Annotated in this window: 57 protein-coding genes (2 of these 57 running past the window's edge); 38 read left to right on the top strand and 19 right to left on the bottom strand. The window is 72.0% G+C overall.

Annotated features, from left to right (window positions below):
• Together ACZ4TR_RS10310 and ACZ4TR_RS10305 are read left to right on the top strand one after the other, a co-directional pair.
• Window positions 1-434 carry the final stretch of an MFS transporter gene (locus ACZ4TR_RS10310; RefSeq protein WP_465286747.1) on the top strand. The gene continues 796 nt to the left of window position 1, outside the view, so the window shows 434 of its 1,230 coding nt (coding positions 797-1,230); its start codon lies beyond the left edge, outside the window; it ends in the stop codon at window positions 432-434.
• 80 nt (window positions 435-514) lie between these two features.
• Window positions 515-1,348, top strand: a complete 834-nt coding sequence (locus ACZ4TR_RS10305; protein ID WP_465286746.1) for a metallophosphoesterase family protein — start codon at window positions 515-517, stop codon at window positions 1,346-1,348.
• Here ACZ4TR_RS10305 and ACZ4TR_RS10300 read toward each other — a convergent pair.
• On the bottom strand, window positions 1,343-1,888 hold the full coding sequence (locus ACZ4TR_RS10300) for a CGNR zinc finger domain-containing protein (protein ID WP_465286745.1): 546 nt from the start codon (window positions 1,886-1,888) through the stop codon (window positions 1,343-1,345). The genes ACZ4TR_RS10305 and ACZ4TR_RS10300 overlap by 6 nt on opposite strands.
• Window positions 1,889-1,926: 38 nt before the next feature.
• On the opposite strand from ACZ4TR_RS10300, the gene ACZ4TR_RS10295 reads away from it, so the two are divergent.
• Complete coding sequence (locus ACZ4TR_RS10295) at window positions 1,927-2,862, top strand: phosphotriesterase family protein (protein WP_465286744.1); 936 nt, start codon at window positions 1,927-1,929, stop codon at window positions 2,860-2,862.
• Window positions 2,863-2,865: 3 nt separating this feature from the next.
• Here ACZ4TR_RS10295 and ACZ4TR_RS10290 read toward each other — a convergent pair whose 3' ends face one another.
• Entirely contained in the window at window positions 2,866-3,771 is a 906-nt protein-coding gene (locus ACZ4TR_RS10290; protein WP_285478459.1) for a PAC2 family protein, read from the bottom strand.
• A 38-nt stretch (window positions 3,772-3,809) separates the two neighbouring features.
• On the opposite strand from ACZ4TR_RS10290, the gene metH reads away from it, so the two are divergent.
• The 6 genes from metH (at window position 3,810) to hisG (ending at window position 11,307) form a co-directional block, all read left to right on the top strand.
• Window positions 3,810-7,364: a methionine synthase gene (metH, locus tag ACZ4TR_RS10285; RefSeq protein WP_465286743.1), complete on the top strand. Its 3,555-nt coding sequence runs from the start codon at window positions 3,810-3,812 to the stop codon at window positions 7,362-7,364.
• A 42-nt stretch (window positions 7,365-7,406) separates the two neighbouring features.
• Window positions 7,407-8,039: an HAD family hydrolase gene (locus tag ACZ4TR_RS10280; protein WP_465287337.1), complete on the top strand. Its 633-nt coding sequence runs from the start codon at window positions 7,407-7,409 to the stop codon at window positions 8,037-8,039.
• Between the two features lie 58 nt (window positions 8,040-8,097).
• Window positions 8,098-9,555 carry an AlkA N-terminal domain-containing protein gene (locus tag ACZ4TR_RS10275; RefSeq protein WP_465286742.1) on the top strand — a complete coding sequence of 486 codons (1,458 nt, stop codon included), beginning with the start codon at window positions 8,098-8,100 and terminating at the stop codon, window positions 9,553-9,555.
• A gap of 14 nt (window positions 9,556-9,569) precedes the next feature.
• Entirely contained in the window at window positions 9,570-10,082 is a 513-nt protein-coding gene (locus ACZ4TR_RS10270) for a methylated-DNA--[protein]-cysteine S-methyltransferase (protein WP_465286741.1), read from the top strand.
• A 66-nt stretch (window positions 10,083-10,148) separates the two neighbouring features.
• On the top strand, window positions 10,149-10,412 hold the full coding sequence (locus ACZ4TR_RS10265; protein ID WP_155544123.1) for a phosphoribosyl-ATP diphosphatase: 264 nt from the start codon (window positions 10,149-10,151) through the stop codon (window positions 10,410-10,412).
• 49 nt (window positions 10,413-10,461) lie between these two features.
• Window positions 10,462-11,307 carry an ATP phosphoribosyltransferase gene (gene hisG / locus ACZ4TR_RS10260; protein WP_364520259.1) on the top strand — a complete coding sequence of 282 codons (846 nt, stop codon included), beginning with the start codon at window positions 10,462-10,464 and terminating at the stop codon, window positions 11,305-11,307.
• 62 nt (window positions 11,308-11,369) lie between these two features.
• Here the strand turns inward: hisG and ACZ4TR_RS10255 are convergent, their stop codons facing one another.
• The 3 genes from ACZ4TR_RS10255 to ACZ4TR_RS10245 form a co-directional block, all read right to left on the bottom strand.
• Window positions 11,370-12,305 carry a ParA family protein gene (locus ACZ4TR_RS10255; RefSeq protein WP_364520261.1) on the bottom strand — a complete coding sequence of 312 codons (936 nt, stop codon included), beginning with the start codon at window positions 12,303-12,305 and terminating at the stop codon, window positions 11,370-11,372.
• Between the two features lie 64 nt (window positions 12,306-12,369).
• A complete protein-coding gene (locus tag ACZ4TR_RS10250) occupies window positions 12,370-13,161 on the bottom strand; it encodes a thioesterase family protein (RefSeq protein ID WP_364520263.1) in 792 nt (263 codons plus the stop codon).
• Window positions 13,161-14,072: a RecB family exonuclease gene (locus tag ACZ4TR_RS10245; RefSeq protein WP_364520265.1), complete on the bottom strand. Its 912-nt coding sequence runs from the start codon at window positions 14,070-14,072 to the stop codon at window positions 13,161-13,163. Before ACZ4TR_RS10245 ends, ACZ4TR_RS10250 begins: the two co-directional genes overlap by 1 nt.
• 267 nt (window positions 14,073-14,339) lie before the next feature.
• Between ACZ4TR_RS10245 and ACZ4TR_RS10240 the strand changes: the two genes are divergently transcribed.
• Complete coding sequence (locus ACZ4TR_RS10240) at window positions 14,340-15,491, top strand: site-2 protease family protein (RefSeq protein WP_364520267.1); 1,152 nt, start codon at window positions 14,340-14,342, stop codon at window positions 15,489-15,491.
• Window positions 15,492-15,563: 72 nt separating this feature from the next.
• The gene (locus ACZ4TR_RS10235; RefSeq protein ID WP_364520269.1) at window positions 15,564-16,394 is read left to right on the top strand and encodes a tRNA (adenine-N1)-methyltransferase; all 831 of its coding nucleotides are present in this window, start codon (window positions 15,564-15,566) and stop codon (window positions 16,392-16,394) included.
• A 51-nt stretch (window positions 16,395-16,445) separates the two neighbouring features.
• Here ACZ4TR_RS10235 and ACZ4TR_RS10230 read toward each other — a convergent pair whose 3' ends face one another.
• Window positions 16,446-16,895: a hypothetical protein gene (locus ACZ4TR_RS10230; protein WP_465286740.1), complete on the bottom strand. Its 450-nt coding sequence runs from the start codon at window positions 16,893-16,895 to the stop codon at window positions 16,446-16,448.
• A gap of 13 nt (window positions 16,896-16,908) precedes the next feature.
• Window positions 16,909-17,760, bottom strand: coding sequence for a hypothetical protein (locus ACZ4TR_RS10225; RefSeq protein ID WP_465286739.1), 852 nt, complete (start codon window positions 17,758-17,760; stop codon window positions 16,909-16,911).
• Window positions 17,761-18,125: 365 nt separating this feature from the next.
• On the opposite strand from ACZ4TR_RS10225, the gene arc reads away from it, so the two are divergent.
• Both arc and ACZ4TR_RS10215 read left to right on the top strand, forming a co-directional pair.
• Window positions 18,126-19,928 carry a proteasome ATPase gene (arc, locus tag ACZ4TR_RS10220; protein ID WP_155544114.1) on the top strand — a complete coding sequence of 601 codons (1,803 nt, stop codon included), beginning with the start codon at window positions 18,126-18,128 and terminating at the stop codon, window positions 19,926-19,928.
• 141 nt (window positions 19,929-20,069) lie between these two features.
• Complete coding sequence (locus ACZ4TR_RS10215) at window positions 20,070-20,915, top strand: DUF3626 domain-containing protein (RefSeq protein ID WP_465286738.1); 846 nt, start codon at window positions 20,070-20,072, stop codon at window positions 20,913-20,915.
• Here the strand turns inward: ACZ4TR_RS10215 and ACZ4TR_RS10210 are convergent.
• Together ACZ4TR_RS10210 and ACZ4TR_RS10205 are read right to left on the bottom strand one after the other, a co-directional pair.
• Window positions 20,892-21,785 (bottom strand): TIGR03620 family F420-dependent LLM class oxidoreductase, encoded by an 894-nt coding sequence (locus tag ACZ4TR_RS10210; RefSeq protein WP_465286737.1) that lies wholly within the window; start codon window positions 21,783-21,785, stop codon window positions 20,892-20,894. The genes ACZ4TR_RS10215 and ACZ4TR_RS10210 overlap by 24 nt on opposite strands.
• Before the next feature lie 69 nt (window positions 21,786-21,854).
• Complete coding sequence (locus ACZ4TR_RS10205) at window positions 21,855-22,193, bottom strand: ArsR/SmtB family transcription factor (protein ID WP_364520279.1); 339 nt, start codon at window positions 22,191-22,193, stop codon at window positions 21,855-21,857.
• A gap of 47 nt (window positions 22,194-22,240) precedes the next feature.
• Between ACZ4TR_RS10205 and ACZ4TR_RS10200 the strand changes: the two genes are divergently transcribed.
• Genes ACZ4TR_RS10200 through ACZ4TR_RS10190 form a run of 3 tightly spaced genes read left to right on the top strand, consistent with a single transcriptional unit; the run spans window position 22,241 to window position 24,168 of the window.
• On the top strand, window positions 22,241-22,579 hold the full coding sequence (locus tag ACZ4TR_RS10200; RefSeq protein WP_465286736.1) for a hypothetical protein: 339 nt from the start codon (window positions 22,241-22,243) through the stop codon (window positions 22,577-22,579).
• Window positions 22,576-23,505 carry an aldo/keto reductase gene (locus ACZ4TR_RS10195; RefSeq protein ID WP_465286735.1) on the top strand — a complete coding sequence of 310 codons (930 nt, stop codon included), beginning with the start codon at window positions 22,576-22,578 and terminating at the stop codon, window positions 23,503-23,505. The genes ACZ4TR_RS10200 and ACZ4TR_RS10195 overlap by 4 nt, the downstream gene beginning before the upstream one ends.
• A 48-nt stretch (window positions 23,506-23,553) precedes the next feature.
• Window positions 23,554-24,168, top strand: a complete 615-nt coding sequence (locus tag ACZ4TR_RS10190) for a hypothetical protein (protein WP_465286734.1) — start codon at window positions 23,554-23,556, stop codon at window positions 24,166-24,168.
• Here ACZ4TR_RS10190 and ACZ4TR_RS10185 read toward each other — a convergent pair.
• Window positions 24,159-24,677 carry an NUDIX domain-containing protein gene (locus ACZ4TR_RS10185; RefSeq protein ID WP_364520287.1) on the bottom strand — a complete coding sequence of 173 codons (519 nt, stop codon included), beginning with the start codon at window positions 24,675-24,677 and terminating at the stop codon, window positions 24,159-24,161. The two genes, ACZ4TR_RS10190 and ACZ4TR_RS10185, sit on opposite strands and share 10 nt — an antisense overlap.
• Before the next feature lie 42 nt (window positions 24,678-24,719).
• On the opposite strand from ACZ4TR_RS10185, the gene dop reads away from it, so the two are divergent.
• The 4 genes from dop (at window position 24,720) to prcA (ending at window position 28,357) form a co-directional block, all read left to right on the top strand.
• A complete protein-coding gene (dop, locus tag ACZ4TR_RS10180) occupies window positions 24,720-26,222 on the top strand; it encodes a depupylase/deamidase Dop (protein WP_364520289.1) in 1,503 nt (500 codons plus the stop codon).
• Window positions 26,223-26,308: 86 nt separating this feature from the next.
• Window positions 26,309-26,503, top strand: coding sequence for a ubiquitin-like protein Pup (locus ACZ4TR_RS10175; protein ID WP_013226725.1), 195 nt, complete (start codon window positions 26,309-26,311; stop codon window positions 26,501-26,503).
• A 135-nt stretch (window positions 26,504-26,638) separates the two neighbouring features.
• A complete protein-coding gene (prcB, locus tag ACZ4TR_RS10170; RefSeq protein WP_364520291.1) occupies window positions 26,639-27,493 on the top strand; it encodes a proteasome subunit beta in 855 nt (284 codons plus the stop codon).
• 54 nt (window positions 27,494-27,547) lie between these two features.
• The gene (gene prcA, locus ACZ4TR_RS10165) at window positions 27,548-28,357 is read left to right on the top strand and encodes a proteasome subunit alpha (RefSeq protein WP_465286733.1); all 810 of its coding nucleotides are present in this window, start codon (window positions 27,548-27,550) and stop codon (window positions 28,355-28,357) included.
• Between the two features lie 48 nt (window positions 28,358-28,405).
• Here prcA and ACZ4TR_RS10160 read toward each other — a convergent pair whose 3' ends face one another.
• The 3 genes from ACZ4TR_RS10160 to ACZ4TR_RS10150 all read right to left on the bottom strand — a co-directional run bounded on the left by ACZ4TR_RS10160 (window position 28,406) and on the right by ACZ4TR_RS10150 (window position 31,932).
• Window positions 28,406-29,182, bottom strand: a complete 777-nt coding sequence (locus ACZ4TR_RS10160; RefSeq protein WP_465286732.1) for a class I SAM-dependent methyltransferase — start codon at window positions 29,180-29,182, stop codon at window positions 28,406-28,408.
• Window positions 29,183-29,213: 31 nt separating this feature from the next.
• Complete coding sequence (locus ACZ4TR_RS10155; RefSeq protein ID WP_465286731.1) at window positions 29,214-30,401, bottom strand: alpha/beta hydrolase; 1,188 nt, start codon at window positions 30,399-30,401, stop codon at window positions 29,214-29,216.
• Between the two features lie 103 nt (window positions 30,402-30,504).
• Entirely contained in the window at window positions 30,505-31,932 is a 1,428-nt protein-coding gene (locus ACZ4TR_RS10150) for a phosphatase PAP2 family protein (RefSeq protein ID WP_465287336.1), read from the bottom strand.
• A gap of 199 nt (window positions 31,933-32,131) precedes the next feature.
• Between ACZ4TR_RS10150 and pafA the strand changes: the two genes are divergently transcribed.
• Entirely contained in the window at window positions 32,132-33,490 is a 1,359-nt protein-coding gene (gene pafA, locus ACZ4TR_RS10145) for a Pup--protein ligase (protein ID WP_285478434.1), read from the top strand.
• Between the two features lie 130 nt (window positions 33,491-33,620).
• Window positions 33,621-34,646 carry a WD40/YVTN/BNR-like repeat-containing protein gene (locus tag ACZ4TR_RS10140; protein WP_465287335.1) on the top strand — a complete coding sequence of 342 codons (1,026 nt, stop codon included), beginning with the start codon at window positions 33,621-33,623 and terminating at the stop codon, window positions 34,644-34,646.
• Here ACZ4TR_RS10140 and ACZ4TR_RS10135 read toward each other — a convergent pair.
• Entirely contained in the window at window positions 34,643-35,341 is a 699-nt protein-coding gene (locus ACZ4TR_RS10135; RefSeq protein ID WP_465286730.1) for an SDR family oxidoreductase, read from the bottom strand. The genes ACZ4TR_RS10140 and ACZ4TR_RS10135 overlap by 4 nt on opposite strands.
• 122 nt (window positions 35,342-35,463) lie before the next feature.
• Here ACZ4TR_RS10135 and ACZ4TR_RS10130 point away from each other — a divergent pair, with 122 nt between their 5' ends.
• The 7 genes from ACZ4TR_RS10130 to ACZ4TR_RS10100 all read left to right on the top strand — a co-directional run bounded on the left by ACZ4TR_RS10130 (window position 35,464) and on the right by ACZ4TR_RS10100 (window position 40,385).
• Window positions 35,464-35,895, top strand: a complete 432-nt coding sequence (locus tag ACZ4TR_RS10130; protein ID WP_364521559.1) for a winged helix-turn-helix transcriptional regulator — start codon at window positions 35,464-35,466, stop codon at window positions 35,893-35,895.
• 10 nt (window positions 35,896-35,905) lie between these two features.
• Window positions 35,906-36,892: a helix-turn-helix transcriptional regulator gene (locus ACZ4TR_RS10125; RefSeq protein WP_465286729.1), complete on the top strand. Its 987-nt coding sequence runs from the start codon at window positions 35,906-35,908 to the stop codon at window positions 36,890-36,892.
• Window positions 36,889-37,869: a helix-turn-helix transcriptional regulator gene (locus tag ACZ4TR_RS10120; RefSeq protein ID WP_465286728.1), complete on the top strand. Its 981-nt coding sequence runs from the start codon at window positions 36,889-36,891 to the stop codon at window positions 37,867-37,869. The genes ACZ4TR_RS10125 and ACZ4TR_RS10120 overlap by 4 nt, the downstream gene beginning before the upstream one ends.
• Window positions 37,870-37,879: 10 nt before the next feature.
• Window positions 37,880-38,092 (top strand): bacteriophage holin, encoded by a 213-nt coding sequence (locus tag ACZ4TR_RS10115; protein WP_465286726.1) that lies wholly within the window; start codon window positions 37,880-37,882, stop codon window positions 38,090-38,092.
• A 61-nt stretch (window positions 38,093-38,153) separates the two neighbouring features.
• Window positions 38,154-38,447 carry a Sec-independent protein translocase subunit TatA gene (gene tatA / locus ACZ4TR_RS10110; protein WP_465286725.1) on the top strand — a complete coding sequence of 98 codons (294 nt, stop codon included), beginning with the start codon at window positions 38,154-38,156 and terminating at the stop codon, window positions 38,445-38,447.
• An 85-nt stretch (window positions 38,448-38,532) separates the two neighbouring features.
• Complete coding sequence (gene tatC / locus ACZ4TR_RS10105; protein WP_465286724.1) at window positions 38,533-39,504, top strand: twin-arginine translocase subunit TatC; 972 nt, start codon at window positions 38,533-38,535, stop codon at window positions 39,502-39,504.
• Window positions 39,504-40,385 carry a diacylglycerol/lipid kinase family protein gene (locus tag ACZ4TR_RS10100; RefSeq protein ID WP_465286723.1) on the top strand — a complete coding sequence of 294 codons (882 nt, stop codon included), beginning with the start codon at window positions 39,504-39,506 and terminating at the stop codon, window positions 40,383-40,385. The genes tatC and ACZ4TR_RS10100 overlap by 1 nt, the downstream gene beginning before the upstream one ends.
• Here the strand turns inward: ACZ4TR_RS10100 and ACZ4TR_RS10095 are convergent.
• Window positions 40,382-40,957 (bottom strand): hypothetical protein, encoded by a 576-nt coding sequence (locus tag ACZ4TR_RS10095; RefSeq protein ID WP_465286722.1) that lies wholly within the window; start codon window positions 40,955-40,957, stop codon window positions 40,382-40,384. The genes ACZ4TR_RS10100 and ACZ4TR_RS10095 overlap by 4 nt on opposite strands.
• 179 nt (window positions 40,958-41,136) lie before the next feature.
• On the opposite strand from ACZ4TR_RS10095, the gene ACZ4TR_RS10090 reads away from it, so the two are divergent.
• The 4 genes from ACZ4TR_RS10090 to ACZ4TR_RS10075 all read left to right on the top strand — a co-directional run bounded on the left by ACZ4TR_RS10090 (window position 41,137) and on the right by ACZ4TR_RS10075 (window position 47,395).
• Complete coding sequence (locus ACZ4TR_RS10090) at window positions 41,137-43,917, top strand: DEAD/DEAH box helicase (RefSeq protein WP_465286721.1); 2,781 nt, start codon at window positions 41,137-41,139, stop codon at window positions 43,915-43,917.
• A 159-nt stretch (window positions 43,918-44,076) separates the two neighbouring features.
• Window positions 44,077-44,847, top strand: coding sequence for a DUF4333 domain-containing protein (locus tag ACZ4TR_RS10085; protein ID WP_364521568.1), 771 nt, complete (start codon window positions 44,077-44,079; stop codon window positions 44,845-44,847).
• Window positions 44,848-44,919: 72 nt separating this feature from the next.
• Window positions 44,920-46,122: a GNAT family N-acetyltransferase gene (locus tag ACZ4TR_RS10080; protein ID WP_465286720.1), complete on the top strand. Its 1,203-nt coding sequence runs from the start codon at window positions 44,920-44,922 to the stop codon at window positions 46,120-46,122.
• 55 nt (window positions 46,123-46,177) lie between these two features.
• A complete protein-coding gene (locus ACZ4TR_RS10075; protein ID WP_465286719.1) occupies window positions 46,178-47,395 on the top strand; it encodes a GNAT family N-acetyltransferase in 1,218 nt (405 codons plus the stop codon).
• Window positions 47,396-47,425: 30 nt separating this feature from the next.
• Here ACZ4TR_RS10075 and ACZ4TR_RS10070 read toward each other — a convergent pair whose 3' ends face one another.
• Window positions 47,426-48,370, bottom strand: a complete 945-nt coding sequence (locus tag ACZ4TR_RS10070; RefSeq protein ID WP_465286718.1) for a 5'-3' exonuclease — start codon at window positions 48,368-48,370, stop codon at window positions 47,426-47,428.
• 608 nt (window positions 48,371-48,978) lie between these two features.
• On the opposite strand from ACZ4TR_RS10070, the gene ACZ4TR_RS10065 reads away from it, so the two are divergent.
• Genes ACZ4TR_RS10065 through ACZ4TR_RS10050 form a run of 4 tightly spaced genes read left to right on the top strand, consistent with a single transcriptional unit; the run spans window position 48,979 to window position 51,134 of the window.
• Window positions 48,979-50,121, top strand: coding sequence for a M24 family metallopeptidase (locus tag ACZ4TR_RS10065; protein WP_465286717.1), 1,143 nt, complete (start codon window positions 48,979-48,981; stop codon window positions 50,119-50,121).
• Complete coding sequence (locus ACZ4TR_RS10060; protein ID WP_285992032.1) at window positions 50,118-50,573, top strand: Lrp/AsnC family transcriptional regulator; 456 nt, start codon at window positions 50,118-50,120, stop codon at window positions 50,571-50,573. Before ACZ4TR_RS10065 ends, ACZ4TR_RS10060 begins: the two co-directional genes overlap by 4 nt.
• Before the next feature lie 50 nt (window positions 50,574-50,623).
• Window positions 50,624-50,848 carry a hypothetical protein gene (locus ACZ4TR_RS10055; RefSeq protein WP_364521573.1) on the top strand — a complete coding sequence of 75 codons (225 nt, stop codon included), beginning with the start codon at window positions 50,624-50,626 and terminating at the stop codon, window positions 50,846-50,848.
• Window positions 50,835-51,134 (top strand): hypothetical protein, encoded by a 300-nt coding sequence (locus ACZ4TR_RS10050; protein WP_364521574.1) that lies wholly within the window; start codon window positions 50,835-50,837, stop codon window positions 51,132-51,134. The genes ACZ4TR_RS10055 and ACZ4TR_RS10050 overlap by 14 nt, the downstream gene beginning before the upstream one ends.
• Window positions 51,135-51,227: 93 nt before the next feature.
• On the opposite strand, the gene ACZ4TR_RS10045 is transcribed toward ACZ4TR_RS10050, so the two are convergent.
• The 3 genes from ACZ4TR_RS10045 to ACZ4TR_RS10035 form a co-directional block, all read right to left on the bottom strand.
• Complete coding sequence (locus ACZ4TR_RS10045; RefSeq protein WP_465286716.1) at window positions 51,228-52,307, bottom strand: GDSL-type esterase/lipase family protein; 1,080 nt, start codon at window positions 52,305-52,307, stop codon at window positions 51,228-51,230.
• A gap of 47 nt (window positions 52,308-52,354) precedes the next feature.
• A complete protein-coding gene (locus ACZ4TR_RS10040) occupies window positions 52,355-53,539 on the bottom strand; it encodes a cytochrome P450 (RefSeq protein WP_465286715.1) in 1,185 nt (394 codons plus the stop codon).
• A gap of 194 nt (window positions 53,540-53,733) precedes the next feature.
• On the bottom strand, window positions 53,734-54,636 hold the full coding sequence (locus ACZ4TR_RS10035) for a LysR family transcriptional regulator (protein ID WP_465286714.1): 903 nt from the start codon (window positions 54,634-54,636) through the stop codon (window positions 53,734-53,736).
• Between the two features lie 98 nt (window positions 54,637-54,734).
• On the opposite strand from ACZ4TR_RS10035, the gene ACZ4TR_RS10030 reads away from it, so the two are divergent.
• A protein-coding gene (locus ACZ4TR_RS10030; protein ID WP_465286713.1) for an oxidoreductase crosses the window boundary here: on the top strand, window positions 54,735-55,115 show its 5' portion. Its footprint extends 459 nt past the window's final position; 381 of the gene's 840 nt are visible here — the first part of the coding sequence; its start codon is at window positions 54,735-54,737; its stop codon lies beyond the right edge, outside the window.

Here is a 55,115-nt window from a genome sequence, read left to right as displayed (position 1 = left end):
GCTTCGCGCTGGCCACGGTGGCGCGGCGGGTGGCGCCGGCGGTGCTGCTCGGCTGGGGTTCGGTCGCGCTGGGCCTGGTGTCGGCGGTGATCTGGAACCTGTGGCTGGTGACGACGGCGCTCGGGCTGTACGTGGGGCTGTTCGTCCTGGTCGGCGCGCCGGGCGTGGCCGCCGGCGCGGGGGTGCTGTCGGAGATCCAGAGCGCGGTGGCGCCGGAGCGGGCGGGCCGGGTGCTGAGCACGGCGTTCGCCGCGATCGCGACGTTCACGACGGTGGGGGCGCTGCTCGCGGGCACGCTGGTCGCGACGACGGGACCGGCGGTGCTGCTGAACATCCAGGCCGGGGTGTACGTGCTGGCGGGAGTGCTGATGCTCCTCCGGCGTGGCCGGCCGGCCGTCGAAGTACCCGCGGCGACGGCGGCCCGGGCGGCCTGAGGTGCCCGGGTTCGTGCGGAAATCACCGGGATCCGCAGGTTTCGCGGAGATCCCGCGATCCCGGTGGTTACGGTGGAGGGGTGCCGCACCTCTTCGCCACCAGCGACCTCCACGTGACCCACGAGGGCAACGGCCCGATCCTCGACGACGTCGTCCCGGAGGGCCCCGGTGACTGGCTGCTCGTCGCCGGGGACGTCGCCGAGCGGGCCGAGGCCACCATCGGGACCCTGAAGACCCTGCGCGAGCGGTTCGCGAAAGTCATCTGGGTGCCGGGCAACCACGAGCTGTGGACCACGAAGAACGACGAGTGCCAGCTCCGCGGTCAGGCGCGCTACGAGTACCTCGTCGAGCAGTGCCGCGCGATCGACGTGCTCACGCCCGAAGACGAGTTTCCGGTGTGGCATCAGGGCGGGCGGCCGCTCACCATCGCGCCGCTCTTCCTGCTCTACGACTACAGCTGGCGGACCCCGGAGGCGGAGGGCAAGCCGCTGGAGGAGGCCCTGAGCCAGGCGCGGGCGGCCGGGGTGGTCTGCACGGACGAGTACTTCCTGCACCCGGACCCGTACCCGAGCCGGCAGGCCTGGTGCGCGGACCGGCTCAAGATCAGCACCGAGCGCCTCGACGCGATCCCCGAAGACCACAGCACCATCCTGATGTCGCACTGGCCGCTGCACCGCCACCCGACGGCACCGCTGTACTGGCCGGAGTTCGCGTTGTGGTGCGGCACCACGAAGACCGAGGACTGGCACCTCCGCTACCGCGCGGAGATCGCGGTCTACGGCCACCTGCACATCCCGCGCACGACCGAGGCCGACGGCGTGCGGTTCGAAGAGGTGTCGCTGGGCTACCCGCGCGAGTGGCGGAAGCGGGCCCGGGGCGCGGTGCCGATGCGCCGCATCCTGTGGCCGTCATGACTCGGCGCGCCGCCGCTCCCTGAGCGCGCGTACGCGGCCCCGGCTGGCGCAGGCGGGGGAGGGACACCAGCGGCGTCGCCCGCCCGGGTCGGTGAACACACCCCGACAGTCCTGCTCCGGGCACGCGCGCAGGTCGGCGCGCAGCGGGCCGGTGAGCCAGTCGGCCGCCTGGTGCGCGAGCCGGGCGAACGCGGCGTCCGCGGTCGGCGGGGCGCTGCGGTGCAGCCGGTCCAGGGCGGCGAGGTGCACCGGTTCGGTTTCGAGGAATCCCGTCAGCGCGCTCACCTGGCCGGCCGTCGGCGGGATCCCGTCGACCGCGCCCAGCGCCAGCTCGCGCAGCACCTCCCGGAGCCGGTGGGCCGTGCGCAGGTCGGCGGGCGTGACCAGCGCGAGCGGCGTCAGCTCGACGCGGGCCAGCCAGTCGTGCAGCCGCGCAGGCGTCGGGATCCGCTCGACCGGCCGCGGCCCGAAGTGGCGGCCGCGGGTGGCGAGCAGGTTCAGCCAGGGTGCCCCCAGGTCGAGGCGGAAGTCTTCGGACACCTCGCCATCGTAACGGTTGAGGCGTTACACTCGCGCTCGTGACCGGTGAACCCGAGGTCCGCACGGTGCTGGGGGACATCGACCCGGCCGAACTCGGCGTGACCGACTCGCAGGACCACCTCTTCTTCGCTTCGAAACTGCTGCCCGGCCAGGAGCTGGACGACTCGACGGCGGCGACGGAACTGCTCCTCGCCTTCAAGCTGGCGGGCGGCGCGGCGCTCGTCCAGTGGACGCCGTACGGTCTCGGCCGCCGGACCCGGGAGCTGGCCTGGATGTCCGAAGAGCTCGGCGTCCACGTCGTCGCGGCCACCGGGCTGCACCGCGCCGAGCACTACGCGCCGCCCGTGCTCGGCCGGGTCGTCGACGACCTGGTCCGCGTCTTCGTCGCCGACCTGACCGAAGGCACCCAGCCCGCCGACCTGCCCGACGAGCCGCGGACCGGCCCGCGTGCCGGGCTGGTCAAGGTGGCCGGCGCGTTCCACACGATCGACGCGCACGCCCGGCTCACGCTGACCGCCGCCGCGGTCGCGCACCAGGAGACCGGCGCGCCGATCGCCGTGCACCTGGAGCTCGGCACCGCGGCCCTCGAAGTGGCCGAGCTGCTCTGCGAGAAGCTCGAGGTGCCGCCCGACCGGGTGATTCTCGGGCATCTCAACCGCAACCCGGACTTGCGTTCGCTGCGGGAGATCGCCGACGTGGGGACATTCCTCGGCTTCGACGGCCCGTCCCGGGCCAACCACGCCACCGACTGGCGGCTCTTCGACGGGCTCGAAGCACTCGTCGACGCGGGCCACGGCGGGCGGATCCTGCTGGGCGGCGACACCACGACCGCCGCCGCCCGCCACCAGCCGGGCGCCCCGTACCTGCTCACGACGCTGGCACCGCGGCTGACGAAGCTGCTCGGCGGCGACGTCGTCACCGCCATGCTGGTGGCGAACCCCGCGCGGGCGTTCGCCACCAGCTGGCTCGAGTAACCGTCAGCGCAGGCCGAAGCCTTCCTGTCCGCCGCCTCGGCCGCGGCGGCGCAGGTAGCGCTCGAACTCGGCGGCGATCTTGTCGCCGCTGACGTCCTGCTCCGCGACCTCGGTCTGCGCGTCACCGCGCTCCTCGAGGCTGCGGACGTACTCGCTGATCTCCTCGTCCTCGTCGGCCATCTCGCTGACCGTGCGCTGCCACTCCTCGGACTGCTCGGGCAGCGCGCCCAGCGGGATCTCGACGTCGAGGATGTCCTCCAGCTTGTGCAGCAGCGCCAGCGTCGCCTTCGGGGACGGCGGGTGCGACACGTAGTGCGGCACCGCGGCCCAGATCGACACGGCCGGGATGCCCGCCTGCACGCAGTAGTCCTGCAGGATCCCGACGATGCCGGTCGGGCCCTGGTAGTTGTTCATCTCGAGCCCGTAGAGCGACGCGGTGTCCTTGTCGTACGCCGTCCCGGTGACCGGGACCGGCCGGGTGTGCGCGGTGTCGGCGAGCAGCGCGCCGAGCGTCACGACGGTCGCGATGTCCAGCTGCTTGATGTGCTCCAGCAGCTCGGCGCAGAAGGCGCGCCAGCGCATGTTCGGCTCGGGGCCCTGCACGAGCACCACGTCGCGGTCGAACCCGTCCGGGCGGCACACCGACAGCGTTGTCGTCGGCCAGTCCACCCGTCGAGTGACGCCGTCCACCATCCGGACGGTCGGGCGGCTGACCTGGAAGTCGTAGTAGTCGTCGGGCTCCAGTTCGGCCAGGGGCGTGGCGTCCCAGTTCAGCTGCAGGTGCTCGACCGCCCGGCTGGCCGCGTCACCTGCGTCGTTCCAGCCTTCGAAGGCGACCACCATCAGCGGCCGGGAGGGTTCGGTGCGGTCGCCGGGCGGCCGCGGGGTCTCGTCGACGGGCTCACTCACCAACCCAGCCTACGACCACCGGCCTTACCCTGTTCAGCATGTCCGACCGGGTGTCGTCGCCGTTCCTCGAAGCGCTTCGCTCGCGCGTGCTGGTGGCCGACGGGGCGATGGGCACCGCGCTGCAGGCCCACGACCTGAGCCTGGCCGACTTCGCCGGTCTCGAAGGTTGCAACGAGATCCTCAACGTCACCCGGCCGGACGTGGTCCGTTCGGTCCACCGGGGCTACCTCGAGGCGGGCGCGGACGCCGTCGAGACCAACACTTTCGGGGCCAATTTCGCCAACTTCGCCGAGTACGACATCACCGGCCGGATCTTCGAGCTGGCCGAAGCCGGTGCGCGGCTGGCCCGGGAGACCGCCGACGAGTTCGCGACGCCGGAGCGCCCGCGGTTCGTGCTCGGCTCGGCCGGCCCCGGCACGAAGCTGCCGACGCTCGGCCACGCGCCGTTCACCACGCTGCGGGACGCCTACCAGGAAGAAGTCCGCGGTCTGCTGGCCGGCGGCGTCGACGCCGTGATCGTCGAGACCACCCAGGACATCCTCCAGACCAAGGCGTCGATCATCGGCGCGAAACGGGCGATGGCCGCCGAGGGCCGGCCCGTGCCGATCCTCGCTTCGATCACCGTCGAAACGACCGGGACGATGCTGCTCGGCACCGAGGTCGGGGCCGCACTGGCCGCCCTGGAGCCGCTCGGCATCGACGACATCGGGCTGAACTGCGCGACCGGGCCGGCCGAGATGAGCGAGCACCTGCGGCAGCTGGCCAAGCACGCCCGGATACCGCTGTCGGTCATGCCGAACGCGGGGCTGCCGGAGCTGGGCCCGGCCGGCGCCGTGTACCCGCTCGGGCCGGAGGCGCTGGTCGAAGCGCTCACCGGGTTCGTGCGCGAGTTCGGCGTCGGCCTGGTCGGCGGCTGCTGCGGCACCACCGACGAGCACATCCGGCAGCTCGCGGCCGCCGTGGCGGAGACGGCTCCGGTGCCGCGGCGGCCGCGCCCCGAGCCCGGCGTGTCGTCGCTGTACCAGGCGGTGCCGTTCAAACAGGACGCCAGCGTGCTGATGATCGGCGAGCGGACCAACGCCAACGGCTCCAAGGCGTTCCGCACCGCGATGCTCGAGGGCCGCTGGGACGACTGCGTGGAGATCGCCCGCGAACAGACCCGCGACGGCGCCCACCTCCTGGATCTGTGTGTCGACTACGTCGGCCGCGATGGCACCGCGGACATGGCCGAGCTGGCCGGGCGCCTGGCCACCGCCTCCACCCTGCCGATCATGCTCGACTCCACCGAGGTCCCGGTGCTGCGGGCCGGCCTGCAACGCCTCGGCGGCCGCTGCGCGGTCAACTCCGTCAACTACGAAGACGGCGACGGCCCCGAGTCCCGCTTCACCCAGGTCATGGAACTGGTGAGCGAGTACGGCGCCGCCGTCGTCGCCCTGACCATCGACGAAGAGGGCCAGGCGCGCACGGCGCGGAAGAAGGCCGACATCGCGTCCCGGCTGATCGCGGACATCACCGGGAAGTGGGGGCTGCGGACGTCGGACATCATCATCGACGCGCTCACCTTCACCATCGCCACCGGCCAGGAGGAGTCTCGCCGCGACGGCATCGAGACGATCGAGGCGATCCGCGACATCAAGCGGCGCCACCCCGAGGTCCAGACCACGCTCGGCCTGTCGAACATCTCCTTCGGCCTCAACCCGGCCGCGCGGCAGGTCCTGAACTCCGTGTTCCTGCACGAGTGCGTGCAGGCCGGGCTCGACACCGCCATCGTGCACGCGTCGAAGATCCTGCCGATGGCGCGCATCCCGGACGACCAGCGCGCGGTCGCCCTCGACCTCGTGTACGACCGCCGCCGCGAAGGCTACGACCCGCTGCAGGAGCTGATGGTCCTGTTCGAGGGGGTGAGCGCGGCCTCGTCGAAGGCCTCGCGGGCCGAAGAGCTGGCCGCGCTGCCGCTGTTCGAACGCCTCGAACGCCGGATCGTCGACGGCGAGCGCACCGGCCTCACCGACGACCTCGACGCGGCCCTCGAGCAGCGGCCCGCCCTGCAGATCATCAACGACACGCTGCTCTCGGGCATGAAGACCGTCGGCGAGCTGTTCGGGTCCGGGCAGATGCAGCTGCCGTTCGTGCTGCAGTCCGCCGAAGTGATGAAGGCCGCCGTCGCCCACCTCGAGCCGCACATGGAGAAGGAGGACGACGCCGGCAAGGGCCGGATCGTGCTGGCCACCGTCCGCGGCGACGTGCACGACATCGGCAAGAACCTCGTCGACATCATCCTGTCCAACAACGGCTACGAGGTGGTCAACCTCGGCATCAAGCAGCCGATCACGGCCATCTTGGAGGCCGCCGGCGAGCACGGCGCCGACGCGATCGGGATGTCCGGGCTGCTGGTGAAGTCCACGGTGATCATGAAGGAGAACCTCCAGGAGATGAACTCCCGGGGCGTCTCCGCGCGCTGGCCGGTGCTGCTCGGCGGTGCGGCACTCACCCGCTCTTACGTCGAGAGCGACCTGAGCGAGCTCTACTCCGGCGACGTCCGCTACGCGCGGGACGCGTTCGAGGGCCTGCGGCTGATGGACGCGATCATGGCGGCCAAGCGCGGGGAATCGCCGCTGGTGGACGCCGACGCGGAGAAGAAGCGCCGGGAACGCAAGGAACGCCGTGAACGCTCGCTGCGGATCGCCGAGGCACGCAAAGCCCGCAAGGCGGAAGAAGAAGCACTCGACGGGCCGCCGCCCGCGCGCTCGGACGTCGCCACCGACGTCCCGCTCCCGGCGCCGCCGTTCTGGGGCTCGCGCGTGGTCAAGGGGGTCCCGCTCGGCGACTACGCCGCGATGCTCGACGAGCGCGCGACCTTCATGGGGCAGTGGGGCCTCAAGGGCGCCCGCGGCGGCAGCGGGCCGACGTACGACGAACTCCTCGAGTCCGAGGGCCGGCCGCGGCTGCGGTACTGGCTCGACCGGCTGACCGCGGACGGCGTCCTGGCCCACGCGGCCGTCGTCCACGGCTACTTCCCGTGCGTCGCCGAGGGCGACGACCTGGTCGTGCTCACGGAACCCGAACCGGACGCGCCCGAGCGGCTGCGCTTCACCTTCCCGCGCCAGCGCCGCGACCGGCGGCTCTGCCTGGCCGACTTCTACCGCCCCCGGGAGTCGGGTGAGGTGGACGTCGTTCCCTTCACCGTCGTCACCATGGGCGAGCCCATCGCCGACTACGCGAACGAGCTGTTCGCCGCCGACGCCTACCGCGACTACCTCGAGGTGCACGGCCTCGGCGTCCAGCTCACCGAGGCGCTGGCCGAGTACTGGCACTTCCGCATCCGCCAGGAGCTGACCCTGCCGGGCGGTGTGGCGGTCGCCTCAGAGGACCCGGACGACGTCGAGGACTTCTTCAAGCTCGGCTACCGTGGAGCGAGGTTCTCCCTGGGCTACGGCGCCTGTCCCGATCTCGAGGACCGGGCGAAGATCGTCGCGCTCCTCGAGCCGGGCCGCATCGGCGTGAAGCTGTCCGAGGAGTACCAGCTGCACCCCGAGCAGTCGACCGACGCGATCGTCTGCCACCACCCGGAAGCGAAGTACTTCAACACCTGAGGAGACTCCACTGTGGACGGATTGACCGCCGTGCTGTGGGACATGGACGGCACGCTCGTCGATTCCGAGAAGCTGTGGGACATCGCGCTGTACGAGACGGCGGAATGGCTGGGCGGCAAGCTTTCCGAGGAGCAGCGGATGACGCTCGTCGGGTCCAACATGGACGACACCTCGGCGTACCTGCTCGAGGTCGTCGGCCTTCCGGTCAACCCCGAGGCGATCGCTTCGACCGGCGCGGAGATCCGCCGTCGCACGGCCGGGCTGTTCGACGACGAGCTGCCGTGGCGCCCGGGTGCCCGCGAAGCGCTGACGGCGGTGCGCGAGGCGGGGCTGCGTTCGGCACTGGTCACCTCGACCGAGCGGGACCTGACCGAACTCGCGCTGAACACGATCGGGCGGGACTTCTTCGACGTCACGGTCTGCGGCGACGAGGTCGAGGGCCTCAACAAGCCGCACCCGCGCCCGTATCTGAAGGCCGCGGAACTGCTGGGCGTTTCGCCTGAGAGGTGCGTGGCGGTCGAGGACTCCCCGCCGGGCACGGCGTCGGCGGTCGCGGCGGGCTGCACGGTCCTGGTGATCCCCAACGACGTCCCGGTCAAACCGGGGGAGCGGCGCGTGTTCCGCGACTCGCTGGTCGGCATCGACGTGCCGGCGCTGGCGGCCCTGCTCGGCTGAGCACGTCCGTGCCGCATTCCCGCTAGCCCCGGCGCCGGGGGTCCGCGATGCTGGTGGCGTGTACGAGGACTTCGAACGGTGCGTGCGGGCCGTGCAGGCGAAGGACGCCCGGTTCGACGGGTGGTTCTACGGCGCGGTGCTGACGACCGGGATCTACTGCCGGCCCAGCTGCCCGGTGGTGCCGCCCAAGCCGCGGAACATGCGCTTCTACCCGAGCGCCGCGGCCGCGCAGCAGGCCGGGTTCCGCGCCTGCAAGCGCTGCCGCCCCGACGCCAGCCCGGGATCGCCGCTGTGGAACGAACGCGCCGACCTGGTCGCGCGGGCGATGCGGCTGATCGCCGACGGCGTCGTCGACACCGAAGGCGTGCGCGGCCTCGCGGCCCGGCTCGGCTACAGCGTCCGGCAGGTCGAGCGCCAGGTGTTCGCCGAGCTGGGCGCCGGCCCGCTGGCGCTCGCACGCGCCCAGCGCGCGCAGACCGCGCGGACCCTCATCGAGACGACCACCCTGCCCATGACCGAGCTGGCCCTCGCGGCCGGGTTCGGCAGCATCCGGTCCTTCAACGACACCGTCCGCGAGGTCTTCGCGCTCACCCCGACGGAGCTGCGCGGCCGGGCGAAGGGCCGGCCGTCGGCCGGGGCGATCCTGCTGCGGCTGCCCTACCGGAAGCCGTTGTGCCCGGACAACCTGTTCGGCCACCTCGTCGCGACCGGGGTGCCGGGCGTCGAGGAGTGGCGCGACGGCGCCTACCGCCGGACGCTGCGGCTGCCGCACGGCCACGGTGTCGCCGCGCTGCGGCCGGAGAACGGCCACATCGCCTGCCGGCTCGGCCTGACCGACCTGCGGGACCTGCCCGCCGCCACCAGCCGCTGCCGCCGGCTGCTCGACCTCGACGCCGACCCGGTCGCCGTCGACGACCAGCTCGCCACCGACCCGCTGCTCGCGCCGCTGGTCGCAGCCGCGCCGGGCCGCCGGGTCCCGCGCACGGTCGACGGCGCCGAGTTCGCCGTGCGGGCCGTGCTGGGGCAGCAGGTCTCGACGGCGGCGGCGCGCACCCACGCGGCCCGGCTCGTCGTCGCGCACGGCGAGCCGATCGAGGACCCCGAAGGCGGGCTGACCCACCTGTTCCCTGCGCCGGAGGCGTTGGCTTCGCTGGACCCCGAGACGCTCGCCATGCCGCGCAGCCGCCGTCGGACGCTGCTCGCGCTGGTCGCGGCGCTGACCGACGGGCTCGACCTCGGCGCGGGCAGCGACTGGACGGCAACGAGGGCGGCGCTGACCGCGTTGCCCGGGTTCGGGCCGTGGACGGTCGAGAGCATCGCCATGCGTGCCCTCGGCGACCCGGACGCCTTCCTCCCCACCGACCTCGGCATCAAGTACGCCGCCGAACTGCTCGGCCTCGGCGGTCACGCGGGCGTCGTCGCCCGGTCCGAGGCGTGGCGGCCCTGGCGCGCCTACGCCACCCAGCACCTGTGGGCCACCGGGGACCACGCGATCAACCGGATGCCCGCCGCCTGACCGACTGGAGAGCCATGCCTACCCACCTCGTGGTGGACAGCCCCTGCGGCCCGCTGACCCTCGTCGCCGAGGGGGCCGCCCTGCGCGGCCTGTACATGCACCGGCAGCGCCACCGGCCCGCCGACCTGACGTTCGGCGAACGCAGCGCCGGTGCGGAGATCTTCGACCGCACCCGGGCTCAGCTGGAGGAGTACTTCGCCGGCACGCGCCGGGAGTTCGACCTGCCGCTGGCCTTCCACGGCACGCCGTTCCAGCGGGCGGTGTGGACCGCCCTGCTCGACATCCCCTACGGCGAAACCGCCTCCTACGGCGAGCTGGCGCAGCTGCTCGGCAAGCCGTCGGCCGCGCGGGCGGTCGGCCTGGCCAACGGCAAGAACCCGATCTCGATCGTCGTGCCGTGCCACCGGGTCATCGGCTCGACCGGCTCGCTGACCGGGTACGGCGGCGGCCTGGAACGCAAGGAGTACCTCCTCGGCTTCGAGCGCCGGCGTCCCACATCGCGGGAGGCCGCGTCCACGGTCGTGTGAGATCGGCGGCATCCCGACCGGCCCGGGGCAGCGGGGACGGGGCCGGGATGGAAGGATCTGCAGACCGTGAAGACCTTCGATGAGCTGTTCGCGGAGCTTGCCGAGCGCGCGCGTACCCGTCCCGACGGGTCCGGCACCGTCGTCGCCCTCGACGCCGGAGTGCACGCCCAGGGCAAGAAGGTGCTCGAGGAAGCCGGCGAGGTGTGGATCGCCGCCGAGCACGAGTCCGACGAGCGCCTCGCCGAGGAGATCTCCCAGCTGCTGTACCGGCTGCAGGTGCTGATGCTCGGCCGCGGACTGTCGACCGAGGACGTCTACCGCTACCTGTGACGGGGTTCGCGCGGTGCCGGATCGCGCGAAGAACGAGGAGAGAAGCGAAATGCTGCGTGTTGCCGTGCCGAACAAGGGAGCCCTCGCCGCCGCGGCGACGGAGATGCTCGGCGAGGCGGGCTACCGGAAGCGGCATGAGCAGCGCGACCTGACGGTGCTCGACACCGTCAACGAGGTCGAGTTCTTCTTCCTGCGGCCCAAGGACATCGCGATCTACGTCGGCTCCGGTGACCTCGACCTCGGCATCACCGGCCGCGACCTCGCGCTCGACTCCGGTGCCCCGGTCGAAGAGGTCCAGGCACTCGGCTTCGGCGGCTCGACGTTCCGCTACGCCGCCCCCGCGGGCCAGGACTGGAAGCCGGCCGACCTGCAGGGCAAGCGGCTCGCCACGTCGTACCCGCGGCTGGTGCGCGACGACCTCGCGCGCCACGGCGTCGAAGCCGAGGTGATCCGCCTCGACGGCGCGGTCGAAATCTCGATCCAGCTCGGCGTGGCGGACGCGATCGCGGACGTCGTCGAGTCCGGCCGGTCGCTGCGGCAGAACAACCTCGTCGCGTTCGGCGACCCGATCTGCGTGTCGGAAGCGGTGCTGCTGCAGCGCAAGGGCACCGAGCAGAGCAAGCCGAAGAACCAGCTCGCCGCGCGGCTGCGCGGCGTGGTGTTCGCGCAGCAGTACCTGATGCTGGACTACGACTGCCCGCGCACGCTCGTCGACCGCGCCATCGCCATCACGCCGGGCCTGGAGTCGCCGACGGTGGCCCCGCTGGCCGACGACGACTGGGTGGCCGTGCGCGCGATGGTGTCGCGCAAGGACGTCAACCGGGTCATGGACGAACTCGCCGAGGTGGGCGCGAAGGCGATCCTGGCGTCGGACATCCGTTCCTGCCGGCTCTGACCCATACCCGTCGTGAGTGGGAAACAGGGTTCCAACCTGTTTCCCCCTCACGACCGGGCGGGTCAGCGGGGGCGGTGGGGCTTCTTCGGCAGCAGGTCGTAGAGGCCCTTGCGGACGCCGTTGTCGTTCGTGTTGCGGGCCACCGACACCTCGGAGATGAAGTCCTCGAAGACGAACTCTTCGTCGGCCGGGATCACCGCGGGCGCCGAGTTCTGCTCCAGGTAGGTGTCGAGCGTGCCCGCGATCTCGCGGAAGGACAGCGCCTGGAGGGTTTCCGGGGCGTAGGTCGTCACCGGGACGCCGTGCGCGGCCGCCTCGTTCATCACCACGCCCAGCGGCAGGTGCGACAGCATCGGGATGCCGAACTCGTACATCTCCTGCAACGCCGCGGCGGCGTAGTGCGAGATCGGCCGCCGGTAGAGGCTCGGCACCAGGCCGAACCACGACAGCGGCTGGCGTCCGACTGTCTGCTCGACGTACCGCACCTGGTCGGCCAGCAGCCGGAGCGCGCGGATGCTCGTCTTGTCCGGCTGCACCGGGACCAGGATCCCGTGCGAGGCCGCCAGCGCGTTGTTGGTCAGCACGTCCAGCGCCGGCGGGCAGTCGATGACGCAGTGGTCGTAGTTGGCGAACTGGATGACCCGGGCGAGCTGCCAGCCGGGCACGCGGAACGAATCGAGCCGCCGGATCAGGTCGAACATCCCCGGTGACGTCGGGATGACGTCGAGCGCGCCGCCCTTGCCGAGATTGCTGCGCGGGTGCGGGACGACGAGCTGCTCGATCGGCCCCTTCCACGTCTTGGCCAGGGCCTTCGCCAGGGTCGGCGCGTCTCCGCGGACCTCTTCCAGACCGAGCATCTCGGTCGTCGCGTGGCCCTGCGGGTCGAGGTCGACCAGCAGCACCCGCCGGCCCCGCTCGGCCAGCGCGGCCGCGGTGCCGACGCTCAGTGAGGTCTTGCCGACCCCGCCTTTCTGGTTGACCACCGAGGTGATCTGCATGCCGGAGCGCTCCTCATGTCGGTCGTTCCGCGAAGGCTATTGGATGCGGGGCCGTTGTGGGTGGCTATCCGCCCCCGGCCTGTCGCGGTCGCACCATCAGCGCCTGCGCGCCGGTGGCCACCGGGCCGTCGGCATCGTGCAGGATGCTCGTCGCCGTGCCGACGCCGTGCTTGCCGACCAGCGTGACCGCGTCCAGGCCGATCCATTCGCCCGACGGCGGCCGCCGCAGGTGCACCGTCAGCTCCGAGTTGATGAACCACCACTTGCGCGGGTCGAGGTAGTTCGACACGCCGTTGCCGGAGTCGGCGACCGCGAACAGGCGCTGCAGCCCGCTCGGCTCCTCGCCGTCGACCAGCGGGACGCGCTGACGGGCCCAGACGGCCGCCGGGCCGGGCACGTCCATGCCACCGCGGACCGCGCGCCACTCGACCGCGTCGAGGTAGCCGGCCTGCCAGCCTTCGGGCCACGGCGACTCCGTGACGCTGTCCGCCGCGGGCATCAGCGGGCCGCCGTCGGTGGCGACCTCGGCCGTGTCGGACGTCGCGATGCGCCACGCCGAAGCTCGCGCCACTACGCGATCGGCGCTGGCCAGCTCGGCCTGCAGCAGCTCGACCGACCGGCCGGGCCGCTCGATCCGGGCCCGCACGGCGAGCTCGGCGACCGGCGCCGGGCCGAGGATCTCCACGGTCACCCGGGCGAGCTCCGCCGGGTGCGCGGGTTCGACGTTTTCGAGGGCCCGGACCAGCAACGCCGACGGCGGGCCGAAGTGCTGCGAGTCGGACGACCAGGGCCCGGCCGTGTGGGCGGTCGCGGAGAACCGGCCGTCGGCGAGCGGGACGTAGAAGGCGTCGGCCATCAGTCGGCCCGGTCCAGCGGCGTCTCGTCGCCCGCGTCGGGCTCCGGCCAGCCGGGGTAGGCCGGTGGCGTGCCGCCGTACTCGGGGCAGTGCGCCTGGTGGTCGCACCAGTTGCACAGCTTGCTCTTGTTCGCGCGGAAGTCGCCGGTCTTGCCCGCCTTGAGGATGGCCTGCCAGATGGCTTCCAGCGTGCGCTCGAAACGGAGCAGCTCGGCTTCGTCCGGGGTGTAGGCCAGCGACTGGCCGTCGGTGAGGTACATGAGTTTGAGCTGGCGGGGCACGATCCCACGCAGCCGCCACAGCACCACGGCGTAGAACTTCATCTGGAACATCGCCTTGGCTTCGCCGATTTCGCGCGGCGCGGCGCCGGTCTTGTAGTCGACGACCCGGATCTCGCCGGTCGGCGCGACGTCCACCCGGTCGATGTAGCCGCGCAGCAGGACGCCGGAGCCGAGCTCGATCTCGACGTGCAGCTCGCACGCCTCCGGCTCGAGCCGCCGCGGATCCTCCAGCTCGAAGTAGGAGTCCAGCAGCTTTTCCGCCGAGCGCAACCAGTCCGCGTGGTCGTCGGGCTTTTCGCCGTCGAACAGCTCGGTCCACTCCGGACGGTCTTCGGACAGCTCCGCCCACGCCGGGCCGAGCAGCTCCCGTGCCTGGGCGGGCACGCGCTCGGCGGCGGGCAGCGCGAACAGCCGCTCCAGTACCGAGTGGACGAGCGTGCCGCGCAGCTGGGCCTTGGTCGGGACCTCCGGCAGCCGGTCGACCGCGCGGAACCGGTAGAGCAGCGGGCACTGCTTGAAGTCGCTGGCCCTCGACGGCGACAACGCGGGCCGCCGGCGCACCTGCGTGGCGACGGCGGAGGCCGGGGGTTCCGTGCTGGCTGAGACGGTGACGGTGTCGGCGTCGGGCATGGGCAGAGCGTAACGCCGGGGTACGACAGTTCCGGCGACCGCAACGCCCGCCACCCCGGACAGGTCCGGACAACCCCGGTACTCCGACAGCCGAATCGCGTACCCGGCCAGCCCACTCGCGTACCCCAGGAGCCGACCCTCCGGGTACGTGTGTCGGCTGGCTGGCTGGGTGCGGGTGCCGGCCTTCCGGTGCTTGTGGCGGCCGTGGGCGACACCACCGGGACCGGATCACCCGGTACCCACACCCGGGGCTCTAGGCTCTCCGGCATGGCCGCGACCAGTGAGCAGGGCACCGGGGGCACCCGGCAGGCCGTCCGCTCGGACGGCGGTCTCCTGCTGTTCCGGGTCGCCGGCGTGCCCGTGCTGCTGGCGCCGTCCTGGTGGATCGGCTCGCTGGTCGTCGTCGTGCTCTACGCGCCGCTGGTCGGGCGGCTGCTCCCGGACGCCTCGACGCTGACGTCGTGGCTGCTGGCCGGCGCGTTCGCGCTGCTGCTGGGCCTGTCGGTGCTCGCCCACGAGCTCGGCCACTGCCTGGCCGCGCTGCGGCTGGGGATCCCGGTGCGGCGGCTGCGCCTGTTCCTGCTCGGCGGGCTGTCCGAAGTGGCCCGCACCCCGAAGCGGCCCGTCCACGAGGGCCTGGTCGCCGCGGCCGGCCCGGCGGTGTCGTTGCTGCTGGGCGGGTTCTGCGGCCTGCTGATGTTCGCCGTCCCGCCCGACGGCGCGGTCTGGATGCTGGTGGCCGAGTGCGCGGTGGCGAACCTCGCCGTCGGCGTGTTCAACCTGCTGCCCGGCCTGCCCCTGGACGGCGGGCGGCTGGTCCGCGCGGGCGTCTGGGCGGCGACGGGGATCCGCGCGAAGGGCACGCGTGCCGCGGTCGCCGGCGGCGCGGTCGTGGCCGCCGGGCTGCTCGTGTGGGCGCTGTGGGGCCTCGCGACCGGGAGCCCGGACCGCTGGCTGCGCTTGGGCGTCTGCGTCGTCACGGCGTGGTTCGTGATCCTCGGCGCGCGTTCGGAGCTGGCCGCGGAAGCGCGCCGCACCTGGCCGGAAGGGCTGGAGCTGGGCGAGCTGGTGCGGCCGGTGCTGCAGCTGCCCGCCGAGAGTCCGGTGTCGGACGCGCTGGCCGCGTCGGCGGGCCGGGGCGTGGTGCTGGTCCGAGCCGACGGCGTCGCCGCCGGGCTGCTCGACACGGGCGCGGCGGAGCGGCTCGCGGGCACGTCGCCGCACGCGCCGGCGGAGCTCGCGGCCGAGCCGATCCGGGCCGAGACGGTCCTGCTGGCTTCGGAGCCGGGGGAGGACGTCGTCGAGCGCGTCCGCGAAACCGCGGCGTGGCAGTTCCTGGTGGTCGACGACGAAGGCCGCCCGGCGGGCGTGCTGCGCCGGGACGACCTGCGCGCCGCGCTGAACCGCCGCTCTCGCTGAGACCCGCTGCGGCCACGGCCCGGGCGGCCTGCGAAGATCTGTCGTCGGCCATTCGGGGTACTGGAGGAAGTGTTGTCGGTCAGCGGACCGTTTCGCGCGGGTGATCGGGTGCAGTTGACCGACTCGAAGGGGCGCCACTACACCTTGACGCTGGCCGACGGCGGGGAGTACCACACCCACCGCGGCGGACTGGCCCACGACGACCTCATCGGCCGTCCCGAAGGCTCGGTGGTGACCTCGGCCGGCGGCTCGACGTACCTGGCGCTGCGCCCGCTGCTGCCGGACTACGTGCTCTCGATGCCGCGCGGCGCGCAGGTGATCTACCCGAAGGACGCCGCGCAGATCGTGATGTGGGGCGACATCTTCCCGGGCGCCCGCGTGCTCGAGGCCGGCGCCGGCTCCGGCGCGTTGACGTGCTCGCTGCTGCGCGCGGTCGGCTCGACCGGGCAGGTGAGCTCGTACGAGATCCGCGAGGACCACGCGGTGCACGCCGAGCACAACGTCGTGAAGTTCTTCGGCGAGAAGCCGGCGAACTGGTCGCTGACGGTCGCGGACCTGGCGACGCACGAGGGCGAGGTCGACCGGGTCGTGCTCGACATGCTGGCCCCGTGGGACCAGCTGCCGAACGTCGCCGCTCACCTCGTGCCGGGCGGGGTGCTGACGGTCTACGTCGCGACCGTGACGCAGCTTTCGCGCGTCACCGAGTCCCTGCGCGAGCAGCAGTGCTGGACCGAGCCCGAATCGTGGGAAACGCTGATGCGGCCGTGGCACGTGGTGGGCCTGGCGGTGCGCCCGGACCACCGGATGGTCGCGCACACGGCGTTCCTGCTCACCGCCCGGCGGCTCGCGGACGGCACCGTGTCCCCGCGCGTGTCGCGCCGGCCCAGCAAGGGCAAGGGCTGACCGGACACCCGGGGGCTTGACGGAGTCGTTCGGGACGGTCCGGGTGCCGGGCTAGCCCGGCACGCACCAGTGGCCGTTCTCCTTGTGCAGCGGGAAGGGCGTGTCCTTCGTCCCGCCCGCCGCTTCGACGTGCACCTTCGCCGTCGCCGACTCGCCGCGGACTTCCGGCGGCTCCTTGAGCGTCGCCGTCACCGGGCCGGCCGCGTCCCACGTCCGCTGCAGCCCCGCCAGGGCCTCCGCGCTCTGCGGGCGGCACGTCAGCTTGCCGAACGCCGCCGAGTCGTGCGCCCTGATCGCGTCGACGATCGCGCGGGCCAGCACGTTCACCGCCGCCGTGTCGACCGCGCTCGGCGCGGCGGAGACCGAGGTCCGGGTCGCCGGCGGAGGTGAATCCGACGGTGCGGGCGCGGAGCCGGACGGCGCGATCAGCAGCAGTCCCAGCACCACGCCCGCACCGGCCACGCCGAGCAGCACGAGCCCGGCGGCGAGCGTGCGGTTCACCGCCGGCGGGAGCTCACGAGCCGTCCGCCTTCACGTTGGACAGGCACCACAGGCCGGATTCCTTCTTGGCCGACATCGTGCCGACCTTGGTCTTGCTGCCGTCCGTGGCCGAGTAGCGCACGGTGGACCTGTCCCCGGTGTCCTGCGGCGCGCCGGACAGCTTGACCGTGACCTTCGGGATCTCGCCCGTGGTGCCCTCGAAGACGCTGCGGCAGATGGTGTCGGCCAGCGCCTTCTCGTCGCCGGCGTTGTAGGCGGCGATCGTCGTGTCGAAGAGCTCCTGCGAGCTGCCCTTGCCCGAGGGGGCGGGCCCACTGGCGGGCTTGCTGCCGGTGGTCGACGGCCGGGTGGGCGACGTGGTCTTGGGCTTCGAAGCGGACGTCTTCGGCGCGGACGTCGGCGCCGCCGAGCTGCTGCTGACGGGCGGGGCCGCGGTGTTGCCGTCGTCCCCGTTGGCCAGGACCAGCCACGTCACGCCGCCGCCGACGAGGACCACCGCGGCGGCCGCGATGCCGACGATGAGCCCGGTTTTCTTCTTCTTGGGCGGCGGAGCGTCACCGAAGCCGCCGCCGCCGTACGGGTCGTAGCCGCCGTAGTTCTGCGGCTGCTGCTGCCCCCACTGGTCCTGCTGCCCGTACTGGGGGTGGCCCTGCTGGGGCTGAGGGCCCGTCTGGGGCGGGTAACCGCCCTGCTGCGGCTGTCCGTACGGGTCGGGCCGGCCGAACTGCTGAGTGCCGTAGCCCGGCTGGGGCTGCGGTCCGCTCGGGGGGTAGCCGCCGGGCTGCTGGCCGTACGGCGGGGGCTGCTGCCCGTAGCCGCCGGGCTGCTGCCCGTAGCCGCCCGGTTGCTGCGGCGGGTAGGTCATGGGTGGTTCCCCCTAGCGTTCCTTCGACGGTGACCCCGGCCTTCGAGGCGGCCGACGTCGGCCCGATGCTAACCATCGCCCGGGGCCACCGCGCGGTTAGGGCGGAACTGGCCGGAATTGCCCGGCTCGGCCGAGGTTGGCGCCCTTCGGGACCGGGTACTCCCGACGTGCTTGGTTCGTCTTCGCCCGGTCAGGCCCGCGACGCGCCGGTGCCACGGCACCGAAATGGCCGCTTGCGCTGCGGGAATGTCCGTGCTGGACCAGGCGAGGAAACCGCGACGCGCCGATCTTGTGATCCGGAAAGGCCTTTTCTTGTCGGTGATCGCCGGTACCGTGGAATGAAAAGCACTCCGAGGAGGTGCCCGATGCATCATGACCTTCCCGGAGGTCGGCGCGAGGAGGCCGACCCTTCAGCAACATCCGGAGCTGGGACGACGGCGGACGAGCAGGCTCGGCAGATCCGTTTTCTCGAGGAGGAAGTGGCGCTGCTGCGCCGCAAACTGACCGACTCACCACGGCAGAACCGAGTTCTCGAACAGCGGCTCGCCGAGGCGTCGGAAAGGGTGAGCCAGCTCACCGAACGCAACACCAAACTGGTCGAAACCCTGCGTGAGGCCCGAGGACAGCTCCTCGCGCTGCGTGAGGAAGTCGACCGGCTGGCCCAGCCACCGTCCGGGTACGGCGTCTTCGTCGAGGCGTACGAGGACAACACGGTGGACGTCTTCACGGCCGGCCGGAAGATGCGGGTGTCGGTATCGCCCGCGGTCGAGCTCTCGTCGTTGCGCCGCGGCCAGGCGCTGCGGCTCAACGAGGCGCTCACCGTCGTCGAGGCCGGCGGCTTCGAACGCACCGGCGAGGTGTGTGCCCTGCGTGAGGTGCTCGCCGCCGACGTCGAGGGCGGCAGCCTTCGCGCGCTGGTGGTCGGGCACGCGGACGAGGAGCGGGTGGTCCTGCTCTCCGATCTGCTGGCCGAGCAGCCGCTCAAACCGGGCGACTCGCTCCTGGTCGACTCCAAGGCCGGCTACGCGTACGAGCGCGTGCCGAAGGCGGAGGTCGAGGATCTGGTGCTGGAGGAGGTGCCCGACGTCCGCTACGAGGACATCGGTGGCCTCACCCGGCAGATCGAGCAGATCCGCGACGCGGTGGAACTGCCGTTCCTGCACGCCGACCTGTACCAGGAGTACCAGCTGCGGCCGCCGAAGGGCGTCCTGCTGTACGGCCCGCCGGGCTGCGGCAAGACGCTCATCGCCAAGGCGGTCGCGAACTCGCTGGCCAAGAAGGTGGCCGCGGCCCGGGGCGACAACGAGGACGGGAAGTCCTACTTCCTGAACATCAAGGGTCCCGAGCTGCTCAACAAGTTCGTCGGGGAGACCGAGCGGCACATCCGCCTGATCTTCCAGCGAGCGCGGGAGAAGGCCTCCGAGGGCACCCCGGTGATCGTGTTCTTCGACGAGATGGACTCGATCTTCCGGACCCGTGGGTCGGGCGTTTCGTCCGACGTGGAAACCACGATCGTGCCCCAGCTGCTGTCGGAGATCGACGGTGTCGAAGGCCTGGAGAACGTCATCGTCATCGGCGCCTCCAACCGCGAGGACATGATCGACCCGGCGATCCTGCGGCCGGGCCGGCTCGACGTCAAGATCAAGATCGAGCGTCCGGACGCCGAAGGCGCGAAGGACATCTTCTCCAAGTACCTGGCCGAAGGCCTGCCGATCCACGCCGACGACCTCGCCGAGTTCGGCGGCGACGCCAAGGCGACGTTCGACGCGATGATCCAGCACACCGTCGAGCGGATGTACGAGGAGAGCGACGAGAACCGGTTCCTCGAGGTGACCTACGCCAACGGGGACAAGGAGGTCCTGTACTTCCGTGACTTCAACTCGGGCGCGATGATCCAGAACATCGTGGACCGGGCGAAGAAGTCGGCGATCAAGTCGGTGCTGGAGACCCAGCAGCCGGGTCTGCGCGTGCAGCACCTGCTCGACGCGATCGTCGACGAGTTCGCGGAGAACGAGGACCTGCCCAACACCACCAACCCGGACGACTGGGCCCGGATCTCCGGCAAGAAGGGCGAGCGGATCGTCTACATCCGCACGCTCGTCACCGGCAAGAACCAGGACTCGGGGCGGGCGATCGACACCGCCACGAACACCGGTCAGTACCTGTAGCAGTTCGAACGCCCGATGGGGCGGCCGCTTCGGCGACCGCCCCATCGGCGTGTCCGGCCATCGATGTGAGGTACATCACCGCCGAGCCAGTCTCGGTAATTGTGTATAACGACCTATACCGCTCGGGTTACGATGCCACCCATGGCTTGGGGGAAAGAACCGTGGCGCCGAGCGGTCGCGTACGTCGCGAGCCGCGTGGACGGACCGCCGCTGCCCGACGACCTCGACGTCACCGTGCACTTCCACCCGGACCGCCTGGTGGGAGCCGTGCCCTTGCTGCGCCATCTCGTCACGGACGGCGTCTACCGCTCGCAGTTCGAGACGGGCACGAGCAACGGCGGCCTGACCGCGCACGCCGGCGGCGACCGGTGGCGCTGGGAGCACCGCATCTTCGGCGGCGCCTACGACGACCTGCCGTCGTCGGCCCGGCCCAAGTACGGCTCGCTGAACTACCGCCGCCGGCCCGCGGGCGGGTCCGTCCGGTTCGGCTCGTCCCACCTGCGGCTGAAACGGGAAGTGCTGGCCCGCACGACGTTCTGCTACCCGGACAGCTTCGCCGAGCCGGACGACTTCGGCACCGCCGAGCACTTTCCGTTACTGCCGCTCGCCGAGGCGGACGTGCAGGACGAGCTCGACGACCACATCGAAGCGCACGTCCACGGCCCGCTCCGGCTCGCCACGGACGTCGAGGCACTAGTGCTGGACCCGGCGTTCCGCGGTACCGACGTCGAGGCGGCGGCCGCCGGCCTGCCGTTCCCGGCGTACTGGCACCACGGGTTCCGGCTGCCGGTCGAGGTGCTGGCCGAGCACGCGGACTTCCGGGGCGAGGACGTCGTGCGGGCCGGCAAGGAGATCGCCCAGGGCGGCCTGCTCGACGCGCGCGTCATCGGTGACGCCGTCCGCGCCGGCCGGCACGACCCCCAGGTGCTCAAGCGCGTCTGGCACTGCACCGCGCGGTTCGGGCTACGCGGTGACGCCGGCGGGTAGCAGCGCTTCGGTCAGCCGGCGCCAGTGCGGCATGGCCGAAGTGCCCGGCTCGATCCCGATGACCTGGACGCCCACGTGGTCGGCGCCCGCGTCGAGGTGGGCGCGCAGCTTGCCGGTGATCGTGTCGAGGTCGCCCCAGAACACCAGGTCGTCGACGAGCCGGTCGCTGCCGCGGCCGCCGTCGACGTCCGCTTCGGTGTAGCCGAGCCGCCGGAACTTCGCGACGTTGTACGGCGAGGTGAGGTACCTGTGCAGGTGCTCACGGGCGATCTCCCGCGCTTTGGCCGCGTCGGTTTCGAACAGCACGGCGTGCTCGACGCCGAGGAACGGGCCGGCGCCCAGGATTTCCCGCGCTCCGGCGGTGTGCTCCGGCGTCACGTGGTAGGTGTGCGCACCCGCCGACCGGTCCCGGGCCAGCTCCAGCATCTTCGGGCCGTACGCGGCGAGCAGGCGCCGGACCGGCGTTCGCGGCTCGGGGTTGACGCTCGTGATGGTGTCCAGTGCGTCGAGGTAGTCGTTCATCGCCCGCAGCGGCTTCGCGCCGGGCTTCCCGGCGCCGAAGCCGAGGCCGAGCAGGTGGCGGTCCGGGTAGGCGTCGGCCAGCAGCAGGGCCGCGCCGCGGGTCCAGCGCGGCTCGCGGGACCAGATCTGCGCGATGCCGTTGACGACGGTGAGACGTTCGGTGGCCGACAGCAGGAACCCGGCGTGCGTGAGGGCTTCCCGGCCGTTGCTTTCCGGGATCCAGATCGCCGGCCAGCCGAGTTCTTCCAGCTCCTGGACGGAATCGCGGATCAGGCCGGCCGGCTGGTCCTCGAAGTCGAACGTCCAGATCCCGTAGCGGCTCAGCCGCATGTTCTCGATCATACCCATAAATCGAAGTATCGCAGATTTGCGATATGAGTCAACCGCGTGTCCGCCGGAGACGGGGGAGGGGAGTGGTCAGAGGGTGTGGCCGAGGACCGCGACGAACTCGGCGATCCGGGCTTCGTCGCGCTTGTAGTGCGTCCACTTGCCGACGCGGGTCGCGCGCACCAGGCCGGCGCGCTGCAGCTCGGCCATGTAGGCCGACACGGTCGACTGCGCGAGCCCCGTCTTCTCCTGGATGTGGCTCACGCACACCCCGACCTCGACCGGGTCCGCGATGGCCCGCTCCACCGGGAAGTGCCGCGCGGGCTCCCGCAGCCACCGCAGCACCTGCAGCCGCACCGGGTTCGCGAGTGCCTTGAACACGTCGAGCAACTGCTCGACCTCCGGCTGGGATTCGGCGCGTGTCGTCATGGCTGGTACCGAGTATATCGACGTATAACGACCTATACTCACTGGCCGTGAGCGAAGAAACCCGCCGCCCTCGCGCGCCCATCACCGAATCCGACGTCCTGGCCTGGCTGGAGACGACGGCCGCCGCCGTCCAGGCGGGGGAGGTGAGCGCCCAGGAGCTCATCGACATCCTCGGGGAGCTGCGCCGCGCTTCGGCCGCTTGCGCCGACGCGTCCGACTGGGCCCTGCTGGCCGCCCGTGAAGGCGGCGCGAGCCTCCGTCAGATCGCGCCGGTCTTCGGCAAGGGGTACGTCCGGGCCCCGGCCGCGCGCCTGGAGAAGCTTCACCGCCAGGCCCAGAACGCCGACCAGTGGCTGGCCATCCTCCGGCACAAGCAGAGCGCGTGAACCGCATCGCGCTCGGCCTGGCCGCGCTGGGCCGGCCCGCCTACATCAACCTCGGCCGCGAGGGCGCGCTGCCGCCGGAACGGGACGTCGAATCCATGCGCTCCGCGACCTTCGCGGTGCTCGACGACGCCTACGCCGCGGGGATCCGGCACGTCGACGTCGCCCGCTCGTACGGGCGCTCGGAGGAGTTCCTGGCCGGCTGGCTCGCCGAACGCGGGCACCTCGACGTCGAGGTCTCCGGCAAGTGGGGCTACGCGTACGTGGGGGACTGGCGGCTCGACGCCGACGTGCACGAGGTGAAGGAGCACTCGGCGGCGCGGTTCGCGGCGCAGTGGGCGGAAACCCTGGCGTTGCTGGGGGATCGGGTCGGCCTGTACCAGGTGCATTCGCTCACTGTGGACAGTCCACTGTTCACCGACGAACCGCTGATCGAGGCACTGGCGGAGCTTTCCGCGAACGGCGTCGCGGTCGGGTTCTCGACGTCCGGGCCGGCGCAGGCGGCCGCGATCGAGCGGGCGTTCGCGCTGGAAGTGGCCGGACGGCCGGTGTTCTCGGCGGTGCAGTCGACGTGGAACCTCCTGGAGCCCTCCGCTGGACGTGCCCTCGAAGCGGCGCACGCGGCCGGAAACCGGGTCCTGGTCAAGGAAACCCTGGCCAACGGCCGGCTTGCGGTCGAGGCGCCGGCGGTGGTGCGGGAGATCGCCGCGGCGCACGGCACGGGGCCGGACGCGGTCGCCGTGGCCGCGGTGCTGGGACAGGACTGGGCGGACCGCGCGGTCATCGGCCCGGCGAGCCCGGCCCAGCTGGCGGCGAACCTCAGGGCCACCACGCTTGCCCTGAGCGCCGAGGAGCGAGGCGCGCTCGCGGACCTCGCCGAGAATCCGCAGGAGTACTGGCGACACCGGTCCTCGTTGCAGTGGGACTGAGCGGCTGCACTACCCTTCGCAGGCACGAAACCGACGACAGGAGGCCGGGTGCGTCATCGTCAGGTGGTCGCGTTGGCCGCCGTCGCGCTGGTGGGCCTGACGGCCTGCGAAGGGCCCGATCCGAACAACCTCGAGACGTACTACGACGATCCGGCGCCGACGTCCGCGCCGGTCACGACCGTCGAAACGCCGGTGAGCCCCGCGGAAGCCGTCCCGGTCACGCCGCCGGAACCCGATCCCGGTCTGCTCGCGGAGCCCGCGCTGCTGTCCGACGCGGACGTCGCGGAGGAAGGTGTGCAACCGGCCTCGAACGAGGTGGCGGGATGTCTGGCGGACGGGCCGTCGGCGGGGAGCCGGACGGCGACCTGGCGCTACCCCAGCGGGTCGGTGCTGAGCCACCGCGTCGTGGTGTTCCCGGACTCCTCGGCCGCCCAGGCTGTCGCGGATAACGAGTGCCCCCCTGGCAAGCTGGTGGGCGTTCCCGTCCAGCCCGGGGTCGAGCGGCAGCAGACCTGGAGCGACGGCAAGACCTGCACGGTGTTGCTGGCCAAGGGAGCGCTCGTGTCCGAGCTGACGGTCTCGGCGAGCACCGGGGCCCGCGCGGTGGACGCGGCGAAGCGGCTGCTGCCCGCGATGACGGCGAAGCTCGCGGCTCAGCCGTAGCGGCGGAACCACTCCTGGACGCCTTCGCGGCCGTCGGGGATGAAGGGGAGCTCGGGCGCCGGGTCGTCGATCCAGGCGCGGAGGTCCTCCAGGGGGATCCAGCGGCCTTCGACGATCTCTTCCGCCTGGTGGTGGATCGGACCGTCCCAGCGCACCTCGAAGGCGAAGTTGTGGCAACGGTTGTGGCCGTCGTCGTAGACCTTCGTGAACAGCGGGACGGGTTCCACCCCTTGGACACCCAGCTCTTCGGCCAGTTCGCGGCGGGCACAGTCGGCCGGTGACTCGCCGGCGGCGACCACGCCGCCGGCCCAGCAGTCCCAGGTCGAGGGGAAGACGTCCTTCGTGGCGGTGCGGAGGTGCACGTAGACGGCTTTCCCGTCACCCGAACGGACCAGCACGACACCCGCGGCGTGCCACAGTCCTTCGGCGCGGAGGCGGCTCCGGCGGGTCGCGCCGACGACCGAGCCCGCCTGGTCATAGAGCGCAACGAGTTCGTCACTGCCTGGCATGGGTGCATCGTTCCACTAGGACGACCCCGTAGGGTGGTGGACATGCGGCGGATCATGGGAACCGAAGTCGAGTACGGCATCTCCGTGCCGGGCGACGCGACGGCGAACCCGGTACTCACCTCGACCCAGGTCGTGCTGGCCTACGCGGCCGCGGCCGACATCCCGCGGGCCCGGCGGGCGCGGTGGGACTACGAGGTGGAGTCCCCGCTGCGGGACGCGCGCGGGTTCGACCTGACCGGCCCCGGCGGGCCGGGGCACGACCCGGACGTCGAGGACCTCGGGGCGGCGAACGTCATCCTGACCAACGGGGCGCGGTTGTACGTCGACCACGCGCACCCGGAGTACTCCGCGCCCGAGGTGACGAACGCGCGCGACGCGGTCATCTGGGACAAGGCGGGCGAGCGGGTGATGGAGGAGGCCGCGCTGAAGGCGGCGTCCGTACCCGGGCAGCCCCAGCTGCAGCTGTACAAGAACAACGTCGACGGCAAGGGCGCGAGCTACGGCACGCACGAGAACTACCTGTGCGCGCGCTCGACGCCGTTCACCGCGATCATCGCGGGGCTGACGCCGTTCTTCGTTTCGCGGCAGGTCGTCACCGGGTCCGGCCGGGTCGGGATCGGCCAGCAGAGCGAGGAAGCCGGGTTCCAGCTCTCCCAGCGTGCGGACTACATCGAGGTCGAGGTCGGCCTCGAGACGACGCTCAAGCGCGGGATCATCAACACCCGCGACGAGCCGCACGCGGACGCGGACAAGTACCGGCGGCTGCACGTCATCATCGGTGACGCGAACATGTCGGAGTACTCGACGTACCTGAAGGTCGGGACGACGGCGCTGATCCTCGACCTGATCGAGTCCGGCATCCGGTTCGACGACCTGAAGCTGGACGAGCCGGTCAAGGCCGTCCACCAGATCAGCCACGACCCGACGCTGAAGGCGCAGGTGGCGCTGGCGAACGGGAAGAAGTACTCCGGGCTGGACCTGCAGTTCGCCTACCACGAGATCGCGTCGCAGAACCTGGAGCGCACCGGCGCGGACCAGGCCTCGAAGGAGGTCCTGCGGGTCTGGGGCGAGGTCCTGGACGCGCTGGCGCGCGACCCGCAGGAGTGCGCGGACCGGCTGGACTGGCCGGCGAAGCTGCGCCTGCTGGAGGGCTACCGGCAGCGGGACCAGCTGGCCTGGGGCGCGCCGCGGCTGCGGCTGGTCGACCTGCAGTACTCCGACGTGCGGCTGGCGAAGGGCCTGTACAACCGGCTCGTCACGCGCGGGTCGATGAAGCGGCTGGTGACCGAGGAAGAGGTGCTGGCCGCGGTGACGACGCCGCCGTCGGACACGCGGGCCTACTTCCGGGGCCGGGCGCTGGAGAAGTACGCGACCTCGATCGCGGCGGCCTCGTGGGATTCGGTCATCTTCGACGTCGGCAAGGAGTCGCTGGTGCGGATCCCGACGCTGGAGCCGCTGCGGGGGACGAAGGCGCACGTCGGCAAGCTGCTGGACGAGTCGGCGACAGCTGAAGACCTGGTGGAGGCGCTCACCGGTTCGGACTAGGCGGGACGCACCAGCGATCGCGGCGTGACCCCGAATGTCGGGGCCGCTGGGTAGGCTAGGAAACATCAGCCACACCGGGAGGCGAGATGGCCCAGGAAAAGATCGAAAAGCACGGCGGCGGCGACTCCGACGAGGAGTTCGACGACACCGGCGCGGCGGGTCAGGAGCGGCGCGAGAAGCTCGGCGAGGACGTCGACACGATCCTCGACGAGATCGACGACGTGCTCGAGGAAAACGCCGAGGACTTCGTCCGGGCCTATGTGCAGAAGGGCGGCGAGTAGCCGCTCGGGGCGCTGCGCCCCAGCCGACCGTTCAGCCGGCGGCCGGGGTTCCGCGTGGAGGCGACCGTGGTCCGGTGGGCCGGGGTCGCCCGGCGCGGGGCCTGCGGCCCGCACAGATGGGATTTTTGAGCACGTATGGACAACACCAGGGGCATCTCGGGTCCCGCGCTGCCGGCCGCGTACTTCTCGTCGGCGACGTCGTCGTTTTCGGACTTCTTGCGGGTACAGGCGCCGGAACTGCTTCCGGAGCGACGGGTGGGCAACGGCGTCGCGGACCTGGGCGTGCCGCACGGCACGACGATCGTCGCGCTGACCTTCGCGGGCGGCGTGCTGATCGCGGGTGACCGGCGGGCGACGTCGGGCAACCTGATCGCGAGCCGCGACATCGAGAAGGTGCACGTCACCGACGAGTACTCGGCGGTCGGCATCGCGGGCACGGCCGGGCTGGCCGTGGAGATGGTGCGGCTGTACGCGGTGGAGCTCGCGCACTACGAGAAGATCGAAGGCGTTTCGCTGTCGCTGGACGGCAAGACGAACAAGCTGGCCGGGATGGTCAAGGCGAACCTCGAGATGGCGATGGCCGGGCTGGCGGCGATCCCGTTGTTCGTCGGGTACGACCTGGAAGCCGAGGACGCGAAGCACGCGGGCCGGATCGTGTCGTACGACGCCGCGGGCGGGCGCTACGAGGAGAACGGCGGCTACGCGGGCATCGGCTCGGGTTCGCTGTTCGCGAAATCCGCGCTGAAGAAGCTGCACGACCCGGACGCCGACGTCGAAGGCGCCACGCGAGTGGCGGTCGAGGCGCTGTACGACGCGGCGGACGACGACACCGCCTCGGGCGGGCCCGACCTGGTGCGCCGGATCTTCCCGAGCGTCGTGACGATCACCGCGGAGCACGGGGCCGTGCAGCTGTCCGAGCGGGAGACGGCCGCGGTCGCGGAGGCCGTGGTGGCCGGGCGGATCGAGCGCCAGCAGCGCCGGCTGTCGTGACTCCGGAGCTGAACCAGTGAACGTTGGAACACCGAAAGACCTGGAGCGCACACCGTGACGATGCCGTTGTATGCCTCTCCCGAGCAGCTGATGCGGGAGCGTTCCGAGCTGGCGCGCAAGGGCATCGCGCGCGGCCGGAGCGTGGTGGTGCTGAAGTACGCGGGCGGCGTGCTGTTCGTGGCGGAGAACCCGTCGGCGACCCTGCACAAGGTGTCCGAGATCTACGACCGGATCGGGTTCGCCGCCGTCGGGCGCTACAGCGAGTTCGAGAACCTGCGGGTGGCCGGCATCCGGCACGCGGACCTCAAGGGGTACCAGTACGACCGGCGTGACGTGAGCGCGCGGGCGCTGGCGAACGCGTACGCGGCGACGCTGGGCAGCATCTTCACCGAGCAGCTGAAGCCGTTCGAGGTCGAGGTCTGCGTGGCGGAGGTCGGGGCGAGCGCGGCGGAGGACCAGCTGTACCGGCTGACCTACGACGGGTCGATCTTCGACGAGCCGCAGTACATCGTGATGGGTGGCCAGAACGAGAAGATCGCGGCGAAGCTGAAGGAGACGTTCGAGGACGGCCTGGAGCTGCAGGCGGCGCTGGGGCTGGCGGTCGCGGCCCTGCGCACGCCGACCCAGCCGGCGCCGACGGCGTCTTCGTCGGCCGGTTCTTCTTCGTCCTCGTCTTCGGCGGCGAGCTCGGCGGCGAACGGCAACGGCGAGACCGACCCGCCGATCAAGCTGGAGGTGGCGGTCCTGGACCGCGACCGCCCGCGGCGCGCGTTCCGCCGCCTGACGGGCACGGCGCTGGACTCGCTGCTGCCGGTGCCGGACCCGCAGGGCGAGGAACCGGAGAGCAAGCCGGAAGGCGAGTAGGACTTCGCGAAGGCGGGGGCGTGGTCGGTGACCGCGCCCCCGCCTTCGTCATGCGGGCCGGCGGGCGAAGGCGAGCAGATGAGCGCTGACGTGGACGAGGTGCGGGTCCCGCTCGCCGATCCGGGCGGCGCGCAGGGCGGGTTCGACGAGTTCGTCGAACCGTGAGAGCCCGGCCGCGTCGAGCGCGGGCCACGAAGGACCTTCGACGCCGAAGACGGCTGTCCCGGTGAAGCCCGCGGCGGCGACTTCGTCGTGGAGTTCGGTCGCCGTGTGCCAGTGCGTGGCGACGAAGCCCGCGTGGCCGTCGTAGGCGCCGGTCTCGATGACCGTGCGGACCGGGCCGACGTGGCCGGGGGTGAGCGTGCCGGCGGCACCGGTCTCCAGCAGGGAGAGGTACCGGCTGATCCCCGCCGCGGCGAGCAGGCCTCCCGGGCGCAGCACGCGCCGGGCTTCGGCCAGCGCGCGAGCACGGTCGCCGGCGCCGGTGAGGTGGTAGAGCGGGCCGAGCAGCAGGACGACGTCGTAGGTGGCTTCGGCCGCGCCGAGGTCGCGCGCGTCGCCGGTCGAGGCCGTGACGCCGGGCAGTGCCGCCGCTCGGGCGACGTGGGCCGGGACGAGGTCGACCAGGTGCACCGGGTGCCCGTCGGCGGCCAGCCAGGTGGCGTGGACGCCGGTGCCGCCACCGACGTCGAGGACGCGGGCACCGGCGATGAGGTGCCGGCGGAGCAGTTCCCGCGTGCGCAGGTACTCCAGGCGGCCGTGCGGGGTGCGGGTGAGCCGGTCGTCTTCGGCGGGGCCGGTGGCGTAGTGCGTCGCGAGGTCCATGCTCCAAGATCGCAGGCCCGGCAACCGGATTTCAGGACGTCGCGGGTGCGGCCCGGAAGCTCTGGTCGGCGAAGGCCAGCAGGTACGGCAGTGTCGCCCGGGCCGTGTGCCAGGTGTGGTTGAAGCCGCGTTCGGCGTGGACCACCGCTTCCTGGCCGCGGGCGTGGAGGGCGTCGGCGATGCGGTGGGCCGTGGTGACGTCGGTGGGTGCTCCGGTGCCCACCGCGAGCATCACCGAGATCGGCGCCGGAAAGCTCATCGCGGGCAGGTAGCGGCGCGGGGTGTTGGCGGCGATGGCCGCCCGGTCGCCGCCGAGGATGCCGACCGAGTCGTTGAGGTCGTCGTACGGCAGGGCGATCAGCAGGGTGCCGAACTCGTCGACGTGGTGCAGGCCGATGTTGAGCGCCCCGAAGCCGCCGCCGGACATGCCGCCCAGCGCCCGGTGGCCGCGGTCGGCGAGGGTGCGGTAGCGCTGGTCGATCGCCGGGACCACCGTGCGGGCGAGGTAGGTCTCCAGCTGCGGGCCGCCCGGGACGTCGAGGCATTCCCAGTCGGTGGCGGGGTTTCCGGCGGTCAGGTCGACGCTGACCACGATCATCGGCCCGATCACGCCGCCCCGCTGCAGGGCGAGCAGGGTGCCCGGGGCGTCGCCGGAGGTCAGCCAGTCGCGGGGACCGCCGAACGGGTAGCCGTGGATCAGGTAGACGACCGGGTAACGGCGGGCCGCGTCGGCGTCGTACCCGGGCGGCAGGATGACGTAGTTGCTGCCCGACGGGACGCCGTGGGCCGGGTCGGGCAGGTTCACGACGTCGATGCGCTGGCCGGCGGCCGCGGTACCCGCGCCCGGGTGGGGTGCGGACGGCGCTGCGTCACCGTCGTCGAGCAGGCGCCCGGCGAGGTTGACGACGCCGGGGCCGCGTTGCAGCAGGCGGGCGAGGTCGTCGGAGGTGCGGACGTACCCGACGTAGCTGTTCAGGGCAGTGACTGCCGCGAGCAGCAGCAGGACGCCGAAGGCGGTGCAGCCCCAGCGGCGCACCCGGCGCCGGTGCCACACCGCGATGACGGCGGCGAGGACCGCGACGGCGGCCGAGGCGAGGGCGAGCCAGATGAGCGGGGACTCGAACGGGCCGATGTCGCGGGCGCGCGCGGTGATGTCGCCGGGCAGCACCGGGTCGGTGGCGGCCCGGTGGAGGCCGCTCGCCAGGCCGTGCCCGCCCATTCGATCCCCGCTCGTCCCCGGTTCGCGGGCAGGATCGCCCGCATCTCGATCAAGACGCTAGCCAGGGACGGCTGTGGGTTCGTTGAGAGAAAGTAAAGAGATCTCAAGGACGGTAGATGGTCAGGGCGCTGGGCCTCGACCGGAAGCGGAACCGGGTACCGAGCGGGCCGACCTCGCCGTCGGTCGCGAGGCGGCGGTGGCCGTCCAGCAGCTCGACGTCCAGCTCCGCCACGTCGAGCTCCTGGTAGACGTGGCTGGCCGCCAGGCTGCGGGTGACCATCGCCAGCAGGAACCGGGCCCGCGAGTAGGGCAGGTCGGCGCGCAGGTAGCGGACGTCGAGCAGGCCGGTGTCGAGCGCGGGCCGCCGGCTGGGTGCGAAGCCCTTCGGCGCGTACGTGCCGTTGCCGACGAACAGCAGCCAGACCTGGGTGAGCTTGCCGTTGAGCCGCACGGTCAGCGGCTTGGCGTGGCGCAGCGACCGGGTCAGCGCGATCGCGGCCGAGGGCCACTTGGGGTGCTTTTCCTGCAGCTTCTCGCGCAGCCGGACCATCTCCGGATAGCCGCCGAGGCTGGCGGTGTTGACGAACCAGCGGTGCGCCGTGTCGCCGTCCGCCTCCGTGATCTCGACTTCGCCCAGGTCGATGCCGACGGCGTTGCCGATCTCGGTCGCCGCGTCCGCGTCGGGCATGGAGGTGACACCGATGTCGCGGGCGAAGTGGTTGAGCGTGCCCGCCGGGATCAGCGCGAGCGGCAGGTCGCGTTCCGCGGCGACCGCGGCGACCGCGGCCACGGTGCCGTCACCGCCCGCGACACCGAGCGCGCGGACCGTCCCGCGGGCGTCGATCTCGCTTTCGAGCTGGGCGATCAGGTTCCGGTCGGGGTCCGGGTAGAGGATCTCGGCCTTGGGCCAGGCGTGCCGGGCGTCTTCGGTCGGGTCCTGGCCGTCGATGCCGGACTTCGGGTTGACCAGCACGAGCATGTCGTCGCCGTCGATCATCTCGGGCGCGTCCGCGTCGTGGGCGGTGCGGCCCGGGACGTCGTCGTGCAGCGGCCACCAGTGCCGGGTCGCCAGGCCCACGCCGACCCCGATGCCCAGGCCGACGCCGACGTCGGAGGGCCAGTGGACGCCGGTGTGGACGCGGGAGTAGGCGACGGCCAGTGCGAGGGGCGCGACGGCGAGACCGGCGCGCGGCGACTCCATCGCCACGGCCGTCGCGAAGGCCGCCGCGGAGGCCGAGTGGCCGGACGGGAACGACGACGACGTCGGGCGTTTCCGCAGGCGGCGGTGCATGGGCATCTCTTCCTCGGCCGGGCGGCGGCGGGGGAAGAGCGGCTTGCCGATGAGGTTCGCCGCGGCGCTGGCTCCGGCGATCGCGACGACGCCGCGCAGCGCGGCCCGGCGTGTCGGGCCCTTCCGCACCGCCAGCAGCGCGGCGACGCCCCACCAGAGGCGGGACTTGTTCGCCGATCTCGACAGCGCCATCAGCGCGTCGTCGGCTTTCGTGGCCGGGAGGGCGGCGCTGCGGCGCATGAGGACGCGGTCGGTCCGCCCGACCCGCCGGAAGGCCTGGATGAGCTGGTGTGACAAGGAGTCGCCTTCCCCAAGTAGTCAAGAGCAGTGCTCCAATCGTGCCTGAATCGGGGAGTTTTCACCGTCTGTGGCACACCGGGGGCGTGTCGACGCCCGAACGGCGCACCGTCGAAGGGGGTCCAGCGCCTACTCTGGTGGCATGCAGCGGCGGATCTTTGGCATCGAGACCGAGTTCGGGGTCACGTGCACCTTCCACGGACAGCGCAGGCTCTCGCCCGACGAGGTGGCGCGCTACCTGTTCCGGCGAGTCGTCTCGTGGGGACGCTCATCGAACGTCTTCCTGTCGAACGGCTCCCGGCTCTACCTGGACGTCGGCTCGCACCCCGAGTACGCGACGGCCGAGTGCGACGACCTCGTCCAGCTGGTCACCCACGACAAGGCCGGCGAGCGGATCCTCGAAGACCTGCTGGTCGACGCCGAGCGGCGGCTGGCCGACGAGGGCATCGGCGGCGACATCTTCCTGTTCAAGAACAACACCGACTCCGCGGGCAACTCCTACGGCTGTCACGAGAACTACCTGGTGACCCGTGCGGGTGAGTTCTCGCGGATCGCCGACGTGCTGCTGCCGTTCCTGGTGACCCGGCAGCTCATCTGCGGCGCCGGCAAGGTGCTGCAGACCCCGCGCGGCGCGGTCTACTGCCTGTCCCAGCGTGCGGAGCACATCTGGGAAGGCGTCTCGAGCGCGACCACCCGCTCACGGCCCATCATCAACACCCGCGACGAGCCGCACGCCGACGCCGAGCGCTACCGGCGCCTGCACGTCATCGTGGGCGACTCGAACATGGCCGAGCCGACGACCATGCTCAAGGTCGGCTCGGCGAACCTGGTGCTCGAGATGATCGAAGCCGGCGTCCAGTTCCGCGACTTCACCCTGGACAACCCGATCCGGGCGATCCGCGAGATCAGCCACGACCTCACCGGCCGCCGCCAGGTGCGCCTCGCCGGCGGGCGCGAGGCCTCGGCGCTGGACATCCAGCGCGAGTACCACGCCCGCGCCGTCCAGCACCTCAAGGACAACGGCACGACCCCGGCGAACGAGCGCGTCATCGAGCTGTGGGGCCGGGCGCTGGACGCGGTCGAGCAGCAGGACTTCGGCAAGATCGACACCGAGATCGACTGGGCGATCAAGCACCGGCTGGTCGAGCGCTACCGGCACAAGCACGACCTGGACCTGTCCAGCCCGCGGATCGCGCAGCTCGACCTGGCCTACCACGACATCCGCCGGGGCCGGGGCATCTTCGACCTGCTCCAGCGCAAGGGCCTGGTCCGCCGGGTCACCGACGACGGTGAGATCGAGGCCGCGAAGGACACCCCGCCGCAGACGACCCGGGCGAAGCTGCGCGGCGACTTCATCGCCGCCGCCCAGGCCGCCGGGCGCGACTTCACGGTCGACTGGGTGCACCTGAAGCTGAACGACCAGGCCCAGCGCACGGTCCTGTGCAAGGACCCGTTCCGCTCGGTCGACGAGCGCGTGGAACGCCTGATCAGCTCGCTCTGACTCCCGCCGAAGCCGTGAATGTCGCATTGGGGGACTTCAAGTCCCTCAATGCGACATTCACGGCTTTCCGGTGCCGCGGACGCGACGAAAGTCGGGGCCGGAGTGCGGCAGGATCGCCCCCATGCGTGTCGTGCGTGTGGTTCTGCTCGTGTTCGCCCTGGTGGTGTCGGTCGCCGGGCCCGCGTCGGCGGGGGAGCACCTGCCGAAGTGGGAGCTCACGCCCACCGGCGTCACCGCCCAGTTCCGCGGCCTGTCCGCCGTCAGCGCCCGCGTCGCGTGGGTCAGCGGGACCCAGGGCACCGTCCTGCGCACCACCGACGGCGGGACGAGCTGGAAGTCCGTCGGCCCGCCGGACACCGGCACCCTCGAGTTCCGCGACATCGAGGCCTTCGACGCCGCGCACGCGGTGATCCTGTCGATCGGCCCCGGCACCGATTCACGCGTCTACCGGACCGACGACGGCGGCGCGCACTGGCGCCAGACGTTCCAGAACAGCGAAGCGGCGGCGTTCTACGACTGCCTCGCCTTCTTCGACCCGTGGCGCGGGCTCGCGATGAGCGACCCTGTCGACGGGAAGTTCCGCGTCCAGGCCACGTTCGACGGCGGCCGCAGCTGGCGGCCGGTGCCCGACAGCGGCTTCCCGCCCGCGCTGCCCGGCGAGGCCGGATTCGCCGCCAGCGGGCAGTGCATCACCACCGCCGGACCGTTCGACGCCTGGCTCGCCACCGGTGGCGGCGCCACGGCCCGCGTCCTGCACTCCGGTGACGGCGGCCGCCACTGGACCGCGTCCGGCACGCCGTTGCCGAGCAGCCCGTCCGCCGGCGTGTTCGCCGTCGCCTTCCGGAGCCCGGCGCAGGGGATCGCCATCGGCGGCGACTACGCGAACCCGACGGCGCCCGGCCCGGCCGTCGCGCTGACCCGGGACCGCGGCCGCACCTGGCACACCCCGGGGCAGTACCCCGCCGGGTACCGCTCCGGGCTGGCCTGGCGCGGCGGGACCGTCCTGGCCGTCGGGCCCGGCGGCAGTGACTCCAGCCCGGACGGCGGCCGGCACTGGACGTCGTTCGACACCGGCAGCTTCGACAGCGTCGACTGCGCCGGCACGGCCTGCTGGGCCAGCGGAACCCAGGGCCGGGTGGCCCGCCTGGGCCGCTAGAGCACCTGGCCGGTCGGGCGGACCATGATCTCGTTGACGTCGACCGACGGCGGCTGTGACAGCGCGTAGAGCACGGCGCGGGCGATGTCGTCGGCGTCCAGCTTCGGCTTCTTGCGCTGGTCGTCGTCGAGGATTTCGGTGTCGGTGATGCCGGGGTTGATCAGGGTGACGCGGACCCCGGTGCCGACGGCCTCCTCGCGGATCGCGCCGGCCATCCCGGTCACCGCCCACTTCGTCACCGAGTACAGGCTGGCGTTGCGGATGTAGCGGCCGGCGACCGAGCCGGTGATCAGCAGGTGCCCGGCCGATTCTTTGAGCGCCGGCAGGGCCGCGCGGGCGGTGTAGGCCGCGCCGAGGACGTTCGTGCGGACCATCTCCTCCCACGCCCGCGGGTCGGGGTCGTCGGTGCCGAAGAACGAGGTGCCGACGCCGATCCCGGCGTTGGCGAAGGCCGCGTCGAGCCGCCCGAACCGCTCGACGGCCGCCGTGACGGCGCCGGAGATGCTCGGCCAGTCCCGGACGTCGGCGCCGAGCGCGACCGCGCGGTCTTCGCCGAGTTCGGCGGCGAGGTCGGTGACGGATCCGGCCTTGCGGGCCACGAGGGCGACCTTGAACCCGGAGACGGCGGCCAGCCGCGCGGTCGCGGCGCCGAGGCCGCGGGAGGCACCGGTGATGAGAAGAACGCGATCATCCATGCCACCCAGGCTAGGCAGAATCCACGGCGTCAGCAGGAGAGCCGGCTTCCCCGCGAACGGATGGGGAGCTACTCTCCATCGGGAAGTAAGCTCACCAATTCCCTGTGCCAGGAGGTTTGCCGGTGTCCACGCGTGCGGCGGAACAGCGGCGGCAAGCCGAAAAGGCCGCCTACGACGCCTATTTCGCGGCGTGCCCGACCCGGAAGCTCCTCGACGAGATCGCCGGCAAGTGGGTCAGCCTGATCCTCGTCGCGCTCGGTGACGGCCCGCAGCGCTACAGCGACCTTTCGCGGCGCATCGCCGGCGTCAGCCAGAAGATGCTCACCCAGACCCTGCGGGTGCTCGAACGGGACGGCCTGGTGCGCCGGGAGGTGACCCCGTCGGTGCCCGTCCGCGTCGACTATTCCCTTACCCCGCTGGGAGAAAGCCTCCGCGCGCTGATGGCCGGGTTCAAGGACTGGGCCGAGACGCACTTCGACGCCGTGGCGGCCGCCCGGACCGATTACGACGCGCGTACGCCGGACCTCACGATCGGGCCGGGCGGCGCGGGCTAGTCTCTACCGGGTGTCCACCGCACGCGCCGAACGGCTGGTCAATCTGGTGCTGGCCCTCCTGTCCACCCGGCAGTACCTCACTGCCGAGAAGATCCGCGGCATCGTGCCCGGATACGGCGACGCGGCCAGCGACGACGCCTACTTCCGGATGTTCGAGCGGGACAAGACCGAGCTGCGCGAGCTCGGCATCCCCCTGGAGACCGGCCGCAACTCCGCCTTCGACGCCATCGAGGGCTACCGCATCGCCCGCCGCGACTACGAACTCGGCGAGATCGACCTGGCCCCCGACGAGGCCGCCGCCGTCGCGCTCGCGTCCCGGCTGTGGGACTCCCCGGAGCTGACCGGCCAGGCGCAGGGCGCGCTCGTGAAGCTGCGCGCCGCCGGCCTGGAGGTCGACGACCAGGCTCCCACCGTCGTCGAACCGCGCGTGCGCGCCGAACCGGCGTTCGGGCCGCTGCTGGCCGCGGTGCAGAACGGCCAGGCGGTGAGCTTCGAGTACCGCCGCAGCGGCTCGCCCGAGCGGATCATGCGGACCCTCGAGCCGTGGGGCGTGGTGTCGTGGAAGGCCCGGTGGTACGTCGTCGGGCACGACCGCGACCGCGGCGCCACCCGCTGCTTCCGCCTCTCCCGCGTGACCGGCCAGGTGCGCCCGGTGGGCAAGCCCGGCGCGGTCCGGCGGCCCGACGGCGTCAACCTGCTGCAGCTGGTGTCGGCCACCAGCGGGAGCGCCGAGCCCGCCCCGGTCACCACCGCGCGGCTGTGGGTCGCCGACGGCCGCGCCGCCGGGGTCCGCCGCCGTGGCACCGTCCTCGGCCGCTGCACGATCGACGGAGAAGAGGGCGATCTCGTGGAGATCGGGCTCTACTTCCCGGAGTCGGCGGCCGACTGGATCACCGCGCAGGGCCCCGACGTCGTCGTGCTCGAACCCGACGTGCTGGCCAAGACCGTCCAGGACCGGCTCGAAGCCGTCGTGGCCCGGCAGGGGAGCGGCCGGTGAGCGGGTCGACCGACCGGATGCCGCGGCTGCTCGCGCTGGTGCCCTACCTGCTGGCGCGTCCCGGCATCCGCGTCGACGAGGCGGCGCACGACTTCGACGTCACGCCGAAGCAGCTGCGCAAGGACCTCGAGCTGCTCTGGATGTGCGGGCTGCCCGGCTACGGCCCCGGCGACCTGATCGACCTGTCCTTCGAGGGTGACACGATCGTCGTGACCCACGACGCCGGGATGAACCGGCCGCTGCGGCTCACCGGCGGCGAGGCCACGGCGTTGCTGGTCGCGCTGCGCGCGCTGGGTGAGACCCCGGGCGTGGTCGACGGCGACGCCGTGCGCCGCTCCATCGCCAAGATCGAGTCCGCGGCCGGGCAGGCCCAGCCCGCCGGCGTCGTCGTCGGCGGTGGAGTGCGCGAAGGCAAGAAGACCGCGCACACCCGCGAGGAGGTCGCCCGGGCCCTGCGGGACGGGCGGGCGCTGCGGATCCGCTACTACACCGCGTCCAAGGACCAGATCACCGAGCGCACGGTCGACCCGATGCGGCTGCTGATCGTGCAGGCGGTCGGCTACCTCGAGGCCTGGTGCCGCCGCGCCGAGGGCGTCCGGCTGTTCCGGCTCGACCGGATCGACGACCTGACGATCCTCGACGAGCCTTCGCGCCCGCCGGCGCACGCCCATCCCACCGACATTTCCGAGGGGGTCTTCCGGGAGCGTCCCGACCAGCGGGAGGCGGTGCTCGTCCTCGACCCGGACGCACGCTGGGTAGCCGAGTACTACCCGTGCGAGGAGCTCGCCGAGCTCGACGGCGGCCGGCTGCGGATCCGGATGCGCTACGCCGACCAGTCCTGGATGGTGCGCCTCGTGCTGGGTCTGGGTGGGGAAGCGCTGGTGGAGAGCCCGGCCGACCTCGCGTCGGACGTCGGACGCCGCGCCGCCGACGCGGTGGCCCGAGCCCGTCACCTTCCGTCAACCTGCGACCACTAGGGTGATCGACGTGCCGTACCTGCCCACCGTCGTGCTCGTCGCGATCGGCCTGCTGCTGCTCGTGCTCCTGCTGGTGCGGACCGTCAAGGTCTTGCGTCGTTTCAACCAGACCGCAAGCATGGTGGCTACGAACACCCAGGACCGGGCCGGTCTCGTCCGCGCCCGGTCGGCAGCGTTGCGCGTCGCCTTCGCGCAGCGCCGCCGGAAACCGGAAAACCAGTAACATCCCTACCAGACGCAGATAGGAGGCCATCTTGTTCGCCAACGGATTGCAAGGATGGCATTTGATCATCTTGGTGCTGCTCGTCGTGCTGCTGTTCGGGGCCAAGCGGCTTCCCGATGCGGCGCGGTCGATCGGCAAGTCCATGAAGATCTTCAAGGCCGAGACCAAGGACCTCGCGGGCGACAAGAGCGCCTCGCACGAGGACGCCGAGCCGGTCGAGACGAAGCAGATCCCGGCCACGCCCGCCCCGGCGACCCCGTCCGCCGCGACCGACCAGCAGGTCGCCGACCTGCAGCGCCAGCTCGACGAGCTGAAGAAGCAGCAGGCCGACCAGCCGCAGAAGAACGCCAGCTGACGGCTGGGCCACACCCGGTCCCTGGTCCACGGAGCGCGCCGGTCCCGGCGCGCTCCGGCGGACTCCGACGAGAACGGAACATCCCGTGGCGGAACCCGCCTCCGGAAACGGCACCAGCCGGCGGTCGAAGCGGACCAAGCGCAGCCGCCGCAAGAACCCCGACGGCACGATGACGCTCATCGAGCACATCTACGAGTTCCGCCGCCGGCTGGGCTTCGCGGTGCTCGCCGTCGTCCTCGGCGGCATCCTCGGCTTCATCTGGTTCAGCACCAAGGTGGGCCCCATCCCGTCGCTCGGCGAGATCGTCAAGGCCCCGTACTGCGCCATCCCGGTCGGCCGGCGGCTCGACGGCGAGGCGGGCTGCCGGTTGCTGCAGACCGTGCCGTTCGAAGCGTTCATGACGCAGTTGAAGGTCGGTATCGCCGCGGGCGCCGTGCTGCTGTCCCCGGGCTGGCTCTACCAGATCTGGGCGTTCATCGCGCCCGGCCTGTACTCGAAGGAACGCAAGTACGCGCTCACGTTCGTCGCCTTCGCGTCGGTGCTGTTCGCCGCGGGCGCCGTGCTCGCCTACATCCTCTTCCCGCACGCGCTGGAACTGCTCATGGGCTTCGGCCAGGAGGAGTTCGTCACCGCGCTGACCGCGGACAAGTACATCTCCTTCATGCTGTCGCTGCTGATCATCTTCGGGATCAGCTTCGAGCTCCCGCTGCTCGTGGTGATGCTCAACCGCGTCGGCGTGGTCAAGTACCGGCAGCTGAAGAAGTGGCGCCGCGGCATCGTGTTCGGCCTGTTCGTCTTCGCCGCCTTCGTCACCCCCGGCTCGGACCCGTTCTCGATGCTGGGCCTGGCGGGCGCGCTGACGGTGCTGTTCGAGCTGTCGATCCAGATCGCCCGCCTGCACGACCGCAAGAAGGACCGCGAGCGCGCCGACGAGGGCTGGGACCAGCTCGACGACGACGAAGCCGCGCCGTTCAGCTACACGCCGAGCACGGTCGACGACGAGCCGTCCGCGCCGACCGCGTCCGGCGGCCGCTCGGCGACCGACGACATCACGTAGTGGGGATCCACGCCGCGCTCGCCGTGCACCCGGCTTCGGGGCACGGCGCGGCCGCCCGCATCGCCGACACCGTCGCCGAGCGGCTGCGTACCGCCGTCGACCGCCTCGACGTGCTGGTCGCCAACTCCGTCGCAGAGTCCCGCGAGCTGATGCGGACCTCCCACGACGCCGGCCTCGACGTCCTGATCGTCCTTGGCGGCGACGGCGCGGCCCACCAGGGCGTCCAGTTCTGCGCGAACCACGAGGTCGCGCTCGGCCTGGTCCCGGCGGGCACCGGCAACGACTTCGCCCGCGCCCTCGGCGTCCCCGGCGAGCCACTGCCGGCGGTCGAGGCGCTGGTGACGGCCCTGCGATCGGGTGCCCGGCGGCGCATCGACCTCGGCCGGGCCGGCGACACGTGGTTCGCGACGGTGCTGTGCGCGGGCTTCGACGCCGGCGTCAACGAACGCGCCAACCGGATGCGCTGGCCGGCCGGGCCGCGCCGCTACGACGTCGCGATCCTCGCCGAGCTGGCAGCGTTCCGCTCCCGCCCGGTCGTGGTCGACACGGGCACCGAACGCCTCGAACTCGACGCGACCCTGGTGGCCGTCGGCAACACCCGCTTCTACGGCGGCGGCGTCCCGATCTGCCCGACGGCGGACCCGGAGGACGGCGTCTTCGACGTGACGGTCGTCGGCGACGTGACCCGCCGCGGCCTCATCCGCATGCTGCCGGGCCTGCGCACGGGCAAGCACGTCACCCACCCGGCGGTCCGCACGCTGCGCGCCCGCGAGGTCTCCCTGACCGGCAACAGCTGGCCGGCGTACGCCGACGGCGAGCCACAGGGAACCGTGCCGGTGACGGTCAGCTGCGTCCCGGGCGCGCTGACCGTCCTCGCTTAACGGTCGTAACCGCCGGCGCGCGCCACCAGCTGCCGGAAGTGCGCCGGCGTCAGCAGCCGTCCCCCGTCGGTGAAGTACACCCCGCCGCAGCGGTGGCAGAACCAGCCCTGCTCCCACACCTGCCGCGCCGCCGGCACCCCGCGCCGCTCCCGCCGGTGCGCCCGGACCCGGCGCACGTAGAGCCACACCAGCACCCCGGCCGCGGCGAACACGCACAACGACGGCAACGAGATCAGCGCGAACCCCAGCACCCGGCCACGCGCGCCACCGGGCGGCGGATCGTCCACCGCCGACAACGGCAACATCAGGAAGCACCCGCCCACCAGCGCCAGCGCGACCACCGCCGCCACCAGGCCACCACCACGGCGCGGGGGAGGGAAGGGGTCCAGCGACCGCGCCACCGCGGTCACCGAAACCCCGCTGACCTGGCTGCTCGCGTACACCACCCCGTCCCCGGCCGGCACCGCCACCAGCGGACCCTGACCGCGGTAGAACGAATGCCCGCCCAGATAGACGGCGGGCACGTGCTGCACCCGGTCCAGCAGGCCACAGCTCGGACACGGTTCGGTCATGCACCCTCCGACGTGACCACCGCCACCCCGGTTCCCGCCCGCCACCCTGATGTATAACGACCTATACGGCGACCGATCGTGGTGATCATCACGCGGGGTCACGCAATCGGAAAAGAAGCACCGACAGCCGTCGGTCACGCCGCGTGCGGACTGCCGGGGGGATGTGAAACCCTGACGGGGTGGCCAATAGCCCTTCTCAGTCCCCGGCCGAGGCCTATGCGGCCTCCTCGCGTCGAGGGAAGTACCCCCAGCTGACGCGCTTCGCCGCGGAAGCGTCCTTCGAGTTCGACGACTTCCAGATCCGCGGGTGCGAAGCCCTCGAGGGCGGTCACGGCGTGCTCGTCTGCGCGCCGACCGGGGCCGGCAAGACCATCGTCGGCGAGTTCGCGGTGCACTTGGCGCTGGCCGAAGGCCGCAAGTGCTTCTACACCACGCCGATCAAGGCGCTGTCGAACCAGAAGTACGGCGATCTCGTCGCCCGGTACGGCCAGGACGCCGTCGGCCTGCTCACCGGTGACACGTCGATCAACGGCAACGCGCAGGTGGTCGTGATGACCACCGAGGTGCTGCGCAACATGCTCTACGCCGGTTCGTCGACGATCACCGACCTCGGCTACGTCGTCATGGACGAGGTCCACTACCTGGCCGACCGGTTCCGCGGGGCGGTGTGGGAAGAGGTGATCCTGCACCTGCCCGAGCACGTCCGCGTGGTCGGGCTGTCGGCCACGGTCAGCAACGCCGAGGAGTTCGGCGAGTGGCTGGTGGAGGTCCGAGGGGACACGACCGTCGTCGTCGACGAGCACCGGCCGGTACCGCTCTGGCAGCACATGCTGGTGGGGAACCGGCTGCTCGACCTGTTCGCCGGCGAGGACGTCCACGCGCCCGGGGCCGAGCTGCGGATCAACCCGACCCTGCTGCGCCGCACTGAGGAGATCGGCCGCCAGTACGCGCCGGCCGGGTTCCGCGGACCGCGCGGGCGCCGGGGCGGCGGGCCGTCGCGGATGCCGCGGTTCCGGCCGCCGTCGCGGGTGGAGGTCGCCGAGCAGCTCGACCGGGCCGGGCTGCTGCCGGCGATCGTGTTCATCTTTTCCCGGGCCGGGTGCGACGCCGCGGTGGGCCAGTGCGTGCGGTCGGGGCTGCGGCTCAACGGGCCGGGCGAGGTCGAGGAGATCCGCCGGATCATCGAGGAGCGCACCTCCGAACTGCCCGAGGGCGACTTGGGCGTGCTCGGCTACTGGGAGTGGCGGGAGGCGCTGGAGCGCGGGATCGCCGGGCACCACGCGGGGTTGCTGCCGGCGTTCAAGGAGACCGTCGAGGAGCTGTTCGTCCGCGGTCTGGTGAAGGTCGTGTTCGCCACCGAGACCCTGGCCCTCGGGATCAACATGCCGGCTCGCACGGTCGTGCTGGAGCGGCTGGTCAAGTACAACGGCGAGGCGCACGTCGACCTGACGCCGGGGGAGTACACCCAGCTGACCGGCCGGGCGGGGCGCCGGGGGATCGACGTCGAGGGGCACGCCGTCGTCGCCTGGCAGCCCGGGGTCGATCCCAAGCAGGTCGCCGGGCTGGCTTCGACGCGGACCTATCCGCTGCGGTCGTCGTTCCGGCCCGGCTACAACATGGCGGTCAACCTGGTCGCCCAGGTTGGCGCGGCGGAGGCTCGCGAGCTGCTGGAACAGTCGTTCGCGCAGTTCCAGGCCGACCGGTCGGTGGTCGGCACGGCACGCCGGATCGAGCGGAACAAGGAGGCCCTGAAGGGCTACACGGCCGCGGTGACCGGGGACTTCGCCGAGATGCTCGAGTACGTGGAGCTGCGCTCGAAGATTTCGACGCGGGAGAAGGCGTTGTCGCGGCAGAACACCGCCGTGCGGCGGGCCGGGACGGCGGAGTCGCTGGAGAAGCTCCGGAAGGGCGACGTGATCGCGGTGCCGGCGGGCCGGCGGGCGGGGCTGGCCGTGGTCGTCGACCCGGGACTGGACCCGATCCGCGAGCCGCGTCCGGTCGTGGTGACCGAGGACCGGTGGTCGGGGCCGTTGTCGGTGGCCGACTTCCCGGCGCCGGTGGAGGCGCTGGGGCGGATCAAGCTCCCCAAGCACATCGAGCTGCGGTCGCCGAGGGCGCGCCGGGACATCGCATCGACGCTGCGCAACGCGGGGATCTCGTTGCCCGGCAGGCAGAAGCGGCGGTCGGGGGCGAACGAAGACGGTGAGCTGGCGGCGTTGCGGCGGGCGTTGCGGGCGCACCCGTGCCACGGGCTGGCCGAGCGTGAAGCGAACCTGCGCTGGGTAGAGCGCTACGAAAGGCTGTCGGCGGAAACCCAGCAGCTGGAGCGGAAGGTCGCGGCGACGACCCACTCGCTGGCGCGGGCGTTCGACCGGATTCTGGGGTTGCTGGGTGAGCGCGGCTATTTGGGACCGGAATCGGCGGGGGACGGCGAGGACCGCGTCACCGAGCACGGCCGGCGCCTGACCCGGCTCTACAGCGAGTCCGACCTGCTGGCCGCGGAGTGCATCCGCCACGGCGTGTGGCGCAAGCTCAATCCGGCCGAGCTGGCCGCCGTCGTCTCGACGCTGGTCTTCGAGGCGCGCCGGGACACCGCGGGCGAGCCGCGGCTGCCCGGCGGTGCGGTGCCCGAGGCGTGGCAGGAGACGGTGAAGCTGTGGGTGGACCTCACCGAGGACGAGCGGCGGCACCGGCTCGACCGCACCCGGGAGCCGGACGCGGGGTTCGCGTGGCCGGTCTACCGCTGGGCACGCGGCGAGTCGCTGGAGAAGGTGCTCACCGCGGCCGAGGCCAACGGGCAGGAGTTGTCGGCGGGTGACTTCGTGCGCTGGTCGCGTCAGGTGATCGACCTGCTCGACCAGATCCGCGACGTGCTCGGCAAGGCCGACCCGGTGGGTGCGGCGGCGGCCGAGGCGGTGAAGGCGCTGCGGCGGGGTGTCGTGGCCGCGGGTGCCGCGTGAACTTCGTGTAAGGCCTGATCGGGACGAGGCGGGCGGAGGGCGTGGACACGTGTGCTCGGCTCCGACCTGTGGTTGGATCGCCTGCAAGACCGTGTGTACGCGGCAATGCGGCGGTTTCGGGGTGGACAGCGTGATGAGCGAAGCAGGCGGAGGCAGACGATGAGCACGCCGTATGGCGGCAACGACCCACAGCAGCCCCAGTACGGGCAGCAGCCGGGCGGCGCGTACCCGCCGAGCGGCCCGCAGGAGCAGCCGCAGTGGGGACAGCAGCCGCCTTCGTACGATCCGAACCAGCAGCAGTGGGGTGGTCAGCCGCAGCAGCCCCAGCAGCCGCCCTACGGCCAGCAGCCCGGGGGATACACGCCGCCGCAGCAGCCGCAGTGGGGTCAGCAGCCGCCGCCCTATGGTCAGCAGCCGGGTGGTGGCTACCCGCAGAGCGGCCCGCAGGCCCAGCCGCAGTACGGGCAGCAGCCCGGCGGGGCGTACCCGCAGAGCGGGCCCCAGCAGCAGCCGCAGTACGGCCAGCAGCCGCCGCAGGGCCAGTACGACTACGGCCAGCAGCAGTTCCCCGGCCAGGGTGCGCCGGAGGGCGGCGAGCAGCCGGCGAAGTCGAAGAAGGGCCTGCTGATCGGCATCGTGGTGCTGGTCGTCGTGGTGGCCGTGGTCGGCATCCTCGGCTTCGTGGCGCCCGGGTTCTTCAAGACGCAGGTCTTCAACAACACGCAGATGCAGACCGACGTGCAGAAGCTGCTCACCGAGACGTACAAGATCGACGGCGTCACCGGCGTCACCTGCCCGGCCGAGCAGAAGGTCGAGGACGGCGCGAAGTTCGAGTGCACCGCGACCATCGCGGGCAAGCCGACGCAGATCCCCATCACGGTGAAGGGTGACGGCGGCAACTACGAGGTTTCGCCGCCCGCCACGAAGTGATCGTGCGCACGAGATCCGGTCGCCGCGGTATTGCGGTGGCCGGATCTCGGCGTTTCCCGAGATGATCCGGGGATGAGCGACTTCGAGATCCGGACGCTGGGTGACCATGAGATCCGCGCGGCGGGCGACCTCTTCCGCGCGAGCCTGCACGTGCCGCCGTGCGCCGACGCCGATTGGGAGCGCGTGTCCCGCGCCTACCAGCCGGGCCGGACGCTCGGCGCGTTCGACACCGGGCTGATCGGCACCGCGCGCTCCTTCGACGCCGAGCTGACGGTCCCGGGCGGGACGCGGCTGCCGATGGCCGGGGTCACCGGGGTCGCAGTGCGGGCGGACCGCACCCGCCGGGGCGTGCTGCGGGCGTTGATGGCCGCGCAGCTGGAGGACTTCGCCGCGCGGGGGATGGTGTTCGCGAGCCTGCTCGCGTCGGAGGCCCGGATCTACGGCCGGTTCGGCTACGGGCTGGCCATGCGATACCGCACCTACAGCGTCGACCGGCATCGGACGCGGCTGCGTCCGGACGTGCCGGCGGCGGGGGAGGTCCGGCTGCTCGAGCTGGACGAGGCCCTGGAGATCTGCCCGGCCGTCTACGAGGGCTTGGCGGACCGGCCGGGGAAGATGTCCCGGCCGGAGGTGCTGTGGCGGCTGTACGAGGCGCAGTCCCGGCGCAACCCCCAGCCGATGCGAGCGGCCGTGCACCACGGCCCCGACGGGCCGGACGGCTTCGCGTTCTACTACGTCGAGGGTCTGCAGGCCCACCCGTGGACGAAGAGCCTGCAGGTGATCAACCTGTTCGCCGGTACGCCGGCCGCGTTCGCCGGGCTGTGGCGGTTCCTGCTGGGCATCGACCTGGTCGACCGGATCGTCGCGGAGGCCCGGCCGCTCGACGAGCCGATCGAGCTGCTCCTCGAAGACCACCGGACCGCCACCGTCGACCGGGTCGGCGACGAGCACTGGATCCGGCTCGTCGACGTCCCAAAGGCACTGGCCGCCCGCGAATACGGGAGTGCCGCGCCGGTCGTCGTCGAGGTCGACGACCCGCTGTTGCCGGCCAACGGCGGCACGTACCGGATCGGCCCCGACGGCGCCGCCCGCACCGACGAGCCGGCGGCGCTGCGGCTCGACGTCACCACGCTCGCGATGATCTACTTCGGCACGTGGCGGCCGTCCGCGCTGGCCGGTGCGGGCCGGCTCGAAGTCCGTGAGCCGGGTGCCCTGGCGGACGCCGACGTGCTCTTCGGGACTCGGGTCGCATCGTGGAGCGGTACCCACTTCTGAGCGACCGGCGGAAATCGGGATGCCGCGGGCGAGGCCGGACGGCAGGATCGGCGGCATGACCGACTTCGACGTCCGCCCCGTGACCGAGGACGAGCGCCGCACCACATTGGACTTGCTGGGGCGCTCGCTGCACACCAACCGGATCAGCGACGAGTCCTGGGCGCAGTACGGGGATTCGTGGCCCGCCGCGCACAAGTTCGGCGCCTTCGACGGCGGGACCCCGATCGGGATCGCCAGCTCCTTCGACTCCGGGATCGCGGTACCCGGCGGAGCGGTCCTGCCGCTCGGGGCGGTCGACGGCGTCGGGGTCCGCGCCGACCGCACCCGCCGCGGGGTCCTCACCGCGATGATGGCGGTGCAGCTCGAGGACTTCGCCGCGCGCGGAATCCCCCTGGCCGCGCTGCACGCCAGTGAACCCACCATCTACGGCCGGTTCGGCTACGGCTCGGCCGCGCTCGGCAAGACCGTGTGGCTGCCCAGGCCCGCGGCCCGGCTCCACGACCGCGTTCCGGCGGCCGGCGACGTCCGGATGCTCACGCCCGAGGATGCGGTGAAAGAGATTCCCGGGCTGTACCAGCGGATCGGGCTGCACCGGGCCGGGATGATCGGCCGGCCCGCCGAGTGGTGGCCGATCGCGCACGACCGGCTCGTCGGCCCGGAGGGCAGCTACGTCGTGGCCGTCCACAGTGGACCCGACGGCGACGACGGGTACGTCGTGTACGACACGGTGGACCGCCGCACCCTGGAGTCGCCCGACGAAGGGGCCGTGCTGAAGGTCCGGGAGCTGCAGAGCGCGGACCCGGCCGCGCGGGCCGCGCTGTGGCGGTTCCTGCTGTCGATCGACCTCGTCTCCGGGGTACGGGCCCGCTACCGGCCGGTCGACGAGCCGCTCGCGGCGATGCTGGCCGACCACCGGCACGCCCGCACCGCCGACGTCGAGGACGATCTGTGGCTGCGGCCGGTCGACGTCGCCGCGGCGCTGGCCGCCCGCACCTACCGGGCGGCCGAGCCGGTGGTGCTGGCGGTGGCCGACCGGATGCTGCCGGCCAACACCGGGCACTACGAGGTCACGCCCGACGGCGCCCGCCGCACGGACGCGGCGGCGGACCTGGCCCTCGACGTCGACACGCTCGGCATGCTCTACCTCGGGCAGTGGAGCGCGACCGCGCTGGCCGCGGCCGGGCGGATCACGGTCCACGACCCGGCCGCGCCCGGCCGGGCGGACGAGCTGTTCACCACCATCGCCGCGCCGTGGTGCGGCACGTACTTCTAGCGCTGAAGGACACCTTCAGCTCGCGGGGAGCTAGGCGCCGGGCAGGGCCTTGAGCAGCCGTTCGGTGGAGTTGCCGAGGTTCCAGCGCTCGGTCAGCTCGGCCACGCGGTCCGGGTCGGCCGGCGTCGCCGGCACGGTGTCGGGGCGGGACTGCTCCACCGGCGCGTCGACGGCGACCCGGACCACGGTCGGCGCGACGGCCAGGTAATCGGCGGCGTCGGCGAGACGCAGCCGCGTCTTGAGCGGGACGCGGGGATCGCTCGCGGCCGAGGCTTCCAGGAGCGCGTCGAGGCTGCCGAACTGCGTGATCAGCTTCGCGGCGGTCTTCTCGCCGATGCCGGCGACGCCGGGCAGCCCGTCGGAGGGGTCGCCGCGCATCATGGACATGTCCGCGTAGGCCGGTCCGGCGGTCTCGACGGGGAGGCTGTAGCGCTCGGCGATCTCGGCCGGGCCGAGCACCTCGGCCTTGGCCCAGCCCTTGCCGACGTAGATCACCGACGTGGGCGTCGGTTCGGTGCGCACGAGCTGGAACAGGTCCCGGTCGCCGGTGATCACCTCGACCGGATCCGCCTTCTCGCGGGTGGCCAGCGCGCCGATGACGTCGTCGGCTTCGTAGCCCGCCGCCTCCGCGGTGGCGAACCCGAACGCCTCCAGGAGGTCGAGGATGATCGGGACCTGCGGGGTGAGCGTGTCGGGCACCTCTTCGACGTCGGGGCTGGTGCCGTTCTCCTCGGCCACCCGGTGCGCCTTGTAGCTGGGCAGCAGGTCGGTGCGGAACTTCGGCCGCCAGTCGGCGTCGAGGCAGCACACGAGCCGGGCCGGGCGCCGGTCGGTGAGGATCCGCGCGATCGTGTCGGCGAACCCCCGCACGGCGTTGACCTGCGTCCCGTCGGCGGCGCGCATCGAGTCGGGCAGGGCGTAGAACGAACGGAAGTACAGGCTCGCGGAGTCGAGCAGGGCAAGGGGTCCGGTCACCCGCACAGCCTGCCACGCCCGGCGGGTGCCCGGGGCAAGCCACGCGCACGCGAGCACAGGGGGAGATGCTGCCGCTCGGGCGAGGAAGGTGCGCGGCCGGTTGGGAGGGCTGTGAGCCGAGGGAACTGCCCGGGGGCGCCGTGCGGTGGGGGAGCGGCGGTGCCGTCCCCGGCGGCGAGGCTACTTCCCCGCCGCCGGGCAACGCCGGGGCCCCAGGGGAGCGGGCCGAGGTGGCCGGAAGGTGCCGGGGGCGTGGGGTAGCGGACGAGCCGGCCGGGTGACCACTTCCGCCGGGGAGCGGGGCTGGCGTGGCGAAGAAAGTGGTCGGGCTCGTGGGGAAGTGGGCGTCGTGAGCCCGCCGGGCGGCAAAGATCCGCCGGGGGCGGGTGTAGTGAACGAGCCGGTCGGGCGGCGAGCTTCGCGGGGGAGCTGGGCCCGCTTGGCGAGGGAACTGCCCGGCGTCGTGGGGGAGTCGGCCGGGCGTCGAGCTTCCCCGGGGAGCGGGGCCGGTTCGGCAGGGGAGCGGGGCGGGAGCGGCATCACCCGGCCCGGCATGTCGCGGGCCCGGGCGGGCGGACCACCCGGGCCGCCCTACTAGGCTCGGCTTCATGTCGCGCCGTTCCCTCCACACGCCCGCCCCCGACGCTGCCGCCCTTCGTGCTCGCCTGGACCGCGCCCGCTCGGCCGCGGCCGCCGCGGACACCGATGCCCTGCTGATCGCGCCCGGTTCCGACCTGCGCTACCTCATCGGCCAGGCCGGCGGCTCGTTCGAGCGCCTCACGACCCTCGTCGTCCCGGCCGACGGCACGCCCGCCCTGGTCGTGCCGAAGCTGGAGGCGCCCGGGTACGCCGACGTCCCCACCGACGAGCTCGGCGTCGAGCTGCTCACCTGGGTGGACGGCGACGACCCGTACGCGTTCGTCGCGGACCGGCTCGGGAAGCCCGGCCGCGTCGCGGTCAGCGACTTCACCCCGGCCCTGCACGTCCTCGCCCTGCGGGCCGCGCTCGGGACGGCCGAGCAGACCCTCGCCGGCCCGGTGGTGCGGGAGCTGCGGATGCGCAAGGACGCCGCGGAGATCGCGTCGCTGCGGGACGCCGGCGCGGCCATCGACCGCGTGCACGCCCGGGTCCCCGAGTGGCTGCGGCCCGGCCGCACCGAGGAGGAGGTCGGCGCCGACATCGCCGCGGCCATCGTCGAGGAGGGTCACGTCCAGGCCGACTTCGTGATCGTCGGGTCCGGCCCGAACGGCGCCAGCCCGCACCACGACGTCTCCGACCGCGTCATCGAGAAGGGTGACGTCGTGGTCGTCGACATCGGCGGCCCGCTGCCGGCCGGCTACAACTCCGACTCGACCCGCACCTACGCCGTCGGCACCCCGCGCGACGCCGACGTGGCCGACACCTACGCGGTGCTGCAGCGCGCCCAGGCCGCCGCGGTGGCCGCGGTGAAGCCGGGCGTCACGGCCGAAGCGGTCGACGCGGCCGCGCGCGACGTCATCGCCGAGGCCGGGTTCGGCGAGTACTTCATCCACCGCACCGGCCACGGCATCGGCCTGGACGTCCACGAGGAGCCGTACATCATCGCGGGCAACGCGCTGCCGCTGGAGCCGGGCATGGCCTTCAGCGTCGAGCCGGGCATCTACCAGCCGGGCCGGTGGGGCGCCCGCATCGAGGACATCGTCATCGTCACCGCGGACGGCGTCGAGTCCGTCAACAACCAGCCGCACGAGCTCGTCGTGCTGGACGCATGACGGTCGGCGGCCTGGAGCCGCTGGACCAGGCGATCGTCCAGGAGCTCGCGGCCGACGGACGACGCAGCTTCACCGACCTCGCCGAGCGGGTCGGGCTGTCGGTGTCGGCGGTGCACCAGCGGGTGCGCCGCCTCGAGCAGCGCGGGGTCATCCTCGGCTACACCGCGCGGCTCGACGGCGAGCAGATCGGCCTGCCGCTGACGGCGCTGATCTCGCTGACGCCGAACGACCCCGGAGCGCCGGACGACTACCCGCAGCGGATCCAGCACATCAAGGAGATCGAGTCGTGCTACTCCGTGGCCGGCGACGAGTCCTACATCCTGCTGGTGCGCGTCCAGTCGCCGCTGGCCCTGGAGGACCTGTTGCGCCGGATCCGCGAGGCCGCGAAGGTGTCGACGAGGACCACGGTGGTGCTCTCTACGCCGTTCGAGGGTCGTTCGCCGACGTTCTGACGCCGGCGCCACGCTGGTTTCGGAACATGGGCACTGGTACGGTAAAAGGTATGGCAACACGTAAGGTCACTCTTTCGCTGGACAGCGGCGCCCTGGACTTCGCCGAACGCGCCGCGAAAGCACACGGGATCTCGGTCTCGTCCTGGCTGTCGAAGGCAGCCCGGCGCGAGGCGGTACGCACGGGCTACACCCCGCAGAAGCCGGAGCCGGCCGTCGCGGAACTCGACGAGGCCGAGCGCGCGGCGGCGGAGAAGGATCTGCGTGCGCAGGGGTGAAGTCTGGACGTACCACCCCCCGACCGAACCGGCCCGGCAGCGCACCGTGGTGCTGCTGTCCTCGGACGGGGTGAACGAGTCCGAGCGCCCCTGGCTGCTCGGTACCGAACTGCTCGAACGCGACCCCCAGGACATCCTCGGCGTGGCGGTCGACGCCCGCTACTGGGTATCGACGCTGAACCTCACCCGGCTCTACCGGCCCTGGTTCGACGAACGCATCGCCGAGATCGACCTCGACGTCCAAGAGCGCATCGACATCGCCCTGCGAGCCGCTCTCGATCTCTAAGTGTATAACGCCCTATACCGCTCGACAGTGGTGGAAAAACAACACTCCGGTAAGCACGCACGTCACCCCTAGAACCGCCAAGAGCGGAGGGGGTCAGCGGGCCACGACCTCCGGGGCGGCGTGCAGCTTCCCGTCCGCGCCCGCGAGGCAGGACGCGTTGCCGTCGCGGGCCGCGATGAACTCCGTCAGGCAGTTCGCGATCGCCGCGTGGCCGGCCGCGTTGGGGTGGAACGACTCCTGGAGCGCGTGGCCCGCGCGGTCGGCCTTGCCGAGGTCCGCCAGCTGGAGTGTCAGCCGGGTGAACCACTCCGTCGCCGGGTTGGCGCCGCCGCTGCACGCCTCGTGCTTCACGCCGGCCTTCGCCAGGTCCAGGAACCGGGCGCCGGTCTGCTGGGCGGCTGTCTTCAGGCCGGCCGAGAGCACGCCGATCCCGGTCTGGGAGATCCAGCGCAGGTCTTCGACGCGGAACGGGCAGCCGTTGAGGCTGCGCAGGTCCTCCGGCAGGTCCGGGCCGATCGGGGCGGCGTAGGACTGCAGGATCAGCTGGTAGTCCGCGGGGACGTACCCGGCGGCCGCCAGCACCTTCTTCACGTCGGAGACGGCGGTGACGACCTTCGGCACCATGGCGTCCACTTTGGACTGCCAGGTCTGCTTGAGCGCGGTGCTGCACGGCGGGCCGCCGGCGTTGAACCACGCCTTGAAGCAGTCGTTCACCTGGTTGGAGAACTTCGGGTCGTCGTTCGCGCCGACGGCGACGACGACCGCGGCGACGCGGTGGTCCTTGACCAGTGCGGCGAGCTGCTGTGCTTGCGAAGGTTCGGTCCACTGCTTGACGTCGCCGAGGGCGACCTGTTCGGCGGGTGCGCCGGAGCAGCCGAGGTTGACGTGGGCGGTGATGCCGGGGACGGCGATCTTGTCGACGAAGGCGTTGGGGGAGCGGTGGCACCAGTTGCCGCCCTGGCCGTTGGTGGTGGCGGTGTACTGGCCGGCGCCTTCGCCGGAGACGGTGCTGTCGCCCATCGCGACGACGGTGAGCGGTCCGGTGCCGGGTGGGCCTTGGCGGGGTTGTGGTTGGCCGTTCTTGCTTTCGGAGCCGAAGAAGACGAAGAAGCCGGCCAGCAGGGCCACGCACGCGAGGACCAAGGCTCCCCAGTACCACTTGAGACGTCGCATCGTCGTCGAGTCTACGGATCAGGGGTGGGAGCGGGGTGCGTCGCCGGTCACGCGGAGCGCTTGACGGCTTGGCGGGGGATCAGTTCGACGGGGAGTTCGCGGACTCCGAAGATCATGGGTGAGGGGTAGCCGATCTGGACGCCGTCGCGGACGCGGATGTCGGCGAAGCGGTCCAGCAGTTGTTCGAAGACGACTCGTCCTTCGAGCCGGGCGAGGGGTGCGCCGAGGCAGAAGTGGACGCCGCCGCCGAAGGCGAGGTTGGTTTCCTTGCGGGGACGGGGGTCGAACTCGGTGGCGCGGGTGTGGTGGCGGGGGTCGCGGTTGGCGCCGAGGACCCAGGGGGTGACCATCGCTTTGGCGGGGATGGTGACGCCGCCGAGTTCGACGTCGGTGGTGGTGATCCGCAGGAGGCGCATGATCGGGGGCCGGTGGCGGGTGACTTCTTCGAGGAGGCTGGGGATGAGGCCGGGGTCGCGGCGGACCGCGGCGGCGGCGTCGGGGAATTCGTGCAGGGACAGCACGGTGTTGCCGAGCATCATGGTGGTGGTGATGTGGCCGGCGGCCAGGAGCAGGGAGGCGAAGTTGAGGACTTCGTGGTCGGCGAGGTGTTCGCCGTCGACTTCGGCGTGGGCGAGTGCGCTGAAGAGGTCGTCTTCGGGGTCGCGGCGCCGTTGGGCGAGCATGGCGGCGAGGTAGGTCTCCATGACTTCGGTCAGGGAGGTGCCGTCTTCCTGGGGGGCGCCGCCGGCGAGGAGGGCGTCGGCCCAGCCGCGGTAGAGGGTGCGGTCTTCGGGTGGGATGCCGATGAGGTCGCCGATGACCACGACGGGTAACGCGTAGGCGAGATCGCGGATGAGGTCGGGGTCGTCTCGCTGCGCCATTTCGGTGATGAGGGTGTCGGTGGCGGTCACGATCCGCGGTTCGAGGTCGGCGACGACTTTGGGGGTGAAGGCTTTGCTGACCAGTTTCCGCAGCCGGTGGTGGACCGGCGGGTCGACGGCCGCCATGTTGCCGCGGACGGCTTCGGCGGTGTCCGGGAGGAGTAATCCCGGGTCGGAGGAGAACGATTGGTGATCGGTGAAGATGCGGCGGACGTCGGTGTGCCGGAATACGTGCCAGGTTTCGTTGTCGTCCTCGATGACCGGGTGGTTCTCGCGCATTTGGTCGACCCAGGTGAACAGGGCGGATCCGCCGTCTTCCAGTGACGGTGGGCGGACTTCGGGCGAGTTCATTCGCGCGGCTCCTTTGCTGAAACCGATTTCCCCAGAACGAAGGAATTCGCTTCGTTGACTTTGAACAGGCTATGGGCGTTGCCGGTTGGGCGTCAACGAGAAAAGGTGATCATCGGGGTCAACCAAATGGGCTGGTGGATCAACTTTCGATGTGAATGGGGCGGGATCGGGCAACCTTCCCGATTCGGGTGGCGTTATCCGGCTTCGGTCAGGTCGGTGGTCGCCGCGAGTTCGGCGGCGACGTCGGCGATGACCGGGATCGCGGGGTTGTCGTGGCCGGGTACCCACACGAGTTCGGTGCGGGCGACGTCGTTCTCGAGCGGTACGAACGCGACGCCGCCGCGTCGGAGGCTGTGGGAGGAGCGGGTCAGCCGGGTGATGCCGACGCCGGCCGCGACGAGGCCCAGGAGTCCCTGGACGGTAGCGGCCCGCTGGACGACGTGCGGGGTGAAGCCGGCGGCGGCGAAGTCGGCGTCGTAGCTGCGGTGCCAGGGTTCCCAGGTGCTGCGCGGGGTGAGCACCCACGGTTCGCCGGCCAGGTCGGCGAGCTTCAATGAGGCGCGTTCGGCGAGCGGGTGGCCGGCCGGGAGGACGGCGCACACTTCCTCGGTCAGCAGGGTCCGGGACGTGAGGCCTTCGACCAGGGGTGGCCGGGTGAACGCGAGGTCGAAGCGGCGTTCGCGCAGGCCGTCGACAAGTTCGGCGATCGGGGCTTCGGCCGTGGTCACCGTGAGGCCGGGGAAGCGCTCGCGGACGGCGCGGACGACCGGGGGCAGCAGGTAGTTCGCCGTGGTGGTGAGGAACGCGAGCCGGACGGTGCCGATCTCGCCGCGTACGGCGCGCGCGAGGGTCGCGACGGCTTCGTCGGCGCGGGCGAGGACCGCGCGTGCTTCCGGCAGGAAGAGTGCGCCGACGGCGGTGAGACGGGTTCCGCGGGGGTCGCGGTCGAACAGCCGGGTGCCGAGGGTGCGTTCGAGCACGGTGATCTGCTGGGAGAGGGACTGCTGGGCGATGTGCAGGCCGGCGGCGGCGCGCGTGAAGCTGGTTTCGTCGGCGACGGCGACGAAGTAGCGAAGCTGCCGAAGCTCAGGGGTCACAGGCTGGGACTGTAGCCCCGGCAGGAGATCGGTGTTGGCGGCGCGGTGGTGATCGTCCCCAGGATGGCAGGGAGGAATCCACTGGGAGGAACGCGAAGATGACGAACACCGACGGCCGCGTCTGGCTGATCACCGGCTGCTCTTCCGGGTTCGGCCGGGAGATCGCGCTGGCGGCACTGGCCGCGGGTGACCGGGTGCTGGCCACCGCGCGGCGGCCGGAAACCCTGTCCGGGCTGCGGGATCGTGGCGGGGACCGGGTCCGGACCGCGGCGCTGGACGTCACCGATGCCGGGCAGGTCGAGGCCGCGGTGGAGACGGCGCTCGAGGAGTTCGGCCGGATCGACGTCGTGGTCAACAACGCCGGCAACGGCTCGGTCGGCGCGGTCGAGGAGCTGACGCTGGAGGAGCTGCGCGCGCTGATGGAGGTGATGTTCTTCGGTGCGGTGGCGGTGACCAAGGCGGTGCTGCCGCACCTGCGG

Source organism: Amycolatopsis sp. NPDC028719, from assembly GCF_055565395.1.
The sequence above is the reverse complement of the archived record's forward strand: the minus strand, read 5'-3'. Positions and strand labels throughout refer to the sequence as shown.

What these genes read in the sequence shown, in the direction of transcription:
- metH (WP_465286743.1), top strand. Translation starts at nt 3,810, where the DNA reads ATGTCCGACCGGGTGTCGTCGCCGTTCCTCGAAGCGCTTCGCTCGCGC.
- ACZ4TR_RS10280 (WP_465287337.1), top strand. Translation starts at nt 7,407, where the DNA reads ATGGACGGCACGCTCGTCGATTCCGAGAAGCTGTGGGACATCGCGCTG.
- ACZ4TR_RS10270 (WP_465286741.1), top strand. Translation starts at nt 9,570, where the DNA reads ATGCCTACCCACCTCGTGGTGGACAGCCCCTGCGGCCCGCTGACCCTC.
- hisG (WP_364520259.1), top strand. Translation starts at nt 10,462, where the DNA reads ATGCTGCGTGTTGCCGTGCCGAACAAGGGAGCCCTCGCCGCCGCGGCG.
- ACZ4TR_RS10255 (WP_364520261.1), bottom strand. Translation starts at nt 12,305, where the DNA reads ATGCAGATCACCTCGGTGGTCAACCAGAAAGGCGGGGTCGGCAAGACC.
- ACZ4TR_RS10250 (WP_364520263.1), bottom strand. Translation starts at nt 13,161, where the DNA reads ATGGCCGACGCCTTCTACGTCCCGCTCGCCGACGGCCGGTTCTCCGCG.
- ACZ4TR_RS10245 (WP_364520265.1), bottom strand. Translation starts at nt 14,072, where the DNA reads ATGCCCGACGCCGACACCGTCACCGTCTCAGCCAGCACGGAACCCCCG.
- ACZ4TR_RS10240 (WP_364520267.1), top strand. Translation starts at nt 14,340, where the DNA reads ATGGCCGCGACCAGTGAGCAGGGCACCGGGGGCACCCGGCAGGCCGTC.
- ACZ4TR_RS10225 (WP_465286739.1), bottom strand. Translation starts at nt 17,760, where the DNA reads ATGACCTACCCGCCGCAGCAACCGGGCGGCTACGGGCAGCAGCCCGGC.
- arc (WP_155544114.1), top strand. Translation starts at nt 18,126, where the DNA reads ATGCATCATGACCTTCCCGGAGGTCGGCGCGAGGAGGCCGACCCTTCA.
- ACZ4TR_RS10215 (WP_465286738.1), top strand. Translation starts at nt 20,070, where the DNA reads ATGGCTTGGGGGAAAGAACCGTGGCGCCGAGCGGTCGCGTACGTCGCG.
- ACZ4TR_RS10210 (WP_465286737.1), bottom strand. Translation starts at nt 21,785, where the DNA reads ATGGGTATGATCGAGAACATGCGGCTGAGCCGCTACGGGATCTGGACG.
- ACZ4TR_RS10205 (WP_364520279.1), bottom strand. Translation starts at nt 22,193, where the DNA reads ATGACGACACGCGCCGAATCCCAGCCGGAGGTCGAGCAGTTGCTCGAC.
- ACZ4TR_RS10185 (WP_364520287.1), bottom strand. Translation starts at nt 24,677, where the DNA reads ATGCCAGGCAGTGACGAACTCGTTGCGCTCTATGACCAGGCGGGCTCG.
- dop (WP_364520289.1), top strand. Translation starts at nt 24,720, where the DNA reads ATGCGGCGGATCATGGGAACCGAAGTCGAGTACGGCATCTCCGTGCCG.
- ACZ4TR_RS10175 (WP_013226725.1), top strand. Translation starts at nt 26,309, where the DNA reads ATGGCCCAGGAAAAGATCGAAAAGCACGGCGGCGGCGACTCCGACGAG.
- prcB (WP_364520291.1), top strand. Translation starts at nt 26,639, where the DNA reads ATGGACAACACCAGGGGCATCTCGGGTCCCGCGCTGCCGGCCGCGTAC.
- ACZ4TR_RS10160 (WP_465286732.1), bottom strand. Translation starts at nt 29,182, where the DNA reads ATGGACCTCGCGACGCACTACGCCACCGGCCCCGCCGAAGACGACCGG.
- ACZ4TR_RS10155 (WP_465286731.1), bottom strand. Translation starts at nt 30,401, where the DNA reads ATGGGCGGGCACGGCCTGGCGAGCGGCCTCCACCGGGCCGCCACCGAC.
- ACZ4TR_RS10150 (WP_465287336.1), bottom strand. Translation starts at nt 31,932, where the DNA reads ATGCGCCGCAGCGCCGCCCTCCCGGCCACGAAAGCCGACGACGCGCTG.
- pafA (WP_285478434.1), top strand. Translation starts at nt 32,132, where the DNA reads ATGCAGCGGCGGATCTTTGGCATCGAGACCGAGTTCGGGGTCACGTGC.
- ACZ4TR_RS10135 (WP_465286730.1), bottom strand. Translation starts at nt 35,341, where the DNA reads ATGGATGATCGCGTTCTTCTCATCACCGGTGCCTCCCGCGGCCTCGGC.
- ACZ4TR_RS10095 (WP_465286722.1), bottom strand. Translation starts at nt 40,957, where the DNA reads ATGACCGAACCGTGTCCGAGCTGTGGCCTGCTGGACCGGGTGCAGCAC.
- ACZ4TR_RS10085 (WP_364521568.1), top strand. Translation starts at nt 44,077, where the DNA reads ATGAGCACGCCGTATGGCGGCAACGACCCACAGCAGCCCCAGTACGGG.
- ACZ4TR_RS10080 (WP_465286720.1), top strand. Translation starts at nt 44,920, where the DNA reads ATGAGCGACTTCGAGATCCGGACGCTGGGTGACCATGAGATCCGCGCG.
- ACZ4TR_RS10075 (WP_465286719.1), top strand. Translation starts at nt 46,178, where the DNA reads ATGACCGACTTCGACGTCCGCCCCGTGACCGAGGACGAGCGCCGCACC.
- ACZ4TR_RS10065 (WP_465286717.1), top strand. Translation starts at nt 48,979, where the DNA reads ATGTCGCGCCGTTCCCTCCACACGCCCGCCCCCGACGCTGCCGCCCTT.
- ACZ4TR_RS10060 (WP_285992032.1), top strand. Translation starts at nt 50,118, where the DNA reads ATGACGGTCGGCGGCCTGGAGCCGCTGGACCAGGCGATCGTCCAGGAG.
- ACZ4TR_RS10055 (WP_364521573.1), top strand. Translation starts at nt 50,624, where the DNA reads ATGGCAACACGTAAGGTCACTCTTTCGCTGGACAGCGGCGCCCTGGAC.
- ACZ4TR_RS10045 (WP_465286716.1), bottom strand. Translation starts at nt 52,307, where the DNA reads ATGCGACGTCTCAAGTGGTACTGGGGAGCCTTGGTCCTCGCGTGCGTG.
- ACZ4TR_RS10040 (WP_465286715.1), bottom strand. Translation starts at nt 53,539, where the DNA reads ATGAACTCGCCCGAAGTCCGCCCACCGTCACTGGAAGACGGCGGATCC.